Consider the following 57,671-nt stretch of genomic DNA (forward strand, 5'->3'; position numbering starts at 1 on the left):
CCTTTTTTAACAACAACAACGAGAGCGGGCAGATCCCCTATACCGGCGAGGCCAGCCCCTCCCTCATCCTCACCACCCCCGAGGCCGAAAAGCTGCTGAAGTTCATGCGGGCAGAGGCCAAACCGCTGGAAGAGCAGGTGCAGCAGACAGCGCCCTACCGGGAGCGCTTTGAGAAGTGGCTGCGCGTGGCCGCCGAACAACCGCAGCCCTACACCCACGCCACGCGGGGGCAGATCGGGCACTTTACCTTTGACGGGAAAGAGCCGGACAACCTGGTGAAATCCCCCCTGTCGGCCCGCCTCTCGGGCGGCGAAGGGGGCAATGGCCCTGTGCCTATGGCGGGCAAGTTCGGGAAGGCCGTTCGGCTGGACGGGGATATGTCTGTTGATTTTAACGAGCATTTCACCACCGACCGGAACGAACCCATCACCGTCAGCACCTGGGTGCAGGTGCTGCAGGCAGGGGAGGAAGGGCCTTTGTTCAGCAGAACCAACGGGGAACTGGATGGCTGGCGCGGGTATGTGGTGGACCTGAACAAAGACCAGACCATCACGATCCGGTTCTCGCACGTGTTCCCGGACAACGCGATCCAAGTGCGGACAAAGCAGAAGCTCACGCCCAAACAATGGAATCACCTGGCACTGACGTATGACGGCAGCAGCAAAGCAAAAGGGGTAAAGCTATATATAAATGGACGGGAGACGCCGCTCACCGTGATCACGGATAACCTGAAGCAAAGCCTTAAGTTTGCCATCAACAAGACGAACTGGGGCATCCAGAACTTTAAGCTAGGCAGAGCAGGCAACACCACCCTGTCGAATGTAGCCTACGATGAACTGAGCGTGTACAAGCGGCGGCTCTCCCAACTGGAAATAGCCGGGTTAGCGGGAGCTACCGGGGCAATCGAAAAGCTGCTGCGCGTGCCCTATGCCCGGCTAACGGCCGCGCAGCAAGACCAGTTGCTGGAATACTACCTGCTGGCTTTTGATGCGGAGTACGCTGAAGTGCAGCAGAAGCTGATGAAAGTGAGGGGGGAGGAAAATGACCTGCTGACCGATCAGGAGGAAGTGATGGTATATAGGGAGCGGGAAAAGCCGCGCGCTACCTTCCTGCTGGACAGGGGGGTATATGATGCGCCCACAGAACGCGTTCAGGCTGCAACCCCGGAAAAAATACTGCCACTTGGTGAAGGCCAGCCTAAGAACCGACTGGGCTTGGCCAACTGGCTCCTCAGCGAAGAGCAGCCTTTATTTGCCCGGGTGGTGGTGAACCGGTTCTGGCAGCAGTGCTTCGGGCAGGGAATCGTCAAAACATCCGATGATTTCGGCAACCAGGGTGATCTGCCAACCCACCCGGAGCTGCTGGACTGGCTGGCCGTTACGTTTCGGGAAAAAGACTGGAACGTGAAGGGCCTGCTGAAAACCATCGTCATGTCCTCCACTTACCGGCAGGCATCTATACCTACCCAAGAGAACTTAGACAGAGACCCGGATAACCTTCTGCTCTCACGGGCGCCATCCTACCGGATGACGTCGGAGATGCTTCGGGACAATGCCTTGGCTGCCAGCGGGCTGCTGGAGCGGAAAGTGGGTGGCAAAAGCGTTTACCCGTATCAGCCGGCCGGCGTTTGGGAGGCGCTGGCAGTGCGCAATGCCGTTACGTATGAGCAGGGGCATGGGGAGGACCTCTACCGCCGGAGTATCTATACCATCTGGAAGCGCAGCTCACCCCATCCGGCCATGACCAATTTCGATGTGCCCGATCGCTACACCTGCACGGTGCGCCGGCAAAACACCAGCACGCCGCTGCAGGCACTGGTCCTGATGAACGACGTGCAGTTTGTGGAGGCGGCCCGGGTGCTGGGTGAGCGCATGATGCGGGAAGGCGGGAGCACGCCGGAGAAGCGCATCCTGTATGCCTTCCGTGCTCTCACCAGCAGGCATCCCAGGAAAGAGGAGATGGACATTCTGTTAAACCTCTACCGCCTGGAGCACGCTGACCTGGTGCAGCAGCCTGCCCGTGCTAAACAGCTGCTGCAGGAAGGGGAGCATCCGGTGGATAAAACCTTGCCTGGCATTGATCTGGCTACCTGCGCCGTGGTAGCCAATATGCTGATGAGTTTTGATGAATTTGTGATGAAACGTTGAAAGGAGAAAAAGCCATGCATGACCATGATCAGGAGATAGCATTTCAGATGAGCCGCCGCGACTTTCTCACGCGCGCGAGCCTGGCAGGTGTGGGGCTGGCCGCCTTGTCTTCGTTGCTGCCCCAGCAGCTTTTCGCCGACACGAATCCGAAGCCGGTGCTTCCTCACTTTGCCCCGAAAGTGAAGCGCATCATCTACCTCTTCCAGAGCGGTGGGCCTTCCCAGTTAGAGCTCTTCGACTACAAACCCAAGCTGAAAGAGATGTTCGGGAAAGAACTGCCGGCTTCCATTCGGGGGGAGCAGCGATTAACGGGTATGACCTCCAACCAGAAGTCGTTTCCGCTGGCGATGGGAAACTTTAATTTTGAGCAGCATGGCAAGAGCCGGGCATGGATCTCGGAGCTGTTGCCGCACACCGCGAAGATTGCCGATGAGCTCTGCTTTATCAAGTCCATGCACACCGATGCCATCAACCACGACCCGGCGGTTACCTTCTTCCAGACGGGCAGCCAGCAGGCGGGCAGGCCAAGCATGGGGTCCTGGCTCAGCTATGGGCTGGGAAGCGAAAACCAGAACCTGCCGGGCTTTGTCGTGCTGCTTTCCCGGGCCCGCGAAGGAGACCAGCCCCTCTATGCCAAGCTGTGGGGAAACGGCTTTTTGCCCTCCGAGCACCAGGGGGTGATCTTCCGCTCCGGGGAGAACCCGGTCTACTACCTGAACAACCCGAAGGGCATGGACAAGCAGAGCCGCCGCCGCATGCTGGACCACCTGGCCCAGTTGCACCAGGTGCAGTACGAGAATGTGCTCGACGAAGAGATCAATTCCCGCATCGCGCAGTATGAAATGGCCTACCGCATGCAGTCGTCGGTTCCGTCCACGCTGGACGTGAGCAAGGAACCGGACTATATATATGAGATGTATGGGGAAGACGCTAAAATGCCGGGCACCTTTGCGGCCAACTGCCTGCTCGCCCGCCGCCTGGTAGAGAAGGACGTGCGCTTTGTGCAGCTTTACCACCAGGGCTGGGACCAGCATGGCAACCTGCCCAACGATATCCGGCTGATGGCCAAATCGGTGGACCAGGCTTCTGCCGCGCTGATAAAGGACCTGAAGCAGCGCGGCCTGCTGGATGAGACGCTGGTGATATGGGGAGGGGAGTTCGGCCGCACCAACTATTCCCAGGGAAGGCTCGAGGTCGAGAACTATGGCCGCGATCACCACCCGCGCTGCTTCACGTTATATATGGCAGGGGCAGGCATCAAGAAGGGCATCTCGTACGGCAAAACAGATGATTTCGGGTATAACATTGAAAGGGACCCCGTGCACGTGCATGACTTCCAGGCGACCATCCTGCATCTCCTGGGCATCGACCATGAACAACTGGTCTTCAAGCACCAAGGCCGCCGCTACCGGCTGACGGATGTTTCCGGGAAGGTGATAAAGGGTGTTTTGGCCTAACCTGAGGAGTTTTGTTTTTACCTATAGCAGTCTTATACAGACAGGCTATAGGCTTTTGGGCAGCAGCGCTTTTTTCCGTCGAAATATTTCTATAGGATATATATAGGTATATATGGTAGTGACCTGAACAGCGGTTCGTAAGGTTTAAATAAGTAAAAGAACCGGGTCTGTTGAAATCATGCTCGAATTGGCGTGAGGGAATATCCACGGAAAGTATATAGCGGTTTCTACCTTTCCTGCATCCCATCCTCGCTTGCAGCACCGCCAAAGTAACGGATATAGTAGGGGTGTTTTTTGGTGTCCTCCATACGCTGCTCTTCCACATCATCGAAGAATACCGTATTGAAACACCTTCCCGGTTGTGTCTCTTTCAACTCCTGAAGGTAAACATAGCTGCTCGATTGGAAAACCTCTGTTTCCTCAACGGTATATATCTCCCCGGGCACAAGGTAACGTTTCACACTTTCCTGCTCGTGATCGGAGCCAAGCCTATCTATAGAAAAACGTAACCTGATTTTGTGGCCGGGTAATGCAAACATGTTCATGTTGTGGTCTTTTACATTAAGAAATCTTGTCCGCAGCAAGAGTGACTGCTTTTTGCTTATACGGCTAATCAGGGCATTTTTAGAGTAAAGGCGGAATATTTTGGATGAATAGAGAGGTAACTTAAACAGCTCATGACATAAACAAAACTGCAGGGAAAGCCCTTTTACTCGAAGGGGCAGGATATACACCGGGCGTGCGACAGAAATTTATAGCCGGAAATACAATGCTGGTATAGGTTGTTAAGTTACCCGCTGCGATATATTTACTGGCTGCTTCATCATGATGCTGTATGCGGTTTCAAAGAAAGCACACGCCAACTGGGTGCCCCATACCTTCTTTCTGCTGCTGGCTGTTGTGGCATTATTCAGGGTATATATGCTGCAAGGTTACCTGCTGGTTGGGCGCACGACCTGTTTGACCAGAAGCTCATATACCAACCGGCGCTATCTAACAGCAGCGCCAGCACAACAGCCGGCGCTGAGGATGTTGCTGGAGACAAATAACATGATCGGTTCTTCAAACGAAAAGCGCTGGCTATATATAGCCAGCGCTTTTTGTTTGGTGATGTGTGCACCGAAAGATACAAATATCGAATCATTTTATCAATGACTTGAAGAATTTGGTGGGTTTGTAGACTATAAACTTCTGATTATTATGATGGTGTTTTGCTTACTTTTCCAAATTGTCAGCTGAGGTGTGTCGAAAATAACAGGCAGTACCGTTGTAGTCTTTTTCATAAGCCGCCTCCAGCCCGTGGAACATCCGCTGCTCTGGGAAAAGGGTGGCCGCAGCGCATGGAGAGAAGGCTGCCTCCTTGAGCTTGTCACCTTCGGAGCTCCCTGCCTGGCGCAGGCCGCCGGGCAGGGCAGTTTCTCATTTCTCTCCCTTTTGTATAGAATCTGTCAAGGTTACTGCTAAGAAGGAGCCAGAGCATTATCTGGCGGATGTTTGTAAACCAAGGCAAAACAGCTACTATGATTAGTAGAGCACAGGAGATGGCAATATTATTAGTATCTTAAAAGCGACTTCCGGTGAAGAGTTTCGGGCAGTTACTCATCAAAAAGAAAAGAGGTATGGCAAAAACAGGTTTTGTCTCCGAGGCGCGGGCGCACGGCTTCGGCTTCGACTGCCCCGAAGACACGCACTTCTCCGTCACCGTGGTGCTGGTGAAAGAAGAAAACAAAAGGGAAGTGGGGGAGGGTTTTCTCCAAATCCGGCAACGGCTCTTCTCAAACGGTAAGTTTGAGTTAGCGGAAGGTGGTGCCGGACAGGCGCAGCGGAGGGAGTTTCTGGAGGAGTTGAAGGCATTGGATTTTTCCTTTCATGCCCTGCTGGTCGACAAGCGCAAGCTGCACCAGAAGTCGCCGCTCCGGTACAGGGGCACCTTTTACAAGTTCCTCTCCGGCCTTATCTACAACAACCTCTACCGCACTGTTCGCGACCTGAGCGTGGTGGCCAGCGCGCTGGGCACGGCGAAGTTCATGGAGAGCTTCCGCCGCTATATCCTTGAGAACCACCAGGTGGACCTCTTCTCCCCGGCCCCCTTCACCTTCTCCGACGCGGGGGAGGAGCCCTTGCAGCAGCTGGCGGGCTTCCTGGGCGGGAGCCTCAACGCGTTCCACGCCGGGCTGTCGGATGCGGATGTGGAGCGGGAGTTGTCGGACCGGTGCGTCGGGGTGGAGCGCTGGCCCGAGGGCTACGTGCCCTACACCGTCGACACCGAAGGCATGGTAGCGGACGCGCAGGACGAGGCCATCACAGTGGCGGCACAGCTGCGGGCACGGGATTACCTCCAGCGGCACGCGGGCAGTGAGGACCCAGTCATCCGGAGCCGGATGGTGTTTGTGGAGTACCTGCTGCTGGTCTTCACCTATAACTACAAAACCCGGTTCATCCACACCTATGAGTTGCTGCAGCACCTCAACTCCTATAAGTACGAGACCTTTACCGAGCACCGCTTCCGCTCGCTCGTGGTGGGGCCGGTCCGGGACGAGGGCGTGCTCATTGTCTCCTCCAGCGCCGGCTATAAGCTGCCCTGCTCGGTGCGGGACATTTACAATTTCTTTAACTACTACAACCAGCAGATACAGCCGATGCTCCACCGGCTGGGCCAGTGCCACCGGGCCTTGGAGCTGGCCACCGGGGGAGGGCTGAGCGTGCTGGAGCAGCCGGAATATGCTGGCCTCAAGAAGCTGCTGATGAAACTCACCTGACAGGTGCCTGGAAGAGTGACGACTCCTATTGAAGTTGATGAATCTAATGATGCTAATCCATGGCTACAGTCATGATGGCTGATGCATCTGTTAGACCCACTATTGTCACTAGTTTGTAATTCCCAGCCCTGTGGTATGGGATAAAAGAGCATTATGTTTAATTAGGTGCGCCGCAGCCAAAAGGTTTAAGGGGCTGTTGCTGTACTAAAATCAAAAGAAGGGAGTGAACTGAAACAGCAGCAGAAGGGCTTGATGCATAAGCCGATCTATGGTTTTTAATTAGTAGTCTTTTCATTGAAAAATTCAGTGAGAGCGCTTCCCCTTCTAAAGGGAAGTAAATAAAGACTGTTGTTTCTTTTATAGCTTTCCGATCGAGGGTTTACAAGGCCTCTCATTTTATTCTATAGCTTTTTTCAAATCGTCTAGAAAAATCGGCTTTGTGACTACTTTAAGGTTTGGCAAGTCCTTTTCAATAATTTTACTGTTAATGCCTAAATGACCAGTAAGGATAATAATCTGACTAACTGGATAGCCTAATTTAAGGATTTCTTTTGCGACATCGAAACCATCCTTTTCACTATTTCTAGACAGATCAATATCAATAAAAACACGATCATACGAAATGATTCTGCTCAGGTCACCAAAAGACTGTGATGAGGGAAAATTTTCTATCTGTAGCGTGTTACTGAAATAAATGATACTCACAGCTTGAAAAGGAGTCTTCACAGCCGCATCATACTCATTCTCAAATACAGCTATTTTCATGAGTTTGTAACTGAAAATATCAAAATTATTTCGAAATTTGCCTCTATCCGAATAGCCGTTTTTATGTTCATTTGAGTAGTATACTGCTTAATGAAAGTTGTACCATGACTATTTCTCTTCATTATTTCATTTATTTCCGCTCCATTAAAATCCCTAGCTAACTTTTTCAAGTTACTACTCTTAAGCGTCGGAGCCTTTATATCATTAATGAAACGTATAACGGGATTTCCTTCTATAATAAGAAACTCTACTTTTGCAAATTTATGATAGTGCTTTTTAATATTATCAATAACCTCATCCAAAACGAACTGAAAACTATCTACATTTAATATAGTCTTAGCTTCGTAAGTAGACTTTGACCAGCTCGTTTCAATGTTTTTCACATCTAAATCATTATCGTCCCACGAGCCCCTTACTAATTCAAAAATCCTCCTGAAAGACTCATCATAAATCTCCTCAACAAAGTAAGGGTTTAGTGACTTGTCAAGTATCATATGAGCCCTGCCTATGACATCCTTTATAACCCTTGCAGATTTCTTCTTTTCCGATTCAATTAATGGGGCCAACTGTTCCAGAATGGTAGCATCTCTAATCGTGTCATACTTCGAGACCATGTCAAAGTAAGTGGTGATAGGAGTTAGTTTGTTGTTTAAGTAATGAATTACTTTGACTGTGTTGTCGACATAGTGAAGTTTACTTTTAATTTTATTCAGGGATAACCTTCTTTGAAGTTTCAAATCATACTCAACTTCCAAAACCTTTACTACCTTGTGTAAAAGAGGATTTATGTTCTTAACGAGAAGAGAGTGTAGGAAAGACAGACTGTTAGGAGGAAATTGTAGACAATAAACATACTGTGCCTGATTGCCCTTCACTAGGATTAGCACACAATTTAAAGCCTCAGCGTCATTGATATAAAGTTTAGGCACCTTGATAAAGGGCTCTTTTCTCAATTTCCTGATCAAGGACGCCTCATCAGGAATTTGAAAAGTTGTAATAAAAAGGGAGCTAGCGGCTATGCTTAACCCTCCATTCTTTACCTTAAAGCATGTTATTTCAGATGGCACAAAAGCCTTAAAATAAGGCTCATGCTTTGTTAAAGCATTGACAATGTTATTCAGCAGCAAATAGGTCTTCCCGAGATTTAAATTCTCCTCATAAAACTTATCTATGGCTCCATGAATAACAGAGTGGAACCGAATTAAACTCGCCCTGAAGTAAGAAAATATATTGATCACCGCTAGTGCGAGGAGAGCAAAGATAGCCGAATAGTCAAAATCCTGCTTGGACAGGAAAAGCATACACAACAACGCTACAATATATAGTGGCAATGAAAATATAGGGGGCCTTCGATAGCTGCTGTGGTTTAAGGAGTTTACTATTGGTAACAGCAGTAGCCCAAGGTTAAGTAAGTTATCTAACTCTTTGCCATACAATATCAGTGCGAAGAAAGCGTAGTCATTTAGAAGCCTTAAGTGCGCATAATATTTATCTTTTGAGTACAGATATCTAAAGATAATAAAGTAGATGACTGAAGCACCCAGATAGACATACCAGGGAAAGAGGTTTTCATTGGCCTTAACAACAATGAAAGCATACAATAACACTACAATTCTGAAAGCAAAGGAGATAATCTTCCTGACTTTTAGATCTAACTCTTCTAAAATGTACATTATAACTTTATTTTAGATGAGATCTCCTTGATCAATATATTTACTACTATCACTAGAAAAGCGGTTTTCCCGAGGATAAGGAGGAAAGTTCCCCATAGGTTAGTTGGCTTAACTTTAAAATCATCTGCCAGCTGGAAGACACTTAATAATGTATTCGTAAAGTGGTTTAGATAAAAGTTCTCAGAGAACGGCATATAAGCTATTTCAAACACTTGAAAAACCTCGTAGTTATTAGGTAAAAGGACGCTAAAGTAGACTGTGAAACTAATCAGTAGAGTAGCTAAGATCGATAGAAGGCTGCTTGTGGTTTTTAAGTAGATAAGTTTGAGTACATTCATTGGAGAAGGTTCTCTAATGAAGAGGGCGCAGTTCGCTTTAGCAAGTGCATCTTTGCAGATATCTTTCTCTGTTTCAAATCCGTTCAAAGCCAGCAGCCTAAATAAAAAGTTCAAAGACTTGACCTTTTGCTCTAAGCTAAGCAAATCTACGTAGGTAAGAATTTTAGCCATATTCACTTCATCGTAACCGTACTGTCTTTCTTCACTAGCTTTTATATAATATGAAATCAGGTATTTAATGTCAACATATATGTCTGCCAATAAACCAGTATCGTTGCTATGGATTTTTATTTGCAGAATGGAATTCTGTGCCTCCAGTTTTTGGTAGAAGTGCTGAGCATTTCTGATGGCTGACCTTTCCTTTTCAATTAATTGTATTAAAGCCTGATTACTAACATTCATTACAGATACAACAAAAACAGAGTGAAGTTACTATGAAGAGAAAATTCATGACATCTTTCAAATATACAAATCTTTGGAAAAGATAAACTAAGACCAGCTGCACATCTTAAGCAAACACTCACCTGTTATTTCCCCCTCTTCATCGTTTGCTGATAAGCGCGCTGAACATTGCCATGCCTTCTGGGTATTTGATTATGGAGACAAGCTCCTGGGTATACAATTGCCATGCTATGGTAGTAAGAGCTAAACATTTTTCAAAACGCCACTTCCACATGAGCAGAAAAAGCTGTTGGCTCTAGAGCCAATAAGCTCATGATTTCCCAAATCCTGTAGTCGCCCGCTGCACCCCACACAGCCAAAGCCGACAACAAAACCGCCGCAACCGCTGTATTTAAGCATATACTTAAATAAGATGTGCGATGTTAAAATACGATGTGTTTGTGATAGGCGCCGGGATGGCCGGTGCCGCTGTGGCCAAAAAGTGCGCGAAAGCTGGGCTGAAGACCGCCATCTCCGACTTCCGTCCTTATGGAGGAACCTGCGCCCTGCGGGGATGCGACCCCAAGAAAGTACTCATTGACGGTGCCAGCCTGCAAGAGCAGGTGCAGCTGCACCTTGGCAAAGGCCTCTCGGGAGAGGTAAAAATAGACTGGGGTGAGCTGATGGCCTTTAAGGACACTTTCACAGACCCTGTGCCGGAGAACATGGAGAAGGGCTTCGGGAAGGCGGGCATAGACACTTACCATGCCCCTGTCTCCTTTTTGGACGAGTCCACCCTACAGGTTGGCCAGGAGACCATTGCCGCTGAAAAGATAGTGGTGGTCACCGGTGCACGGCCTAGGGAGCTGGACATGCCCGGGGCAGCGCACGCCATCACCAGCGACGATTTCTTCAACCTTAAGGAGCTGCCAAAGCACATCACCTTTTTGGGAGGCGGCTACATCTCCTTTGAGTTCGCCCACCTTGCCGCACGCGCCGGGGCACGTGTCACCATCATAGAGCACGGTGCCCGCCCCCTCAAGCACTTTGAGCAGGACATAGTAGAGCATCTGGTGCGCGTGTCGGAAGAGGCAGGCATTGACATAAGATTAAACAGGGAGGTACGGAGTATCGTGCAGAAAGACGGCGGGTATGAACTCAGTATAAGCGGGGAAGGCGGAGAAGAGAAGCTTGAAACAGGGCTGGTGGTAAGCGCCATCGGGCGTGTGCCGGAGGTGGGGCAGCTGAACTTGGAGAAGGGCAGTGTGAAGCACGGCAGAAAAGGAATAGAGGTAAATGAGTACCTGCAAAGTACCTCCAACCCCCGCGTGTATGCGGCGGGTGACGTGGCAGACACAGAGGGGCTTCCGCTTACGCCGGTTGCTGTTTACGAGGGGCATTTCCTTGCTTCAAACATTATCAAGGGCAACAGCAAAAAGGTGAACTATCCGGAGATTCCCACGGTGGTCTTCACCATACCGTCCATGGCCTCTGTGGGGCTTACCGAACGACAGGCAAAGGAACAGGGCGTAGACTTTAAAGTGAACGCGCATGACGCAAGGGAGTGGTTTAACGGAAGGAGGCACCGCGCCCCTGCCTACGCCTATAAGGTGCTGGTCAGTAAAAGCAATGGCAGACTGCTGGGTGCGCACCTGGTGGGGCCGCACGCGGAGGAGACAATCAACATCTTTGCCCTGGCAATGAAGGCGGGCATGAAGGCTAAGGAGCTGAAAAGCTTCCTCTTCAGCTACCCTACCATGGCCTCCGATGTGAGCTACATGGCGTGAGGGGAATCCTGTTGGTTCATTATTTAAGAGTTTGCTTAAATAATGAACGAGGCCTATCTTTGCACCGTTACCTACCCATACCGACAGAAACGCCCTTTACATATGAAACCCGAGAAAGCATCCTCCTGCATCAGAGTCTATGCGGATGAAAGACAGATAAAAGCATGCAAAATGAGAATAGAGAATTTAGAAGACCCTATTCGTTTCCTGGCCAACGCCCTGAACCTGGCGGGAAATGAAGTCCGCCTGAAAATCCTTTTCCTTCTGAAGGAGGAAGGGGAGCTGTGCCCCTGCGACATCAGCGACATTCTGGCCATGACCGTTCCGGCCGTTTCCCAGCACCTGCGCAAGCTGAAAGACGGCGGCATTGTCACCACAAAGAGGACCGGCCAGACCATTTTCTATGCGCTTACCCCTGAAGCCGAGAAGCTGCTCCAGCCGCACCTCGGCTTCCTTAAAAACGCCACTGTAGAGACCGCCCTATGAAAAACCAAGCACTGCCTTCCATGGACAATGGGGAAACGCCTGCCGCCAGGGCCTGGCTCGGTGCAGGTGTAGTATCCGCCATAGCAGCTTCACTTTGCTGCATTACCCCTCTGCTGGCCATCATGGCAGGCACCAGCGGCATTGCCGCTTCCTTTTCATGGCTGGAGCCGCTGCGCCCTTACCTGGTAGGTGTAACAACGCTGGTGTTAGGCTTCGCATGGTACCGGAAGCTGAAGCCCGCCAGAAAGACAGATTGCGACTGTGAAACGAACCTTAAACCAAACTTTATGCAAAGCAAAGCCTTTTTGTCCCTTGTCACCGTGTTTGCCGCTGTTATGCTGGCATTTCCTTCCTACGCCCACGTCTTCTACCCGCAGGCACAAAACCAGCAGGTAGCCCCGAATCAGGCGAACGTCCAGACGGTGGAAATTAAGATCAAGGGAATGACCTGTGCCGGCTGCGAGGCGCACGTGAACAGCGAAGTGAGCGAGCTGGCGGGCATCCTGAAGGTGGAGACTTCCTACGCCAACGGCAATACGCTGGTGCAGTTTGACAAGTCCAAGACAGGCGTAAAGCAGATAGAGAAAGCCGTAAACGCCACAGGCTACAAAGTGACTGAAATCAAGAAAAAATAATGGCTACCGTACTCCAGTCAACGATTACCTGCCCCAACTGTGGGCACCAGAAGGAAGAGCAAATGCCGACAGACGCCTGCCAGTATTTCTACCAGTGTGAGCCGTGTGAGGCTGTCTTGAAGCCGAAGCAGGGCGATTGCTGCGTGTTCTGCAGCTACGGCACTGTGCCATGCCCGCCCATTCAGCAGAACAGGAGTTGCTGCTAAAATCATCCGCAGCTCCGCGGTTGCAGCACCAGGGGTTCTCGATGCAGTTGAAAGAAACTTGAAAATGTTTATATTGTAATATAATCAGCATTGGGTCCTGCCGGAGGGAATCTTTTACGGCAACAGAAAGTTTGCCTCAGTGTCAGATGCTTGTTATCGTTCACCATACACGTTCTATTATGCTCTTACTTTCCAAAGCCAAAGGCATTGCTCTTTTAGCCCTCTTCATTGGCCTCTTCAGTGCCACGAGCTGCACCAGGACATCACCCGAGGAGTACAACGGCAGGGCGGCTGACCCAGACCTGCTGCACCAGACCTCAAAGCAGCTCACCACCGTCATCATCCGCGACATCTTCAAGCCGCCGGTGGCCAGCCGCATCTACGCCTACGCCAACCTGGCCGCCTATGAGACCCTGCGGGCCCAGTCGCCGGCGCAGCCGACCCTGGCCGGCCGGATCAGGGAGTTCGCCCCGGTTCCCGCCCCGGAGGAAGGCGCTGAGTACTGCTATCCGCTGGCAAGCGTCAAGGCCTTTATCGCCGTGAGCAAGGCCCTGACCTTTTCCGTTGACATGTGGGACGCGTACGAGGTGGAGCTTGACCGCAAGTACGGGGCGATGGACATACCCCAGGATGTGTATGAGCGCTCGGTGGCCTACGGGGGGCTGGTGGCCAAACATGTGCTGGCGTACGCCGAGCAGGACAACTACAAGTACACCCGCGGCTACCGGCACACGCTCACCCACGCAGAGGGGGACTGGGAGCCCACCCCGCCGACGTACGCGCAGGCCTGCGAGCCCAAGTGGAGCGCCATCCGCTCCTTCACCCTGGACACCTGCACCCAGTTCACCCCTGCGCCGCCGGCCCCCTATGACCTGACGCCCGGCAGCGAGTTCCGGAAGATGGTGGACCAGGTCTATGACTACGGCAGGAACGCCACCGCCGAGCAGAAGGCGATCGCCTACTTCTGGGACGACAACGCCACGGTGTCCAACATCAAGGGTCACTTCTCCTACCTGGAAAAGAAGATGACCCCGCCGGGGCACTGGCAGGCGATCGTCGGCACTGTTGCCCGCGACCAGAGGCTGGACATGATGAAGTCGCTGGAGGCCTACACCTTCTCCTCCATCGCCATGCACGACGCCTTCATCGCCTGCTGGGAGGAGAAGTACCGCACCAACCGGGTGCGCCCCGTCACCGTCATCAACCGGCTCCGGGGCGAGGGGTGGGAGCCGTACCTGGAGACGCCGCCCTTCCCCGAGTACGTGAGTGGCCACAGTTCGCTCTCAGCCTCCGCCGGGACGGTGCTCACGCACCTGCTGGGCGACAGCGTGGCCTTCACGGACTCGACAGAATATGAGTTCGGCCACGGCGTACGCTCCTTCAGCTCCATCAAGGATGCTTACATGGAGGCTTCCATGAGCCGGGTGTACGGCGGGATTCACTTCCTGGACGGCTCTTTGGAGGGGACCAATCAGGGGGAAGAGGTAGGCCAGTGGGTGTGGTCCCGGCTGACGGGCAAGCCGGTGGAGTACAGCCCGCAGGAAGAGGTCGCAAAGAAGATAGCAGGCAAGTAACCTGAAAGGTAAGCTACCTGTACATGACTTTGCCCGATGATAAGGCCAAATCAGGCAGCCAAATTCCCCTTCATACTTTACATCCTATGTTTGTTCTCAGTGTCTTAGCTACTCTTTTTCCCCTTTTGTAGGCGTTATCTGAACTAGAGAAAAACAAGTATCTAAGCTGTAGACAAAAAGACTGGGTAAGGAATAAGATTCCTACTTTACAAGGGTTCTAAAACCCGTGCTTTATGCCAATCCCCTTGCCCGGCTTCTTTACCTTGGACAGTTCATTAGGTCACGTAGCCTGCATCAGAATGTTAAGTGCAAGAGAAGCTTTCTGTCACATATAAATAACCTTAAAACGCTATATGATGGAGCAAACTTACATTGGTATCGATGTCAGCAACGGAGGAAGCTCCATATCCACTGGGTTGCCTCCCGGTACGTCCTGAACTGCTGTATCTCTATTTCTGTGCTGAGCTTGGCCTTTGCCTGGTTCACAAGTTTCAGGAACCTGGCCATGCTTTTTTCATCGGAGGCGATGCGGGCCAGCTTCCTGAGGGAGGAGGCCGCTGCCACCGGCACCAGCTCCTGCAGCACCGCCTTCAGGTCCTCCTCCGGCACCTCCCCCAGGCGGCTGGTGTCCTGGATCCAGTACGCGATGCCCCTGTCCCGCAGGCACTCGGCGAAGATGCCGGCCGATTCCCGGTACTCGGCGCTGCTGGGCCTGCGCACCCACTCCGAGTACAGGAGCCGGGCCTGCTCATCCACGATCAGGTGCAGGTCGGCGTTGCGGAACTCGTGCATGCCTTCCGGCAAGGGGGGTGTCTCCATCCAGGTAGGTTCTAAAGTAGGAAAAGCACACAAAGCAGCTTGAGTGGGTATTTAGTTAAGAATGCCCTCTCAATATAGCATTATACATCCTGTAAATAAGATATTCCTGATATTTTTTATCATATAATTGCCACTTTGCGGGTCCAGTTTTACGTCTCAGGATCCCCGTCTTCCGGGACAGCCGGAAAAGAAACCGGACATTTTTAGGGGAAAAGCAGAAAGTTGACAGGGTAGGGGCTTATATTGGGGAAAACATAAGAAAAGATTTATGAGGCGCCCCTTTTTAGCATTAGGTTCTCTTATCGCTGTTGCGTGTTCCCTCTTTGGTTTTGTGGTGAGGGATTCTGATCCGACAGTCACTGTCAGCACCTTCGGCAAGCAACCGGCCCTAGCGGTAGACAAGGCCAATAACATAAAAGTGGTATTCGGGCAAGCGGATGAAATATTCTATACGGCCTCCACCAACGGTGGGAAGTCCTTTTCCACTCCTGCAAGCGTGGGGAGGCAGCCTCAGTTGGCTCTTGGCATGACCCGGGGGCCTCAGATAGTCACCACTGAAGATTACACCGTGATTGCCGCGGCTGCCCACACTGGCAAAATAATGGCTTACCGCAAAGGAAACGAGGAGACAAAATGGAGCGAACCGGTCAACATCCTGCATGCCGACACCACGGCGAAGGAAGGCTTCGTTGCGGTGGCCAGCGGCAAAGGGAACACCGTCTACGCCGCCTGGCTGGATCTGCGCCTGAACAGGAAGAACAACGTGTTCTTTGCTTCCTCGCGGGACGGGGGCAAGACCTGGTCGGAAAACACGTTGGTCTATGCCTCTCCTCAAGGGGGCGTGTGCCCCTGCTGCCGGCCCTCTATCACAGCCGACCGGAAAGGCAATGTCTACATCATGTTCCGAAACGAGCTGAAGGGGGCCCGCGACATGTATGTCGCACACTCAAAAGACGGGGGCAAAAGCTTCGGCCCTGCCCAAAAGCTCGGCACAGGGACATGGGTGCTGGAAGCCTGCCCCATGGATGGCGGTGCGATTTCAGTGGATGCCAGTGGACAAGCCGGTTCTATTTGGAGACGCGAGAACACTGTATACTATGCCGAGCCTGGGTCAGCAGAGCGAAAGATAGGGGAAGGGCGCGCCCCCTCATTAGCCAAGACCACAAAAGGCGAGTATCTCGTCTGGCAACAAAACGGTGAAATCATGGCATTGACACCTAACAAGCTGGCCATTGAAACGATTGGCGCCGGCACGTATCCCCGCCTGGCTGCCCTGTCTGATCAGGGGGTTATAAGCGTTTGGGAATCAGATGGCCGGATCATGGCGAAGCGGCTGCCTTAATCTCTTGCGATAACCCACCTTGACGGCAGCTATAGCCAAGAGCCCCAAAACGCAGCAAAACATCAGCATCCACATGCAAGAAAGTGGGCGTTACAGAACGGTACCCTGACTCTTAGTGTTAGAGTACCGCTCTGTTTCAGTTCTACTTCGCCAGCTTCAGGATTCTGATCGCCCCTCTTATAACTATCACGAACACGATAGCGCCTATCACCAAGTCAGGAAGGGCGGAGCCTGTGAATAGGACCAACAAACCCGCCAGAATCACGCCGCCGTTGATGATGATGTCGTTCGAGGTGAAGATCATGCTTGCCTGCATGTGCGCCTCCCGGCTCTTGCCCTTCTGCAACAGGTACAGGCAAAAGGCATTGGCAACCAGTGCCAGTATGGACACCACGATCATCGTCCCGAAATCAGGCAACGGTTCGTCCCCGATGAACCTGCGCACCACCTCTGCGAACCCCACCACCGCCAGCGCAAGCTGAAAGTAGCCGCTCGCCTTGGCGATGCCCTTCTTCCGGGCGACGGTGCTGCCCACCGCAAAGAGGCTTAGCCCGTACACCAGCGCATCGGCCAGCATGTCCAGGCTGTCGGCCACCAGGCCCATTGAGTTCGAGATGATGCCCGTGGTCATCTCCAGGGCGAAGAACCCAAAGTTAATGAGCAGCACCGCCCACAGCAGCCTGCTCTGCCCCCTTGCATCCTGTGCCACCATGCCACCTTGGTCAACGCTCTCTGTCGCCAGCAGTGAAGACCCTAAGCCAAGTTCGCGGATGGAGCCTTTGATGGTGTCCAGTTCCCCGTTATGGTAAACCGTTAGCTTTCGGCTCTGCAAGTCGAAGTCCAGACTTTTCACTGCTGGCATGCCATCGAGCTTCATGCGAACCATCCGCTCTTCCGAGGGGCAGTCCATCTGCTGTATCTTGAATGTTGATTTATCCACGTCCTTATAGATTCTTAGTAAAAGGCACGGTATTACCGCTCCGGGTGGGGCGGTAATACCGTGCCTTGTTAAATACTGCCAGTCCTGTTCGTCTGTTCAGGTTACAGCAGGTTTAGCTTTATACCGCCATTGATGACCCTGCCGTCCACGGGCGCGTAGATCTCGTTGAACACCGGCTCGGTGATGCTGCCCGTGTAGATGCTGCCGAACCTGCTCTGCCTCGTGTCGAAGATGTTCTCGAAGTTGATGAACAGGGAGAAGCGCTCGAACATTTTCTCGATCATCACCCCGTTTATCCAGTAGTCACGCCCGCTGCCGCCGTCCGTGAGCCGCTGCGGGGAGAAGTAGTAGGCTTCCAGCCCGATGCGGAAGTTATCCTCCTTTTCCAGCATCAGCACCGTGTTCACCCTGTGCCTGGGGGTGAGCGGCATGTCGCTCACAGTGCCGTTGTAGTGCTGCTTGGCATCGGTGTGGGTGTAGCCGAGGAACAGCTTCACCCACTCATAGCCGAACTTCATGTTCGTCTCCACGCCCTTGGTGGCCACGTACCCGCTGGCGCTCTGGAACTCGTAGAGGTTGTCGGGCCGGAGCGTTAGGATCAGGGGGTTGTTCAGGTAGGTGTAGAAGAACATGTGGTTGACGCTGAAGGTGACCCGGTCTCCGATGATGGTGCTGTAGTTGATGTCAGCGTTGCCACCGATGGAGGTCTCGACCTCTGTCACCCGGGTGTTGAGCGGCACAATGTTCCGGAACGTGATGCTCTCGGCCTCTTCTGTGAAGATGGTCGGTGTCTTGTAGCCCATGCCGCCCCCGATGCGGGAAGACAGGCGGTCGCTTATCCTGAACAGTGCCGAGACACGTGGCAGCACGAACAGGCCCTGTATCTTTTCCCCCGGTGCCGGTGTCACGTAGTCAGTACGGAGACCTGTTTCCAGCACGAACCAGTCCACAGGCGTGAAGGTGTTCTGGGCGAAGGCACCGATGATGGTGTTGTCGTAGTCCCGTGCCCCCACGGCATCCGCATCCTGCTCGGTGAACCTGTCGGTCCACAGGTTGGCACCCATCACCCAATCTGACTTCTCCCTGTTCAGGCTGTAGGCCACCTCGCTGAAACTCGAAGCCTGCTTCCCCGCAAAGCCGTAGCCGGGAACAAGGATGTCCCTGTTGAAAAAGCTGAGGCTGTTCTTCACCGATAGCATGGAGTGGTCTGAGAGCCTGTGCTCCAAGTTGAATTGCGTGGAGTACCGCTTTGTGTCGTTGCGCTCAAAGTAGAAGTCGCCTTCGTCACCGTCTATGTGGCGCAGGTCACCGCCCAGGCGCTCTTCCTGCGTTGCGTTCAGGCCGAGGGAAAGCTGCGTGCGCTCGCTCGGGTAGAAGTGCAGCCGTGGGTTCAGCGTGTATCGCTCAAACTCTGGAATGGCCGAGAAGCCAATGTCGGCAGGGTCATAGGCGCTGTTGGTGTTCCTTGCCGCGAACACCGTGACGCCGAGCTTGCCGAACCTCTTTCCGTAGAAGCTGCTCAGGTCAAGCCCTCCCGCACTGGTGGCGTTGGCCATGAAGCTGAGTTCGCCCTCCTCCGTGGGCTTCTTCGTAATCAGGTTGACCAGCCCGGCTATAGCCCCGCCCCCGTAGAGGGTGGAGGAACTGCCCTTGATGACCTCCACCTGATAAAGGTTCAGCGGGGGAATCTGCATGATGCTCAGGCCGCTGGAAAAGCCGGAGTAGAGCGGGAAGCCGTCCTGCAGTATTTGCGTGTAGCGCCCGCCCAGCCCCTGGATGCGGATGGTGGCGCTGGCGCTGGTGGCGGAGGTCTGCTGCGTCTGGATGCCGGTGCTCTCGCTGAGCAGCATCCGGATGTCGCCCGGCTTCATGTTGCCCTTCTCCCCGAGTTCCTCCAGCGTGATGGCCTCCACACGTGTCGGGATGTCCTCGATGGTGCGGCTGCTGCGGGTGGTGGAGATGACCACTTCTTCCAGTTCCTCCCCGCCCGGCTCCAGCCCCACCACAAGCGGCTCTGACTGTGCGAGCGGGAAAGTGAGCGTTTCGACCCTGTCCTCGTAGCCGACATAGCTGAACCGGACGGCCTGCCTGCCATCGGGAATCCCGCTGAGTTCAAGCGCTCCGCTGGCACCGGCAGTGGCCCCGATGGTTGTCCCTTCGATGGAGGCTGTGGCACCGACCAATGCCTCTTTTGTTTCGCCATCCCGGATGATGGCATGGAGTGTGTTCTGGCTGTACGCCGTGGTGCTGCCCAGCAATAGGAGCAGCACACAGATGTATCTATACATGTGAGTAAGCTAATGTTATAAATATTATAGGTGCGGCACGGGGACGTGTCGCATATGAGGTGACAGAGGCGTCACAATGATGGCATTAGCTTACTTTGGAGGCTGCCAGATGGAGTGGTGAAACTGCGTGTAGAGGCTTTGCCTGTAATCCGCAAAGAGGCTGTTGCTGTAAAGGATGGGGGAGGCTTGCCCTATTGTGAAGCCCGACACGGTAAAGCCGGGGCACGCGGAGCAACTGTAGAAAGGGGAGCAAGCGTCAGCATCATGGCTGTCGCTCTGCTCCGTCATCACTTCACCACCGGTGCAGTTGTCGGTCATGCAGCAAGGCAAAACCGAGAGCGCTACCACAAACAGTGCTAATATGACAGTGATGACTTTCACAGCGCAAAAATACTACTTTCTTCCAACGTTTTAAAGGCAAATGTTATGAACTGTGGGGCGGGGCGTCGTAGTGGACCAATCGAGGGAGCCCAGAAGGCGGGGACTATGGAGAAACATAACCTATGAAAGCGCGGAATAGCTATGTTCCCGGGAACGCCGCTTAAGAGGTGTGAAAACGGACAAAAGCGGACGAAACCTCCGTAAAGGTGCAAAAAACCGGCAAATCGGAGCAACAGAGGGCAGCAATTACCGACGCTGCCTCCTTCTGGAAAAAGTTGACAATATTTTTACGTTAATCCTTCATCAACTTTTTCCAGAAGGAGACCACCTGTCAGCCTGTTTTAGGACGTCAGAAATTATTAATCGTTGGGTTTGTGTTTGTGAGGTTTGAGAGGAGGATATTTTTCCTTTTTTTCTGGCGTAACACGCCTTCTTTTATCTAATGACCCATCATCTTTCCTTGGTTTTGGGCCTGGTTTAATAGCTTGAATTTCTTCCATAATGCTCGTTTATAAATATTTTGAATAAAAATCCTTAGCAAAGAGGGCTGAATTTTGTTGCGTATGTTAAAGTTTCCGGCTCCAGAATCGGTCTGGATTAAATTTATATTCTTTTTCTGTAATATTTAAATTTTTACCTCAAAAAAAGAGTAGAGGATGTAGGACTGGTTAAAAGAAGCAAGCAACAAAGTAGTAGTTCTCTCTAAACAACAGCAGAAGGCGGAGAAAGCTCTGTTACAGTTGCAGGTCACTACCCGCTCACCGATGAGGCAATCGTCCACAAAGCTGGCGTAATACTGTTGGTTCTGCCGGACACAAATCGCGCTATCGGGCCTCTATATTAGCATTTTAGTCCCTGATCAGGGATAAAGCTGTATATATATATAAGCTTGGCTTCCCTTTTAGTTTATTCCGTATAGTGTTCCATGAACCTCTCCCTCTTCAACACCCATTCCTCAGCCGGAAGATTAGAAATAGTCCTCGCACATGGGACTTTCTTGGCCCACCGTGGCAGAAGAGGGTATCACATTGAGATATATGATATGGGAAACTTCTTTGCTGAGGTATGGTCAAACCCAAAGACCAATTTTATAAGCCTGATACGTGGCTTAGACAGCAAAAGAGCTCTTGAGCCATACGTGGCTCATATCGACATATGGGAAATGACACAAACCACTTCCTGAGCAGTGACAAAACTACCTGACTTGTAGCCAATGCCCCCAAGTTCATGCAGATCCCACTTAACTTAAAGATACCTTGGCCTACGCGTCATTATTCCTATACTTCGTATGACAGGGGTTGATCAAAAAGACAGAATTGTCAAACGTACAATAGAATACTGCTTCCCCCATGGATGAAGGGGTCGCCCCTTAACTAACTATCAGAAGGATTTGGAGGTATAAGGGATTGACGCAACCATAAGAGACCGCTTACTATGGGGCACGGCCACTCACACGCACATGGGGCTTCCGGAAACATCGCGTTTGCCTTCTTCCTCAACGTCGGGTTCACCATCTCCCAGAAAAGGCTGATCTTGCCGAACCGGCTGATTTTTTCTTCCTTTGCGGGTATAAGTAAGGTATAGTCCTCTTTATCCAATGAGCCCGATATCCTAAAGGCTACCAGGTCAGCTTTACCTGTATCTATCACTTGCACCATATCGCTTCCTGTTTTAGAATACCCCCTGTTTTGGAAGTCGTACGTGAGCAGCATCCGGTGTGTTTTCGGCAGAGCCCTTCGTTCACAGAGCAAGGAGCCGCCTCGCACAGACTTGCTTCTATACAAAAAGAAGAGCGCATGGCTTGGGGCTCAGACAGGGTGAAGACCCATAGCCTGGGCTGCCGTCGTACGGTTACAAAGGATATAAAAGCTCAAAGCACTCTTTATGCTCAAGGGCCAGCATAGCAGGAACTTTAAGATTTGCAATATCATTGCACGGCTTTTTTCTTACCTTTGCACTGAATGAGGTCTCTGCTCTACATACTGATCCTGCTTTTGCTGACGCTTTCCCTGAAACCGTGCCTGGACAGGGCAAATGCGGTTTCGAGTGAGCCGCAGACAGAGACGCTGGCTGGTAGGCACCAGGACCATCAGGGTGACCGTACGGATGGGTGCTCCCCATTCTGCGCCTGCCACTGCTGCCACACTCATTTTCAGCCACAAAATACCCAAGTAGTCGAATACGCCTCTTCACAGGAGGCAATCCAGGAGGTTGATCTCTACAGGAATAGTTTTATCTCCTCCCCTTCCTATTCCATCTGGCAACCGCCTAAGGTAGCCTAACCGTTTCCCTTTCTTTTTTGTGGACAGGCCTGTACCTCACCGGCACCGGTGCGCGCGCGTCCTGCTGTCCCTACACACTCCATCTAAATCAGGAATCCAGAACCAGACGAAAGCAATTTTAAAACTTTTTGTCTATCGGAATTGAAAAAAACAAATAAGAGAAAAGCCAACAACAGAAATGAACCCCGGCAGAGAAAACAGCAACGCAATTGGCGGAAATGGCTGAAAATCGGCGGGTTGGTCATTGCCACCCTTTTGGCCGCTATAGCCGTCCTGGCCAGGGCGTACCATTTCTTCTCTGTCCATATAAAATAACTTAACATGATAAACAGTATCATCGCTTTTTCTATCAAGAACAAGCTCATCATCGGCCTCATGATCGTCGCCTGGATCGGTGCGGGCGCATGGGCCATGTCCACGGTGAACCTGGGCTCGGTGCCCGACATCACCAACAACCAGGTACAGGTCATCACTGTCTCGGAGAACCTGTCCACAGAGGACATCGAGCAGTTTGTCACCTATCCCGTTGAATTGGCCATGGCCAATCTGCCTGGAGTGGAAGAAATACGCTCCGTGTCCCGCTTCGGCCTGTCTGTCGTGACCATCGTCTTCGAAGAGGGCATGGGCGCGTACCTGCCCCGGCAGCTGGTGCAGGAAAAGCTCAGCGAAGTGAGCGAGGAGATCCCGGAGCAGTTCGGGACACCCTCCATGGGGCCCATCAGCACGGGGCTGGGGGAGATATACCAGTACACCCTCAAGCCTCAGCCGGGGTATGACACCGTCTATACCCCCTCAGAGCTGCGAACCATCCAGGACTGGATCGTGGCGCGCCAGATGGCGCTTGTGCCCGGCGTGGTGGAGGTGAACGCGTTCGGCGGGAACATCAAGCAATACGAGGTGGCCCTGGATCCCGGCAAGCTCAATTCCATGAATGTGTCCATCTCTGAGGTGTTCGAGGCCCTGGAAAAGAACAACGTCAACACCGGGGGGGCTTACATCGAGCGCAACAGCATGGCCAACTTTATCCGGGGGGAAGGCCTAGTGCGCTCGCTGGATGACATCAGGAAAATTGTCATCCGAAATGAGAACCGGACGCCCATCCTGATCCGGGACGTGGCGGACGCCGTGCAATTCGGCAGCCAGGTGCGCTACGGCGCCTTTACCCAGAACGGACGGGAGGCCGTGGGCGGCATGGTGCTCATGCTCCGGGGGGAGAGCCCGGACAAAGTGATCAATGCGGTGAAAGAGCGCATGGCCGAGGTGCAGAAGTCGCTGCCGGAGGGACTGGTGATCGAGCCGTTTATTGACCAGAGCAACCTGATCGCGCGCACGACCAGCACCGTTTCCACGAACCTGACCGAGGGGGCGTTGATTGTGGTGTTTGTGCTCGTGCTCCTGCTGGGCAGCCTCCGGGGCGGGTTGATCACCGCCTCCGTTATCCCGCTGGCCTTGCTGTTTGCCTTTATCCTGATGCGCATTTTCAACGTGTCGGCCAACCTGATGAGCCTGGGGGCCATCGACTTCGGTATTATCGTCGACGGGGCCGTGATCATCGTGGAGGGCACGGTCCATCATATAGAGAAGAAAGTCAGGAAAGGAAAGACGGGTTTCGGGCAGGAGCAGATGGATGAGATCGCCTATGAGGCGGGAAGCACCATGATGAACTCAGCCTTCTTCGGCCAGATCATTATCCTGATCGTTTTCGCCCCCATCCTCTTCCTGACCGGGATAGAGGGAAAGATGTTCCAGCCAATGGCCTTCACATTCGGCTTTGCGGTGCTCGGGGCCATTATCCTGTGCCTGACCTACGTGCCCATGGTGGCCGCTTTGTTCCTGAGGCCGACCCGCAACAGGAAGAGCCTCCTGAGCCGGTTTGAAAAGGGAGTGGAGCACATCAGTAACAGGCTGATGAGCGGGATAAACAGGGCTTACCTTCCCCTGTTGCGAAAGTCTTTGAATCACAAAGCGCTCGTGGCCATCACAGCGCTGCTGCTGCTGGCAGGGGCCGGCTTCACGTTCTCCCGCATGGGCGGGGAGTTCATCCCAAGCCTGGACGAGGGCGACATCGCCATGCAGGCGCTGCTGCGCCCCGGGTCCTCGCTGTCCGAGAGCATCGAGCAGTCCAAGAAGATGGAGCGGATCGTCCTGGAGAATTTCCCGGAGGTAAAGACGATGGTGGCCCGCATCGGGGTGTCGGCCATCCCGACCGACCCGATGCCGATGGACATCGCCGACACGTACATCATCCTGGAAAAGGACATGGACAAATGGGAAAGCGCGGACTCGAAGGAAGAGCTGATAGAAAAGATAAAGGAGAAGCTCTCGGTGCTGCCGGGCATCAACTATGTGTTCAGCCAGCCTGTGGAGCTCCGGTTCAATGAGCTCATCAGCGGCGTGCGGGAGGACGTGGCCGTGAAGCTCTACGGGGAGGACCTGGACGTGCTCGCTGCCAAAGCCCAGCAGATGGCGCAGATCATCCAGTCCGTGCCGGGGGCGGCCGACGTGAACCTGGAGGCCGTCACCGGGCTGCCGCAGATGACGGTGCGCTTTGACCGCGGCAAGATCGCGCAGTACGGCCTCAATATTGAAAAGCTCAACAATTATATCAGCACAGCATTCGCCGGGGGTGAGGCCGGGGTGGTCTTTGAGGGGGAGCGGCGCTTTGACATTGTCGTCCGACTCTCGGAAAAGAACCGGCGCAGCATCGAGGACCTGAGGAACCTTTACATCGACCTGCCGAACGGGGAGCAGGTGCCCCTGCGGCAGGTGGCCGACATCAGCTTCCAGCCGGGCCCCATGCAAATCTCCCGCGACAACACCTTCCGCAGGGTGAACGTGGGGGTGAACGTGCGCGGCCGCGACGTGGAGAGCATGGTGAACGATATCCAGGAAAGGCTGGACGCACAGCTGGACCTGCCGCCCGGCTACTATGTCACCTACGGCGGGTCCTTTGAAAACCTGCAGCGGGCAAAGGCGCGCCTGCAGGTGGTGGTGCCCATTGCCCTGGCCCTGATCTTCGTACTGCTGTACTTTGCGCTAGGTTCGCTTTCCCAGGCAGTCATGATCTACATGGCCGTGCCGCTGGCGGCCATCGGGGGCGTCTTTGCCCTGGCTATCAGAGGGATGCCTTTCAGTATCTCCGCCGGCGTTGGCTTTATCGTGCTCTTCGGGGTTGCCGTGCTGAACGGGCTGGTGCTGGTCAGCCGGTTCAACAGCCTGAAGGAGGAGGGCGTCAGGGACTTAAGGGAGCGCATCTTCATCGGCACGGAGGAGCGGCTGCGGCCTATCCTGCTCACGGCCACTGCCGCCATCATGGGCTTTATCCCCATGGCCTTGTCCGCCTCTGCCGGCGCTGAGGTGCAACGGCCACTGGCAACCGTGGTGATCGGGGGGCTGGTCACCGCCACCTTCCTGACCCTGGTGGTGGTGCCGATCCTGTATTATTTCGTCGAGGCCAGGGTCGGTAAGAGCGGGGGCGCAGCGGGAATGGCTGTGGCACCTTCCCTGTTGGCACCCTTCCTGCTGTGCGCGGGGCTTCTTTTTTCCCCAGGCACAACCAGGGCACAAGAGTCCCCGGTGCTTCCGGATAGCCTCCCCGCCATATCCGCGGAGGAGGCCGTAGAGCGGGCCGTGGCCAATTACCCTTCCGTCACAGCGGCAAAATTGGATATAGAGAGCCAGCAGGCGTTGAAAAAAACCGCCTGGAACCTGGGCAGCACGCAGGTGTTCACCGGAAAGGAAGAGGTCGGCAACGGAACAGAGGACGGGGTCCACAACCGGATCGGCATTCAGCAGCAGAACATAGAGGTGTTCGGCATCGCGCCCAAGCTCAGGCTGCAGCGAGAGCAGGTGGGCCTTGCCCAGTCGGCACTGAAGCTGACGGCCCTGGAGGTGGCACGCGAGGTGCGCATTGACTGGGGTGACGCATACGCGGCAAGGATGCGGTACATGCTCTACGAGCGGTTGGACTCTGTTTTGGCCGAATTCACCAGGGCCGCAGAGGTAAGGTACGAGACGGAGGCCATCTCCTACCTGGAGTACCTGGCGGCGACAAATCAGTCCAGGCAGATCGCCGTTCAGAAGGAGCAGGCCTTCCGGGATTACCGGGCGGCCCTGCGCCGGCTCAACCAGTGGCTGGGGAGCGGCACGCCCTACACCGTGGCCATGACGGACCCGGCGCAGCTGACGGGCGGCTTGCCGGCGCTCACAGACTCCCTCACCCAGCACCCCTCGCTGGAGTACTCCCGGCAGCAGGTGGAGGTGGCGGAGGCCCGCTCCCGCGTGGCCAAGGCGGCGTACCTGCCAAGCCTGAGCGGCCAGTACGCCTCCCAGGAGATAGGGGACCGGCCGGGGTTCTACAGCTATCAGCTAGGTGTGAATTTCCCTTTGCTCCCTTTTCAGGAGCGAGGCCGGGCGCAGTCGGCCAGGATAGAGCGGGAGATCGCAGGGCAGAACCTGCGGCGCGCGCAACTGGAGCTGCAGGCGGAGTACGGCGCGCTGGTGGAAACCTACCACAAATGGCTCAACTCCTGGCAGTACTACCAAGAGGAGGCGCTGCCATTGGCCGTGCAGCAGCGAAACGGGGCGATCATCGCCTACCGGGAAGGCGCAGTAGACTATATAGGGTTCCTGCAGATTATACGGGACGCCATCCAGGTGGAGCTTGACGCGCAGGAGGCGCTTGACAATTACCTGGATACCAAGGCCCGCCTGATTTACTTTCTTCAAACAACGAACCAATAAGATGACAAAGACGATGCAAATCATATCAAAAATAACGCTTCTAACAAGTGTTCTGGCCCTGGGGCTGGGCGCATGCAGTACCACGGATGAACCCGCCCAGGAGCAGGAGGTAGCAGCCGAGGAAACTGGAGACCACGTGGAGGAAGGCACCGTGCGTTTGTCTCCCGCGCAACGGGAGGCGATCGGCCTCCGGCTGGGGCCGCTGCAAAGCAGGAACTTGTCCGCCACCACGAAAGTGACGGGCGAGCTGGAGGTGCCTCCCCAGAGCGAGGCCCATGTAAGCGCGACTGTCGGGGGGAATGTGCAGGAGATAAAAGTCATTGAAGGCGACAAGGTGCGGAAGGGACAGACGCTTGCCCTGCTGACGCACCCCGAACTGGTGCAGATGCAGGTGGACCTGCAGGAGGCGGCCAGCCGACTGCAGTACCTGGAGCAGGAGTACCGGCGCCAGCAGAGGCTGTATGAGCAGAAAGTGGGCTCCGGACGGGACCTGCAGGAGGCCACATCAAACTATAATACCAGCAAGGCGCAGGTGGAGGGCCTCAAGTCCAGGCTCCGCATCCTGGGGCTCAATCCCAACAGCATCCTTACCGGGAAGATTTCCCAGTCAGTTCCGGTTGTGTCCCCCATCAGCGGGGCGGTCCAGAAGGTAAGCGTGAACACGGGCCAGTACGTCCCGCCCCAGGAGGAGATGTTCACCGTTGTGGACCAGTCGCAGATCCACGCCGACCTGATGGTGTTTGAGAAAGACATTGCGAAAGTAAAGGTCGGGCAGAAAGTCTATTTTACTGTTGCCAATTCGGCAGACAGGGAGTACAGGGCCACCGTGTATAGCATAAGCCCCGGTTTTGAGGAAGATGCCAAGGCCGTGCACCTGCACGCCGACATAGAAGACGACACGGAGAACCTCATCCCCGGCACATATATCGAGGGCCGTATAGCGGTGGACAGCACCACGGCCCTCGCGCTGCCTGAGGAGGCCGTCGTACAGGAGGGAGACCGGGCTTTTATCTTTGTCAAGACAAGTGAGGCGGCTGCCGGGGACGCACATGCCGAAGGAGCCGCCACTACTGCGGAAGCTCCGGGTTCCACAAGAGGGGCAGAAAGGGCCTGGGTGTTTAAGCAGGTTCCTGTGGCAACAGGAGCGAGTGACAACGGGTGGGTAGAGGTAAGGCTGCTGGAGCCTATCCCTGACAGTTCCCAAGTGGCCTACAACGGTGCTTACAACCTGATTTCAGAAATGAACAAAGGGGACACAGAACATGGCCATTAAAGGTGTTTTTAAGAGTAGCCACCCTCTGTTGTGGCTACTCTTTTTATTGGCTTAGATGAATGTTGAAGTAACCAGCGGGAAACCATGTACGACAAAGAACTTGAAGCGCGGCTCAGCGAAAGGAAGATCAAGGCCACGGCCATGCGCCTGCTGGTGCTGGATTTCCTGCTAAGGCAGCCTGCGGCCGTCAGCCTGAATGACCTGGAGGCATCCTTTCACCGCGCAGACCGGATCACGTTGTACCGCACCCTGAAGACTTTCGAGGAAAAGGGCCTGGTGCACAGCATCGGGGACGGAACCGGCGCTGTGAAATACGCGCTGTGCGCGGGGAGCTGCCGGCCTCAGGCCCACCACGACCTGCACGTTCACTTCCACTGCAGCCAGTGCGGGGAGACCTACTGCCTGCCGACATCACGTATTCCGGAAATTCCCTTACCGGACAACTTCCTCACTGAGGAGGTGAACCTGGTTGTGAAAGGAGTGTGCGGCAGCTGCGCCGACAACAATGCAATGCGATTGCAGGCCATTGGGCAGTAGCTTTATACAAATGAAGGCAAAGAAGCAGAACAGTATACGAAATCCAATTGGAACATGCCTGCAATGCTCCGCTCTAATTACCAAAGGGTAGTTGGCAGATTACCGCGCTTGTTGGGAGCAGGGGCTGACGTGCCCCCGCTCCCAACAAGCTAATCCTGGATGACCTGTAGCAGATCATAAACTCAGCAGTTTAACTTAAAAAACCACCGTAATGAAAAAGAATAAAGATATCGAAAAAGACTTCAAGCCCTTGGAGATCACCTCTCCCCGAACAGCGGAGGCCCCAGGTCCTAATGTAGGCGCTGAGTGCTGCTCCACGGACGGCAAAACAAAGCAGGCAGGGGCCGAAGAACACGAGCATGCCGAAGAAGAGGCGAAATCCTCCTACGTGCCCACCGCCATCAGCCTTTTCCTGCTCCTGGCAGGCATCCTGCTCGACTACCTCGACACGCCCTGGTTCACCGGCTATGTGCGGCTGCTCGTGTACGGCATCGCCTATGTACTGGTAGGCTGGCGGGTGGTGTGGCACGCCGTCAAAAGCCTGCGAAGCAGTTTCTTCAATGAGTTCTTTCTGATGAGCATGGCTACATTGGGGGCCTTCTACATTGGGGAGTACGCCGAGGGTGTGGCCGTGATGCTCTTCTACGTGATCGGGGAACATTTCCAGGAGGCGGCGGTGCTGCGCTCCCGCCGCTCCATCAAAGCGCTCATCGACAACAGGCCAGATGAGGTGGGGCTGGTAACGGAAACCGGCGTGGTGACTGTGAAAGCCAAACAGGTACAGGTGGGCGATGTGGTGCAGGTGAAGGCCGGGGAGAAGGTGGCCTTGGACGGGGAGCTGCTCTCTGAACGCTCCTCCTTCAACACCGCCGCCCTGACAGGCGAGTCGAAGCCCGACACCAAAAAGAAGGGCGAGACGGTGCTGGCCGGCATGATTAACCTGGACCGGGTGATCGAGCTGAAGGTGACTTCTGCCTATGAGAACAGCGCTCTGTCTAAAATTCTGAAGCTGGTGGAGGAGGCCGGCAGCCGCAAAGCCAAAACGCAGCAGCTCATCACCCGCCTGGCCAAGGTGTATACGCCTATCGTGTTCTTCCTGGCCGTGGGCCTCACCTTCATCCCATACTTTTTCGTGGAGAGCTACGACTTTAACGAGTGGCTCTACCGGGCGCTGGTCTTCCTGGTGATCTCCTGCCCCTGCGCGCTGGTGATCTCCATCCCACTCGGCTATTTCGGAGGAATCGGAGCAGCCTCGCGGAATGGCATCTTGTTCAAAGGCTCCAATTTTCTGGATCTGATGACGCAGGTGGATACGGTGGTAATGGATAAGACAGGCACGCTGACCGAGGGTGTGTTCAAGGTGCAGCGGGTAGAGACATTACTGGAGGATAAAGCATGGTTCATGTCCGCTGTTGCCGCCATAGAGAATGTATCCACGCACCCTATTGCGAAGGCCATTGTGGCGGAGGCAGGCAGCGCCTACCAACAACACACGGTAAGTGAGGTGGAGGAAATCTCCGGCCATGGGCTCAAAGGCAACGTTGACGGCAGGCAGCTGCTGGTGGGAAATGGCAGGCTGCTTGAGAAGTACGATGTGCTGTATGACCCGAGCCTGAAGGAGATCGTGGAGACGATTGTGCTCGTGGCTGTGGACGGAGCCTATGCGGGCTATATCACCATCGCCGACAAGACAAAGGAGGATGCACCACTGGCCGTGAGGAGAATGCGGGAATTGGGCGTGAAGAGGCTGGTGATGCTCTCCGGGGACAAGGACTCGATTGTGCAGAAGGTGGCACGTGAGCTAAAGCTGGACGAGGCGCACGGGGGGCTGCTTCCGCAGGATAAGGTAAGTAAAGTGGAGGCGCTGAAGGCTGAAGGCAGAACGGTGGCCTTTGTGGGCGACGGCATCAACGATGCGCCCGTGATCACGCTGGCAGACGTGGGCATGGCCATGGGGGGGCTGGGTTCTGATGCGGCCATCGAGACGGCTGACGTGGTGATACAGACAGACCACCCCTCCAAGATTGCCACGGCCATCAGCATTGGCAAGAAAACGAAGCAGGTGGTATGGCAGAACATCACGTTGGCCTTCGCTGTGAAAGCCATTGTGCTGATTCTGGGTGCGGGCGGTCTGGCAAGTCTGTGGGAGGCGGTGTTCGCCGACGTGGGAGTGGCTTTTCTGGCCATACTGAATGCGGTGCGGATACAGCGTATGAAGTTTGACTGAGCCGACAGGAAAACAGGCTGGCATTAGGCCGGTGATAAGCGTTGGTTGGGAATAGCAGCAACAGTACATAATCTTAAACTATGGCACAGGAAGCTAAAAGCAACAGTACCAAAGTAGCTTTTTTCCTTAATCTTTCTTTCACGGTTCTTGAACTGATTGGGGGGCTACTCTCTGGCAGCATCGCCATTATCGCGGACTCCCTGCACGACTTTGCCGACAGTCTGTCGCTGGGGCTTGGCTGGTACTTTGAGCGAAAAGCAGAGAAGGAAAAAAGCAATGAGCGTTACACCTATGGCTATCAGCGCTTCTCACTTCTAAGCGCCTTCATCAATGCCCTCGTGCTGATGCTGGGAGCCGTCTATATTTTTTACGAGAGCATCCAACGCATCATGAATCCCGAGATGCCTGACGTAAAGTGGATGATAGGGATAGCCGTATTGGGGATGGTGATGAACGGAATAGGCGCATGGAAACTGAAGTCCGGCAAGTCACTCAACAAAAAAGTATTGACCATCCACTTACTGGAAGACACTGTAGGCTGGCTTGCAGTATTTATCGTCAGCATTATTCTACTATTTTTTGACATACCTGTCCTTGACCCTATACTGGCAATCGTCATCAACCTGGCGGTGCTGGTAGCAATATCCGTTAAACTGGTGGATGTTGTAAAGATATTCCTGCAAAGAGTGCCGGAGGGAGTAAATGTGGCCCTGCTGAAGCAAAAGATACTATGCCTTGACGGAGTGGAGCGGGTAGAGCATTTCCATATTTGGGGACTTACAGAGAAAGATAAAGTGGTGACAGCCCATGTCAAGACAAAAAACATAGATTCTCTGGAGCAAAACGCCTTGAAAGAGAAGATTTATGAGGTGTTCAAAGATATAGATACCGAGCACATCACCCTAGACTTGCAATCCTACTCCACTTACTTGGAAGACCTTTTTAAAGAATATCAGCAGCGGTTAAATGCACTGGATGAAAATGTGCGGAGACTGGCCGTTGAATTTGCCGAAACATTTTACCACGATGCGAAATGCACGAAAGAGGACGCCTTAGAGAGAGGCATCACGAAAGCCGAAATGAAACTCAGAAACCTTTAAAAAAAATCTCCTGCAACTACTGTATTATCTAACTCACATGTTCTATGGATGAGTATCTACAGGTTCTAATGTACGCGGCTATGCCAGCGTTAGGAAATTTCGCAGGAGGGATATTGGCCGAGATCTTCACGGTTTCTGAACGCACACTCAGTCTTGCCTTACACTTGGCAGCTGGTATCATTCTGGCTGTAATCGGGATTGAGCTGATGCCGGAGGCAATAGAGGCCGAGCTACCTTACGTGCCGCTACTGGCTTTTGTGGCCGGAAGTGGCTTCTTTGTATTGTTGGACAGGGGAATTGACTATGTGCAGAGCAGGTTTGGCGGGGAAACAAAAAAGGGAATGAGTGCGGCTGTGGCCATATACATTGGTGTGACCATTGACCTGTTCAGCGACGGCATCATGATTGGCACGGGATCTACGGTGGCGGCAAGTTTAGGGCTGCTGCTGGCACTGGGACAGGTTCCGGCAGACATTCCGGAGGGATTTGCCACCATCGCCACTTTTAAAGCGAAGGGCATCAGCAAAGGGAAGCGCCTTCTCCTCTCTGCTTCCTTCGCCATTCCTATCTTTCTGGGAGCAACAGTGGGGTTCTGGGCGGTAAGAGATAGCTCAGAGATAATCAAGCTGTGCCTTCTGGCTTTTGTTGCGGGTATTCTGCTGACAGTTGCCGTAGAAGAGATGCTGACCGAGGCTCATGACAGGCCGGACTCCAGATGGGCTGCCTTGGCTTTGGCAGGTGGCTTTGCTTTGTTTACTTTTCTGTCCGTGTACCTGGGGGAGTAGCACAGTGAAGCGTGCCATTGCTTGTTACGAAGGGGAAGCCTTCTTAACTGTTTTAAGACTCGGCTCTCTTTAATGCCGCTATCGCTTGCTTCGGGTCACTGGCGTCAAACACGCTGCTTCCTGCCACGACGGCGTCTGCCCCTGCGCTGACTATAGCTCCTACATTAGCCTGGTTGATTCCCCCGTCCACCTCAATCAAAGCAGTAGGGCCTTTCTTTCTAATTAACTCTTTAAGCTGGCTTATCTTGTCAAGCGTTTGGGGGATGATTTCTGCCCGCCGAAACCGGGGTTCACGGACATCAGGCACACCATGTCCAGGTCTTGGATGATGTGCTCCAGGCACCCGAGTGGGGTATGCGGGTTCAGGGCTACACCAGCTTTACAGCCCAAGCGCCTTATCTGCTGGATTACGCTGTGCAGGTGCGGGCAAGCCTCAGCGTGCACTGTCATTTGGTTTATGTTGAAGCGGGCGAAGGTCTCCAGATAGCGCTCAGGCTGCACAATCATCAGGTGCAGCTCCACAGGCTTTTCCGTGTGCTGCTGAATCGCTTTGAGTACAGGGGTGCCAAAGGAAATGTTGGGGACGAATACCCCGTCCATCACGTCCACGTGCAGCCAGTCAGCCTCGCTCTCGTTCACCATTGCTAATGTATTGCCGAGATGAGCAAAGTCTGTTGACAGTATGGAGGGAGCTACTAAGGCCATTTGGTGAAGCAGTTAAAGATTCCGTGCGGCAGTTAGAGAACTACGCATAGCTAGTTAACTATCCTATGTTTGTTCTCAGTGTTTTAGCTACTCTTTTTTCCCTTTTGTTGATCAGAGAAAATATTATCTAAAACAGATAAAACAAGTACCTAAGCTGTAGACAAGATAACTGGGTAAGGAATAAGATTCCTATTGAACAAGGGTACAATTAACCCGCGCCTTATGACAATCCCCTTACCCGGCTTCTTCACCTTGAACAGTTCATTAGGCTAAGAGCCTGCATCAGGATGTTGAGTGCAAGAGAAGCTTCTTTTTGTCACCTGTATAACCTATAAAACATTACATGATGGAGCAAGTTTACACCGGTATCGATGTGGCCAAAGACAGCTTTGTGGTCGCCACAAAGCTAGAAGGCAAGGTAACAACAACTTTGCACAACAATGACCGGAAAGGCATCAGCGGGTTCCTGAAGAGCCTGCCCAGCGAAACCTGGTGCATCATGGAGGCAACAGGGGTTTACAGCCTGCAGCTGGCCATTGCCTTGTATGAAAAAGGTATCAAGGTGTCGGTGGTGAATCCTTTGCAGATCAAGCGCTTTGCCCAGACCAAGTTAAAGAGGACGAAAACAGATAAGGTCGATGCGGTGCTGATCGCTGAGTACGGCGAGCGCATGCAGCCAAAGCTATACGAGCCGCCAGCCCCTTTTATGAGGAAGCTACAGCAACAGCGTATGTCTTTGAAGCTGCTGGTCAAGAGCAAGCGCTCTTTTCTAAATCAGTTACATGCCCTGGCACAGCTAGAAGAAGCTGATAAAGCCGCTGTGAAGGCTTGTAAAGCAGTTTTGACTAGCATAGAAAAACAAATAGCAGAGTTGGAGCGGAAGATGCAGCAAACGGCTGAGGAGCACTGCCAGGAGCTCTTTACCTTGCTGCAGACCATTCCCGGCATCAGCAGGAAATCTGCCATAGAGCTCATCGTTGTCTCTGGTGGGTTCAGAAACTTTGCATCAGCCAAGCAGTTCAGCGCCTTTATTGGTATTAGCCCCTGCATCAATGAGTCAGGCTCCTCTATCCGCGGATATAGAGGGATCAGCAGGATCGGGGACAAGAATATCAGGGCCATGCTCTACATGTGTGCCATGGCGGCAAAAGTGTACAACAAGGCTTGTCAGGAGCTTTATGAGCGGATGGTTGCGGCAGGAAAAGCAAAGAAAGTCGCCTTGGTGGCCGTAATGAACAAGCTCATAAAGCAGGTCTTTGGTATGGTAAAATCCGGAGAGGTTTATGTTGAAAATTGTTGAGCGCAGCACCTAAAAAAAGCACTAATACAGTTGCTTTTCAACACAGTTCATAAGGACAGCCTTATTGTTACCCTAACCACGGCACTGTCGCTGCTTTCTGCTGTCTCATTGGGTTTTGCAGCTCATAGGCAGTTAGAACTTCTACACTTAAAGAGGGCTTCAATAACACATCTTATCCTATCTGCCAAGATTTACCCGATGAAGTTTCATTGGGCAAAGGTCTTGGATATAAAATGCGCACTCCGTGTATTTGTGCTGCTCAGGCTGATAGAAAAATATTTTTAGTCACTTCGCTCGATAGCAACATGTTCCTCTCATCCTCGAGGACGACCTCGAAGGAGTTATCATAGGCAATCCGGTCAATCACCTTAATCCTGGAGCCGAGTGAGATGCCCATCCTATCGAGGTACTGCAGAAAAAGCGGCTGCGAATCATTCACGCCTACTACTATGCCGTCTTCGTTGACGTCCATTTCTGCTAAGAGCCGCTGCTTTATCTGTTTTATCTCCCCTGTTTCAGTAGGGATTGGGTCACCGTGTGGGTCGAACCTGGGGTATCCCAGGAACTCATCAAGGCGTTGGGTGAGCAGGGGGGAGCCTATATGCTCCAGCTCCTCGGCCACCTCATGCACCTCATCCCAGTTAAACTTGAGTTTCTCCACCAGGAAAACCTCCCAGAGCCGGTGCTTCCGGACAACCTGTAAGGCAACCCGCTCTCCCTCCGTGGTCAGCGAAACACCCCGGTACTTCACGTAGTGCACTAAATCCTTTGCGCTCAGCTTGCGGAGCATATCTGTGACAGAAGCCGCTTTTGTATCCAGCGCCTCGGCAATGGCGTTCGTGTTCACCTCCTGCATTCCGTTGACCGAGAGCTTATATATTGTCTTTATGTAATTCTCTTCTGTAAAGCTGTGCACGGGAGTAGTTTTCAATGATTGGTTAACTAAATGACTGAACGCTTAAAGAGTTAAAAAACGGTTTCATAGCTTAGCAGCAGTATCTTCTGCTTAAACGCGCAGCTCTCCGGAACCACGGCAAGCAAGAGAGCCTGCTCAGAATTACCTGTTTTATTGTAAAACAGTCACTAGCTGCTTTCTTTGTTGGTTTTCCTGATGGAGGGCATGAACATCTTCTTCTTGCTGGATAACAGAAATCTCTGATTCTTTTGGAACACTTATCATAATAACTTTACCCTGTCTTCTCGCTGATCCAGCGTACAGGACAAGCAAAGCCCCTACAATAGACACCGCCCTGCAGGCTCACAAAATCCACCTCTCTTCCTTTGCTGTGCCTCCCAGGGGGCCGTCCAGCAAATAGCTCCCCATAGACAATAAGTCATCAGTGCTGCACAGGCTGCAACTGCCTGTGCCTTCGCCAAAGTCCGCGTGCCGGTGAAAACAATAGCGCCAGCAGAAACTCGAAGCCTATGAAAGTCGCAATAGCCCCTGCAATGGAGCCGTCCACCCAAACTGCCAGGTAATAACCAACAACAGAGGCTACAACGCCTGCAAGCACCGAGAGCAACAGCATGGTCTTAAAGTTATCCGTAAGCAAGTAGGCTGTTGCCGGAGGGCCTACCAGCAGTGCTACTACCAGAATGGCGCCCACTGATTCAAAAGATGCTACTGTGGTAAGGGAAACGGCTGACATGAGGGAGTAATACCAGGCAGAGGTAGAAACACCTATAGCGGCGGCATAGGCAGGGTCAAAAGCAGTAATGAAAAGCTCTTTGTACCCCACCACAATATACAAGAGCACCAGCAAGGTCACAAAACCCAGCGACCACACTGTATTCGGGCCGAGGCTAAGGCCGCCGTCCGTGATCCAGAGGTCAAGTGGCACATAGGCAATCTCTCCGTACAGCACGCAGTCCTGGTCCAGGTCCACCTGGCCTGCAAAAACAGAGAGCAGGATGATGCCGATGGCGAAGAGCCAGGTGAAGGTAACACCGATAGAGGCGTCGGCCTGCACACGTGCGTAGCGGTGGAAAAATTCGATGATAAAGGTTGTGAGCACGCCAAACAGGCCCGCTCCGATCAGCATCGGCAACGACTCGCGGGAGCCCGTGAGCAGGAACGCAATAACGATGCCGGGCAGCACGGCGTGGGAGATGGCATCACCTACCATGGCCATGCGCCTGAGGATGAGGTAACAGCCCAGCAGGCTGCAGCAGGTGGCTACTAACGATCCGGTTAAGATGATCCAGAATGCATTCATGGGTTTGTTTATCTGTTAGTACTGATCTTCGATCAACTTTGTCTTGTATTTATTAGATGTCTCTATCATTCTCCTGCAGACAACGATCCTCTCGGCCATTAATGATTTTGTTGTCATCTTTCTCCTGTCTTTTAGGGGATCTTCGAACTATGCGGGTCCAGCACCGGGAAGCTTAGTTCTTCCATTAGTTTTTGCTCCAGTTCCGGGGTGATAATATGTTCTATTGTTTCGGCGTCTTCGTGCACGTGGTCGGAGGCCAGGTGCAGGTATTGTGTCAGGTAGAGTTCCCAGAGGCGGTGCAGCCGGACAACACGTTGCCCGCGCCGCTGGCCCTGGGTGGTGAGATGCCAGCCTTCAGCCGATTTCGTTGCATAGCCCTGGCTTTTGAGTTTCTGTAGGCCCGCTTTGGCCTGTTTTTCTGGTATGGCCCGGCGTTGCAGAAGCTCTTGTAAAGAGTGTGCTACTGTGTAGGCCTGCTTTTGTTCCCCTAAGTGGTAAAGCAGCTTGAGCAGGTTTTCTTCCAGTACCAGCGAACGGTTGCGGCGCTGCCGGATAATACGGGCCACCCAACCTTTTCCTGGAGCCAACGCAAAAGAAAGGATGGCAATCATGGAGATGATGAGCACTATCCACGGACCCGTTGGCATCGCTGGGGCAGTATAGGAGACAAAGGCGCCAGCTATACCGGAAAAGGCACCCATTAGCGCAGCGAGGAGGAGCATCACCGGAAGCCTGTCTGTCCAGAAGCGGGCTGCGGCAGCCGGCGTAATGAGCATGGCGGCCATCAATACAACGCCCACCGCCTGTATGCCCACTACCACGGCGAAAACAGTCAGCGTTGTGAGCAGCAGTTCCAGTGCCCGCACAGGAAAGCCAAGGGTCCTGGCATAAGCCTGGTCAAAGCAAAGGAGTGTCAGCTCTTTGTAAAACACGATGGTGGAGATAAGCAGCACAACAGCCACTACGCTAAAGGCTATCAGGTCTTCTCCAACCAGGGAGGCTGCTTTTCCGAACAGAAATTTATCCAAACCGCTTTGCGCTGCGTTTCCGGAATGTTGTATGGCCGTGAGCAGGAGTATGCCGATGCCAAAGAACACCGACAGCACCAAACCGATGGCCGTGTCTTCTTTAATGCGGGAGCGGGAGGTGATAAAATCAATGCAGATAAGGGAGAGCCAGCCGGTAATAAAGGCACCTATGAGCAGAATAAAAGGATTCTTGGTGCCTGAAAGTATAAAGGCGAGGCATACCCCCGGCAGCACGGCATGCGCCACCGCATCACCCACGAGCGCTCTCTTCCGGAGATAGGTAAAGCAGCCCACCACGGCTGAACTGGCGGCCAGTAGCACAGAGCCGATGGTGACATACCGCACGTTGGCATCCGCAAAGGAAAAGAACTCAAAAAATGCTTCCATGGCCGTATCAGCTTTTTACTTCTCTGGAAGGAAACTCCTGCTTCCGCAGCAGATCACCTACTTTGGACAGCACGGTCAGTTTGCCGCCGTATGTTTGCTCCAGCAACTCCTGTGTAAGTGCGCGCTCGGTGGGGCCTGAGGCCACGAGGCGCATGTTCAGGAGCACGACCCAGTCGAAATATTCTGCCGCAGATTGCAGGTCGTGGTGTACCACAATAACTGTCTTCCCTTGTTCCCGCATAATGCGGAGCAGCTCTATGATGGCCGTCTCTGTGGCGATGTCTACCCCTGCAAAGGGCTCATCCATGAAATAGATGTCGGCGTTCTGCGCCAGGGCCCTTGCCAGGAAAACACGTTGCTGCTGCCCACCGGAGAGCTGGGAAATCTGCCGTTTGGCAAAGGCTTCCATACCTACCTTTTGGAGTGCTTCCATGGCCGCGTCCTTGTCTGCTTTACGGGGGCGACTGAAGAGCCCCAGCTTTCCGTAGCGGCCCATCAGTACGACATCGAAAACAGAGGCCGGAAAATCCCAATCCACCGACTCGCGCTGCGGCACGTAGCTGATACGCTTGCGCACCTCGTTTATCGGCTGGCCGAAAATACGCACGTAGCCACTGCCTGTTGGCAGCAGGTCCATCATGGCTTTTACCAAAGTAGACTTACCGGCGCCATTCGGCCCGATGACACCTACCAATGCCCCTGCCGGCAACGTCAGGTCAATACCCCAGAGCACCGGCTTACGGTCGTAGCTGACGGTCAAGTCATGCACCTCTACTACCGGATCGTTTACTTGAAGTATCATGATGCAGTGGTTTTATTTTAAGGAAGATACTACTGTGTTCACATTGTGCCGTACCATACCTGTGAAGGTGCCCTCCGGTGTGCCGGCCTCACCTAAGGCGTCGGAGTACAAGGTGCCCCCGATTTTCAGCTGGTGGCCTTTTTGTTCGCTCCCTACCACCACCGCTTCTATGGCCTTTGGCGATACGGAAGACTCCACAAACACAGCCTTCACCTTGTTGTCTACTATGAAATTCACGAGGGAGGAAATATCCTGCAGGCCAAACTCTGACACTGTAGAGATACCCTGCAGCCCCCGCACCTGAATGCCATAGGCATCGCCAAAATAACCGAAGGCATCGTGGGCTGTAATCAGGATGCGCTGCTGCTCAGGTATGGATTGAATTTGTTGTGTTACCCACTTGTCCAGCTCCTCGAGTTCCTGTAAGTAAGTCTGTGTGTTCTGCTGGTAGAGGGCGGCATTAGCTGGGTCTTTTCGCTGCAATTCCTGGCTCAGGTGCTGTGCCACCTGTTGCCAGAGTTCCACATCAAACCAAACGTGTGGGTCGTGACTGCCCTGGAACTGGGGGGACTGACGCAATGAAGCTTCCGGAATGCCCGCTGTCGCTGTCACGATGGTTTTCTGGCGGCCCAGCTTTTTCATCACTTCTCCCATCTTGCCCTCCAGGTGCAGGCCATTATAAACCACTACATCGGCATCTGTCAGCTTTTGCAGGTCTCCCTGTGTGGCTTTGTACAAGTGCGGGTCCACGCCGCTCCCCATAATGGAAACGACATCGGCTACATCTCCCACTATATGCTGCACCGCATCTCCCAGAATGCTGGTGGTGGTCACCACCTTCATGCGCTCACCGGCAGGCAGGGGAGCTTTGCTGTCGGTTTGGGTACAGGCGATACTAAACAGGCTGATGAGCAGCAGCAGTAGGAGACAAGTCGTTTTCATCTATTACAGTATGGCGTTTATAGTATGGCGTTCGCTTAGAGGCTGTTCTGATTTTAATTAAGGATGCTTTTTTGACAAACTCTAAATAATCTGAATCACAGAAATTTGGTTGTTAGAGCACTGTTTGAAATTTCAACTATTGCCATTTGAAAGCCCTAAAAAGCAAGGATATAAATCAGAATAGCCTCCAATGTTTAGTATCAGCATAAGTTAAACTAGGAAGCTGTTTAGCGTTTTTCAATTTTACTTATTTTCCGGATAAAGAGCACAGAAAAAGCCAGTAAGTGCAGGTCCAGCCAGTGCTGTGCCTTTGTCTCGAAGCGTATGAGCAGGGCCTTGAAGCCGTCGAGCCAGGCGTTTGCGTGCTCAATGACGGTCCTGTTTTTAAAGAGCTCCTCGTCAAAATACACATACTCTCCTTTCCCTGCCCCGTTTCTGGGGTTAAAGGCAATGTTTGCCTCTAGCTTCATCTTTGAGCACAGGCTCCTGAATCCTTGTGAATCAAAACCGGCGTCAGCGTTGAGGAACAGGCCCTCTGTCTCGATGCCCGCCTCTGCCAAGAGCCCACACAGTTCTGCCATGACCTGCTCTATTTCAAACAGGTCATGATGAGCTCCTGCGGCCGGTGTGCTGCAGGCCAGCATGAGCCCCTTGCTGTCAGAGAGAAACAGGCTGTTGCAGCTTCGGGCGGCCTTCCTGGCCTGATAGCTCACATGCTCCCCTCCGTTCTTGCAGATGGTTTGACTGCCGTCCAGCTGCACTGAGGAGAGGTCAAGCAGCCTGCGCCGGCTCCTGAGCAGCCCTGTCCAGACGCTTCTCAGGCTGCCGTCGGCCGACCATTTCCTGAAATGGTGGTACACCCCCTGCCAACTCAGGCGCCTGCCCGAGAAGAACTCCTTTGTGGGAAGCTCCCGCCACTGGCAGCCCGTTTTAAGCCGGTAGAGAATGGCTGAAACGATCTCGGCGGTCTTCACCTGCAGTTTAGACCCTCTTTTGCCGACACTCAGGTGAGGCAAAACCCAGCGGTTTATGCTATCTTCGCTTATGACTTCCATCGAATTAGGTTTAGGTTTAGGATGTCTTTGCAAACACTTTTACCCGCCTAACTCTTTGGAGGTTAATTAAACTCTAAACAGCTTCTAGGTCTGTCCTGCTCCGAACTTATTATCTTGCTGGCTTTCCTAACTGTCGTATTTAAAAATAACTGGCAAAGCCGACCTGAAGGCCTGCAGTGCGGACCGTGGGGTTCCGCAGTAAGTCCTTTGTCCAATGGTAGCGGTAATTGGCCCGCAAAACGGTGTTTGCCGAGGGCCTGAGGCTAACCCCGGGAACGATGGCGCGAATCTCATCGCCCACCGGAAGGCCTGTTTCTGCAAATGTGCCCACATTGTAATCGATGCTCTCCACCCGCAGGTTGAGGTTTAGGACCGTTTCTTCGTAACTCAGCATGGTGCGGCTTAATACCGGATAGACTACCTCCACATACCCTCCCTGCTGCCTGGTCCCAAAGGCGGGTCCGGCCGTAACAGGCACGTCTACCGTCACGAAAGCAAACTCACCGTTGATAACCGCCTTCCGGATCTGTGTATTGAAATCCAGGGCATATATGCCCAGCCTTGTTTTGGCACTTACCACTGCACCATCTCTTCTGAAGGTATTGTAAGCACCCCCGTAATAGGAGAGTCCTATTTCCCCTACCTCCCGGTGCCGAAAGGCCACTTTGCCCGTAAGCATCGGTGCGCCGTTGTTGTCTTCCCCGAACATCCTGGGGTTCTTGCCGGCCGACAGGAATGTTCTGCCCTCGGCACTGAGGATAACGTCGTCCCGCAGCCCGTTCACCAGGTAAACATCATACGTGAAGACCTTGTTGCGCCCGTACACTTTGCCGTGAACGCCAAAGCCTACTTCCGAAAGGGTGCTCGGGATCAACTGCGTGGCTACCAGCGGCCGCTCGATGAATTCCCACAGCGGACTGTCGTGTCTTTGGTTAAAAGCCCCAATGGGAGCCACGATAATCCCGGCTCTCAGGTTGAAGGCCGGGTTAACCTCAAAGTCCACCAGTGCCGTTTCGAGGCTGATTTCTTCCGTGCCGTGCTCAAACTCCAGCTCGGACAGGAATTTAATCCGGCGGGCTATGGTCGAGTAGAGGAAGATGTTGAACCTCCGCAGTTCCATGGAAAAGCCTTCGGAAACACCATCGGTAGAGAAATAATTGGTGTTGCCCTCCACATAGCCCCCTACGGCCGTGCTGGTCTTGCCCAGTGTGATAAAAGGCCGGTTATAAATAGCATCCTGCACGACGGCGTTTTGCGTGGTGTCCCTGGGGCTGCGGGTAAAAAGGCTGTCGATCTGGGCAAAGGCTGGCAAACCCACCATCACCAGCATGCCGGTAAGCGTTAAACCTCTTTTTATTACTCTTGCCCGGCAAGCGGTAAAAAGCTTTCTCATAGTTGAATGTAAATTTTCTCTTGGTCAGTGCTGACCGCAAACTTGTGCAAATCGCGTTCTGCTGGCCCATGAACCACTTTTCCAATTGCCGTGTACTCACTGCCGTGGCAGGGGCAAACCAGGTAGTCATCGGCCGGGTTAACCTCGCAGCCTTTGTGCGTGCAGTGCAGGAGAACAGCTGAATACTGGTCTTCCTGCAACTTGCGCAGGTAGATAGGTTCGGCAAACCGCTCCGATTTCACCAAAACCCAGGTATGCTCTAAAAAGTCTGATTTATTGACCGCCAGCTTATTTCCCGTGAGGGTGTTGGGGATGTAGTAGGCGGCTTTGCAACCCTGCAGCGCACTCAGCCCAATACCGGACAGGCAGAGAGCGCCGCATTTTTTCAGGAATTCGTTTCTTTCCATGACTATAGTGATTTCAGGAACTTTATCAGGTTTTGCTTTTCGGCAGCAGATAGTTCATTGTACTTGTCCCGGCTCCTCGCCCCCTCGCCTCCGTGTAGGTCGATGGCCTCCTCCAGGGACTTTGCCCGGCCGTCGTGCAGGAAGAAGGCCCTTCCTCCCTGCGAATCCTCCGCCAGCCCGATCCCCCAGAGCGGGGCGGTGCGCCATTCGCTTGTCCGGGCGGAGCCTTCTGTGAAGTTGTCATCTAACTCGGGGCCCATATCGTGCAGCAGTAAATCCGTGTAAGGGTGAAACTCCTTGTTGCTCAGCGCCTCAACGTCGGAGAGGCCTGTTTTGAGGGTGGGCACGTGGCAGGTGCCGCAACCTGCCTGCAGGAAAAGCTTCTCCCCTGCCAGCACCTCCGGCCTGTCCGCTCCACGACGCTCAGGCGCTTTCAGCGTGCGCAAATAAAACACCGTGTTACGCACGACGCTGGCCGGCACCTCAGGGTCTGGCACGTCGTCGCCGGTGTGATTGCCGTTCAGCTCGTTGAATAAGTCCTCCATAAAAAAGTCGGAAGTGATGCCCATGTCGAACAGGTAGGCACTTGCCGTTTGCTGCAGCAGGTCAATGGAGGCGGCCTTTTTAGTGAATCTGCCAATATACCTGCCGGCTTGGTCCGGGATATGAGAGCTTTTGGGAACAAAGAAGTCAGGCGGGTGAACATAGTTAGGCACCCCTGAAACACCGTCCCCGTTGGCGTCCTCAGGGTCGGCCATCGCCAGAATATCAGCATCCGTGACCTCCTCCAGAAACCCCAGCCCGGTAACGGCCGGTGGATTGATCCTTGAGAAGCCCTTTATGTCAGATGGCAGTACCTCAGCCGTGTAGCCCAGGATAGCCCGGGTTTGTAGATGGGAAGCGTTCACTGAAACCATAGGATTAAAAACAGAGTCCGGTTCACCCTCAACTAAGTTGTCCCTTCTGTTGAAAAGGATAATGTCAGTGGACGGGTGGCCTTTGCCGTCCCCCAGATGGCAGCTCTCGCAGGAGTTAGAGATGAAGACGGGGCCCAGCCCGTCAAGCACGCCAAAGACGCGCCCGAACTCTTCGTCTCCTTTGATATGGTTTTGCAACTGCTGGGGCAAGAGGTCAGGCATAGGCTCCCCTAGCAGCGTTTCGGGCTCAGGCACATCGGGTAAGATCGCTTCGCACCCCACGAATGCTATGGAAGAAAGGAAGATGCCGATACAGAACTGAAGTAGTGTCGTTCTTTTCATACAATGGCACTATTAAGATTTAGCAAAGCTAAGTATTATTTTATAATACTTGTAATTTATTTTTAGGGTTATCTAAATTATAACAGTTAAGACTTATTATACTGCCCTTATAGCTATTAATAGAGCCCCCAAGAAAGAGGTAGAGTAGAGCATCTAAAAAAGCAATGAGGTAAAGGCAGATGAAGCAGAGCAGCTGGATGAGTTTCTGCAAAAAGATGTGGCCACCTTAGCTTTAGCGCGGACTTTGAGGCGATGGTACCCAGGCTGATGAGCCGCGGCCAAATAGTTGAGTAATTAGCGACCTTAGTCTGCATTAGCAGAGAGGAGGTCTACAAAAGGGTCGAAGAACGAAACGCTAAAAAAGTCGGTTAAAGAAGCGCAAAGGTAAGGGAGGTGGGGCAAGGCTGAAATTTTCTTTGCCTCAATAAGCCTTGATACAAGAAGAACCAAAAGGGAGGCTTCTGGAGCCTGCCAAAAAATTATTAGCCTACTCAGGAACGGTGTATAACGTCAGATGTAGCAGGGTTGAGCGGAGTTCGTCACTCCTGTAGAAGCACACCTTAGAACTGGAGAAGTGAAAAAGCTTTGGAAGAATTATTGTGCCATCAAAAGAGGAAAGAAGATTATGATGGTATAGGTTTAAGGCATATTCAGAATGCATGCAACAAATAAAACCGCTCACAATTGTAAAGCTATAGACGGACAATATGCAAGCTGACCGGAATGCTCCTGATGAGCCGCTCCTTGAGCAGAGTCCCATTCCACTTTCCCTGGCTCAACAAATGTAAAGGGTTGGCAAAATTAAATTTTATGCGTAGCCTTTATTCTGGACAGGGCAGTCCTTTTCATAACGACCTTGCCTTTTTGTGCATCCTGTTTTTTGACTAAGCGGATTTACTAAAGGCCTTCGCAGGATAAGCAAGCAGGCTTTCACATGTTTCAAATCTACATGCTGGTCTTGCGCATGCTTATGTAATAGGTGAGGACAGGCAGCACCATGAGCTGAGCCAGCGGGGACAGGCCTACCTCAAGAACCGGAATCAGGGGCATCAAAGCAGTATAGCTCCATTCCCCTGTTGCCAGTGCCCACAGCTCAAAGCCAACAGCGAGTGCGCCTCCGACCAAAGCTACCACAGCGTACCGAACAGAAGTGCTGTGCTTCGGCCAGTAAAGATCATGATAAATAAGGGCAAGCGCGAGGTAAACCAGCAAAATCACCAGGGCGTCTATGACAGAGGCAACAAAGCAGACCCAGAAATGCTCCCAAAAGCCGCCGTAGCCAACATACAGGAAGCCTTGCGCGTTTTCCCAAACCAGGTTCACCAAAAAGCCTATCACCAGGATACGGGCACAGAGTGCTATCATGCTGTTATACGTTGCCTTATGGCCTTCTTTACCTGTCATTTTAATTAACAATTCTCTGCTAAAGTATTTGTTCTTAACCCTTGCCGGGAGCAGGAGGTTAGGTCTATCCTTGTTTATGGTTACCTGCACTGCACCAGGGGGCATAGCTGTACCATCAGGGGAACTCAGTTTCTACCCAATTAGGGTGCTTTCTGTTTGCTTCCCTTTTACTTCTTTGCCCGTTTTACCAGCCACGCAATCAAAAGCACCAGGATGACAAGCAAGAGCACGCTTCCCAGCATCATACCGGCTCCCATGCCCATCATCCCATCCATTACCCCATCCATCATAAGCGCTACTGTTTTTTAGCTTAGATACACGAGCAGCCCTATTAAAGTTTTAAAACGTAGCGGGCCGGTATGATGCGCCCATTGCCTGTGCAGAACCACCCCGCTTGCAGGATTGTGGAAAAGAGCTGCAGTGCTGTCCATACCTATTAAGAGGGAAGGTCACACAGCACGCCGCCTTAGCATAAATGTGGAAGCTTGGATAATTCCGTTATTTGTGTTAGCTTTGTGCATTGATAATCCAACTCTCTGTAAAAGAGTATAGCAAAGGAACTATTTTTCATTGTTTCACGTTGGGTAAGAAAAAACAAGAAGTGCGTCATCTTTTCCATATCGTCTTAGTCATTTCCTTGCTCGTGAGCACGGCGGGCTTTGCCGTGACGAAACATTTCTGTGGAAAAGTGCTGGCAAACGTCTCGGTTGGGGCAGCGGACACAAAGTCCTGCTGCGACCCGGGCAGCATGCCCGCCGACTGTGACTGCCACAGCGACACAGACCATGTATCGGTTGAGGATGACTTCCAGCTTGATCAGCAGGCCATCAAGTTTACGCCCCAGCTGCAGCTTGTTTTAGTTCATTTCATAAGTGAGCTGCGCCTCGCGCTGCTCCTGGACGAGCCGTCCAGAAAGCTTCTGTTCCATTCCAAACAGCCCCCTTTAGCTGAGTCTGATATCTACATCAGGGTTCAGTCTTTCCTTATTTAGAGCATAGTTATTCTCTTGTAGGCACACCCTCAACGAAGTACTGTAGGTACAGTCTTCACAAAGGGTCTGTAGCCTATGGCTTTGTCTTTACGGAGCCATGTTGTCTATTCCTTTACAACAAGAAACAACTATGCTTAACAGAATAATCAGATTTTTTTTAACGAATAAACTGGTGACGGCCTTGCTGACTGTTGCCTTCGTGGCCTGGGGTATTTCCACCGCCCCCTTTAACTGGGGTATTGATTGGATGCCCAGAGACCCCGTGCCGGTCGACGCGATACCGGACATTGGGGATAACCAGCAAATCGTCTTTACCGAATGGAAAGGCAAGTCTCCGCAGGACATTGAGGACCAGATAACCTATCCGCTCACCACAGCACTCTTAGGGGTTCCGGGCGTGAAAACCGTCCGCAGCAGCTCCATGTTCGGTGTTTCCAGCATCTACGTCATCTTTGAGGAGGATGTGGAGTTTTACTGGAGCCGCTCCAGGATACTGGAGAAACTCAACTCTTTGCCTTCCGGCACCTTGCCCGAGGGTGTTCAGCCAGCGCTGGGGCCTGATGCCACGGCGCTGGGGCAGGTGTACTGGTACACGCTGGAGGGCCGCAATCCTGAGACGGGGGAGCCCACCGGCGGCTGGGACCCGCAGGAGCTGCGCTCCATCCAGGACTTTTACGTGAAGTACTCCCTTGCGTCCGCTGAAGGCGTGTCCGAGGTGGCCTCTATCGGAGGGTACGTAAAGGAATACCAGGTGGACATCGACCCTATCGCCATGAGAGGCCACGGGGTGAACGTGCGGCAGATCATGCAGGCCGTGCAGGAGAGCAACCAGGATGTGGGGGCCCGCACCATCGAGTTTAACAAAGCAGAATACCTGGTGCGCGGCCTTGGTTACATCGAAAGCATCGATGACCTGGAAGAGGCCGTGGTGGCCGTGAATGAGAATACGCCGATCCGGCTGCAGGATGTCGCCCGCGTGCACATGGGGCCCGCCACCCGGCGCGGCGGCCTGGACAAAGGCGGGGCCGAAGCAACAGGAGGGGTGGTCGTGGCCCGCTATGGCTCCAACCCACTCGCGGTGATCAACAGCGTAAAGGACCAGATCGAGGAGATGGCGCCCGGTTTGCCGAGCAAGGTGCTGCCGGACGGCACCGTCTCCAAGGTAACGGTGGTTCCTTTCTACGACCGCACGGGCCTTATCTACGAAACGCTGGGCACGCTGGAGGAGGCCCTCACGCTGGAGATACTCATCAGCATCATCGTGGTGGTGGTCCTGGTGCTGAACCTGCGCGCCTCCATCCTGATCTCCAGCCTGCTGCCTATCGGGGTGCTGATGACCTTTATCGTAATGCGCTACGCCGGAGTCGACGCCAACATCGTGGCCCTGTCCGGCATCGCCATTGCCATCGGGGTAATGCTGGATGTGGGGGTCATCTTCACCGAGAACATCATCCGCCACCTGGAGATGCCCGGGAACGAGGGGCGCTCCAAGCTGGAGGTAATATATGAGGGGACGATTGAGATCGCCTCTGCCGTGCTGACGGCCCTGGCTACGACCGTTATCAGCTTTATTCCCGTTTTCGCCATGACAGGGCAGGAAGGCAAGCTGTTCGGCCCCCTGGCCTTCACCAAGACCTTTGCCCTTTTAGCGGCCCTGTTCGTGGGCATCGTGGTCATCCCCGCGCTCGCCCACGCGCTGTTCTCCCTTGAGTTCGGCAAGAGCAGAACGAGGAGGATATGGAACTTCAGCCTTCTTGCTTTAGGTGTGCTGGTGCTCTTCTATGTACCCTGGGCAGGCATCGTTCTTCTTGCATTGGGAACGAATAACCTGTTGGAGCCATACTGGCCAGAGGATAAAAAGCGGTACCCTACCTACCTGAATGTGGGGATCGTGCTGGTGGGTGTGCTTTACTTCCTGACCAAAGAGTGGCTGCCGCTGGGCGCGGCGCATAGCTATGTGACCAACCTCATTTTCGTGGCAGGCATCATTGCGTTTTGGTTAGGGGCATTGCTTGCCATGGTGAAGTACTACCAGCCTATACTGTCCTGGTGCCTTCGCAACAAGTGGAAGTTCCTCTCCATGCCTATCCTTATCGTGCTGTTCGGCATTCTGGCCTGGCAGGGCTTTGACAGAGTTTTTGGCTTTGCGGCCAGCGGGGCGGAGAAGCTGGGGTGGAACGTGCGGGAGACAGGCGCCTGGGTGGCTGTGAGCGAGACTTTCCCGGGCGCCGGGGAGGAGTTCATGCCGCCGCTGAACGAGGGGACCTTCCTGCTGATGCCTTCCACCATGCCGCATTCCGGCGTGGAGGAGAACATTGAGACCATCCGCCAGCTCGACCTGCTGGTGACGGCCATCCCCGAGGTGGATGTGACGGTCGGGAAATGGGGGCGCGCCGCCACGGCCCTCGACCCTGCGCCTATCTCTATGTTCGAGAACGTCGTTAACTACAAGTCAGAGTATGTGCGGGACCAGGACGGGTACCGCGTCGCCTTTGAGGTGAATGACGAGGGTCAGTATGTGCTTAAGAACGGGGAGGTATTCGATCCGGAAACGATGGAGCGCGCGGACCTGGACGTTTCACTGCTGGTGCCGGATCCTAATGGATCCTATTTCCGCCAGTGGCGCGACCATATCCAGTCCCCGGACGACATCTGGGAGGAGATTGTGGCTGCCTCCAACCTGCCGGGCATGACCTCGGCCCCGAAACTACAACCCATTGCCACGCGCCTGATCATGCTATCTACCGGCATGCGGGCCCCGATGGGCCTGAAAGTGTTCGGCCCTGACCTGGAGACCATCGAAAAGGTGGGCCTGCAGATGGAGGATATCCTCAAGGAGGTGCCAGGGGTGAAGGATCCTTCTGTCTTCGCCGACCGCGTGGTGGGAAAGCCGTACATGGAGATCGACATCAACCGGAAGGCGATCGCCCGCTATGGCCTTTCCATTGCGGATGTGCAGCGGATCATCAGTGCGGCCGTCGGTGGCATGGAAATGACCACCACCGTGGAGGACCGCGAGCGGTACGCGGTTCGGGTGCGCTACGCCCGGGAGTTTAGGGACAACCCCGAGGATGTGAAAGGCCTGCTCGTTCCTACCCCTACCGGGGCGCAGGTGCCCCTGGGGCAGCTGGCGGAGATAAATTACGTGCAGGGGCCGCAGAACATCAAAAGCGAGGACACCTACCTGCTGGGCTATGTCATCTTCGACAAAGAGGAAGGCTTTGCAGAGGTAGAGGTCGTGGAGAACGCACAGGAAGTGATCAATGAGAAGATCGCCTCCGGCGAGTTCGAGGTGCCGGCGGGCGTGAGCTACAAGTTCGCGGGGAACTACGAAAATCAGCTCAGGGCCGCCAAGACACTTTCCATCGTCATCCCAATCAGCCTGCTGGCCATCTTCCTGCTCCTCTACTTCCAGTTCGGGGAGGTGCAGCCGACGCTGATGGCCTTCTCCGGGGTGTTTGTGGCCTTCTCCGGCGGCTTTATCCTGCTTTGGCTCTACAACCAGGGGTGGTTCCTGGATTTCACCCTCTTCGGGGAGAACATGCGGGACGTGTTCCAGATACGCCCCATCAACCTGAGTGTGGCCGTGTGGGTGGGCTTCATCGCCCTCTTCGGCGTTGCCACCGATGATGGCGTGCTGATGGGCACCTACCTCAAGCAGGTGTTCGCAAGGGAGGACACCACCGACAGGGACTCCATCAGAAGAGCCGTTGTGATGGCCGGAAGCCAGCGGGTAAGGCCTGCCGTGATGACCACCGCCACCACTATCATAGCTTTACTTCCTGTGCTCACTTCTACCGGAAAGGGCTCGGACATTATGATCCCGATGGCCATCCCGACGTTCGGGGGCATGTTTATTCAGTCCATCACCATGTTTGTGGTGCCGGTGCTCTACAGCATGTGGCAGGAGAGAAAGTGGGCAAAGAAACCAAAAGCATTAGCAAAAGCATCATGAAAGACAAAAGATATAAAAATATAACGTATTGGCTTCTCGCCTTCAGCCTTGCTCTGCTGCCCCTGCTTTCGCAGGCGCAGGAAGAGAGGCCGGTAGACAGGTACCTGGTGCAGGGAGCAGAGAACAACCCGAGGCTCAAGGCGCTGTTCACAGACTACCTGGCGGCGCTGGAGCAGGTGCCGCAGGCAGGGGCGCTACCCGACCCGCAGGTGAGCTTCGCCTATTTCCTTCAGCCCGTCGAGACGCGCGTGGGGGCGCAGCGGGCCACTTTCTCGGCAAGCCAGATGTTCCCCTGGTTCGGCACGCTGGAGGCCCAGGAGCGGGTGGCCGCCCAGCGGGCCAAGGTGCGGCTGCAGGCCTTTGAGGAGGCCAAGCTGGAGCTTTACCGGGACATCCGCGTCACCTACAACGACCTGTACTACCTGCAAGCAGCCACCCGCATCACAGAGGAGAACCTGGAGATCCTCACTTCTTTTAAGGAGCTGGCGCAGGTGTATTTTGAGACAGGGCAGGCAGGGCTGTCAGCCGTGCTGCAGGTCGAGATGGAGGAGGAGGAGCTACGCAGCCGGCTGGAGTACCTGGCCGACAGCAGGGAGCCGCTGGTGACAAGGTTCGAGCAGCTACTGAACACGGACCTGCAGGAACCCATCACCTTTCCGGACTCCCTGTGGGAAGAGGAGCTCTTGCTGGAGAAGGAGGCGATTTACAACACCCTGCTGGCGCAGAACCCCCGGCTCGAGCAACTCCGGCAGGAGGCCCAGGTGTATGAGAACCAGGTAGAAGTGGCCAGGAAAATGGGCCTTCCCGCATTTACGCTGGGGGCGAGCTACACCAGCATCGCAGGCAGGGGAGGCGTGGAGATGCCCGACAACGGGCAGGACGCGGTTCTTTTCCCGCAGGTAGGCATCAGAGTGCCCATCTACCGAAAGAAGTACAGGGCCATGCAAAAAGAGGCCGTGCTGGAAAAGGAGGCTGTGGAACTTCGGAGGGAGAACCTGGAGAACCAGCTGCTCACGGAATTGGAGGAGGAGTACAGGGACTTGCTGGACGCGCGGAGAAAGGTTGTCCTCTACAAAAGGCTCACGTCATTAGCCGAAGAGTCCTTTGCCCTGCTGCAGGAGGAGTTCTCCACGGGCAGGAACAGCTTTGAGGAGGTGCTCCGCATGGAGCGGCAGCTCCTGAACTACCGTTTAGAACTGGCCCAGGCCAGAACAGCCCTGAACAACCGAGTTTATAACATCAACTACTTAATGGGAAGCCGATATGAGACAGAAGATAGATAAAAGAATGTGGTATTTCGGGCTGGGCTTTTTAGCGCTCGGCCTGCTTTTGGGGTGGGTGTTCTTCGGCGGGGAGGCCGAGGCCCCTGTAACAGAGGAGCGAGCTGAGCTGGCCCATGCGCACGGGGAGGAGGGGGAAGGCACTATCTGGACCTGCGCCATGCACCCGCAGATCCGCATGGACGAGCCGGGGCAGTGCCCCATCTGCGGCATGGACCTGATTCCGCTGCAGGAAGGAGGAGGGGCGACTGTCTCCGTCAACGAGATACAGATGACGGAGGCGGCCATGCAGCTGGCCAACGTGCAGACCGTCGCGGTGCAGCAGGCGGAACCGACAAAGGAGCTTCACCTTCCCGGGAAGGTAAAGGCAGAGGAAACAGCCGTAGGGGACATCACAGCCCGTTTCCCCGGCCGCATCGAGCGGCTGCACGTGAATTTCACGGGGCAGGAGGTAAAGAAGGGCCAGCTTTTGGCCAGCATCTACTCCCCTGAGCTGATCACGGCGCAGAAAGAGCTGCAGGTGGCCGCGCGCCTCCGGGAAACGAACCCTTCTTTCTATGAGTCCGCCGTGCGCAAGCTCAAGCTCTGGAATATTTCAGATGCGCAGATCGGTCGCATCGCAAGCGGCGGAAAGCTACAGGACAACCTAAATATCTATGCCACACAGTCCGGCACGGTCGTGGCCAAAAACGTGAATGTGGGCGAGTACGTGAGCGAGGGGCAGCCCCTGTTCCAGGTTACCTCCCTGGATGACCTGTGGGTGCTCTTCGATGCTTATGAAAGCGATCTGCCCTGGATAGAGGTAGGCGATGAGGTCCGCTTCACGGTGCCGTCACTTCCGGGTGAAGTGTTTACCAGCAAGGTCACCTTCATCGACCCCATCATCAACCCGGAGACACGCGCCGCCTCAGTGCGTACAGAGGTGACAAACAACAATGGGAAGCTCAAGCCCGACATGTTTGCGCAGGGCGTGCTGCAGAGCGAGCTGGACGTGGCTGCCAGTGCCCTGATGATCCCGAGGACGGCGGTGCTGTGGACGGGGAAAAGAGCCGTGGTGTACGTGAAGGACCCTGCGTTTGAGCAGCCGACCTTCGAGTTCCGCGAGGTGGGGCTGGGCCCTGAGGCTGGGGACATGTACGTGGTGAACAGCGGCCTGAAGGCAGGCGAGGAAGTCGTGACCAACGGTGTGTTCCAGGTGGATGCGGCGGCCCAGCTGCAGGGCAAGGTGAGCATGATGAACCCGAACGCTGACCCCGGTGTGGCCGGGGGCGCGATGGCCGGAATGCCAGGAATGGACATGCCGGGAATGGACATGGCGGGGACAGAGGCGAACCTGTCGCAGACCCCAACTTCGAAATTCGTGGAGGGGGATGCGGTTGACCTGCGGGATCAGGTGCCGGCGGCTTTCAAGAAACAGCTAAACGACGTGGTGGATGCTTACCTTAAGCTGAAAGAGGCTTTGGTGGAGGCAGATGAGAAAGAGACGGCCAAATACAGCACGGCCCTGCTGGCAGCCCTCAACAAGGTGGATGACAAACTGCTGAAGGGAGACGCAAAGGATTTCTGGGAGGAGAAGAAAAGCTTCCTGTTCCAGCACGCCAAACTTTGCAAGGAGGCAGACACCATCGAAGGGAAACGCGAGAACTTCATCTTCCTGTCCCAGCCGCTCATCAAGGTAGTGGAGGCCTTCGGGGCACGGCAAACGCTCTACGTGGACTTTTGCCCGATGGCCAAAGGGGGCGAGGGGGCCTACTGGCTTAGCGAGACAAAAGAGATACGCAACCCGTTCATGGCAGCGAACATGCGCACCTGCGGCGAGGTGAAAGATGTAATTAAACCGTAATTATTTTTTATAACCCTAAATTTTTAAAGATGAAAAAGTGCAATCTAAAATGGGCTTCTATGATCGTAGCGATGATGCTGTTCACCTTCATGACGGCCTGTAGCAGTGATCAGCAGGAAGCCGCCAAAGAAACAGAAGAAATGGGAATGGCTGACGGCATGGAAGGCATGGGTGAAATGGAAGGCATGGACATGGCGCAGCAGGGAAATGAGGCAGCCGCTGTCAATACAGAAGGTGAGCCGGCCTTTGTGAAGGCGTACATGGACATCAAGAATGCCCTGGTGAATGACAACTACGAGCAGGTGAAGCAGGCGGCAAGCGATCTTCAGGAAGGCCTGGAGAGCAGCAAGCTAAGTGAAGGACAGCGCAGCCAGCTAATGGAAAGTGCTGGGCAGTTAGCCGAAGCCCAGGACATAATGGCCCAGCGGCAGGCCTTTGCCCAGCTGTCACGGCAGCTGTACCAGGCAATGAAAGACATGAAAGTGACCGACAAGCCTCTTTACTGGCAGCACTGCCCCATGGCACTGGATGGGCAGGGGGCCAATTGGCTGAGTTTTGAGGAGCAGGTAAGGAATCCCTTCATGGGCCAGAAAATGCCCGGCTGCGGATCCGTTGAAGAAACTATTTAGTGAATTTATAATCAAGTTAGAGAGCAATTAACCTATAAAATGAGAAAGAATATTTTAACCATCGCCCTTATGTTCGGCTCCTTTGCCGGTGTTTCAGTACAGGCACAGAATACAAATACCACAAAGCAGACAGCAGTGGCCCAGGCCACGGAAACTGCCACCTTTGAAGTGAATGGCAAGTGCGGCATGTGCAAGAAGCGCATCGAAAAAGCTGCCCTTGGGCCAGAAGGCGTTCAGTCCGCCAGCTGGGACGTGGAGACAAAAGCCCTCGCCGTAAAGTATGATCCGGCCAAGGTAACGGAGGCCGACATCCAGAAGCACGTTGCCGGCGTGGGACACGACACGGAGCAGGTAAAGGCAACGGAGGAGGCTTATGGCAGCCTGCCCGGATGCTGCCAGTACGAAAGAATGTAAATCTGTAAAAGGCAGGGGCGGTAAAGCCTCTGCCTTTTCTTATTCCCCATTAGCATGCTTAAGATGAAAAGAAAAGACTTTAAGTGCCTGTACCCCTTTCTGATAACATTCCTGTTTTCCCTTTCCCTGTTCTCCTGCAAGCAGCAACAGGCATCCGCTGCGGAGGACCAGGAGGAACCGGGTGAGGTGGAGGCCCTGAAAGGGGGGGTGATGGGCGTGCACGATGAGATTATGCCACGGATCGGGACGCTGATGCACCTGAAAAAGGAGCTGAAGGAAAAAGTGGCACAGTTGGACACAGCGGATGCTGATAGCAAAGACGAGGCAGCGGCCCTGCTGCTGACCATAAAAGACCTGGAGGAGGCCGATGAGGCCATGATGCAGTGGATGCGCACCTACGAAGACCCTGATCAGGCGATGGGAAAAGCCCGGGCCCTGGAGTACCTGGAGCTTAAGCGGAAGGAGATACTCACGGTAAAAGAAAAAATGGAGGCCAGCGAAACTGCTGCCAAATCCATGCTTTGAACTTGAAACGCTTAGTTAAAAGATAAATGAAACGGAAGACCTTAAAACACAGCCTCTACCTGAGCCTGGTTTTTGTAATGGCGGCGCGCTCCTCGTGCCAGGAAGAGGAGGAGCGCCTGCCTGTCCTGGGGCCAAGGGAAGTCCAGGCGGGGGACACCCTCTACCACACCATCCCGGATTTCGCCTTCGTGGACCAGGACAGCTCCCTTGTGACGCCGGAGACTTTTAAGGGAAGCGTCTATGTGGCTGACTTCTTTTTCACCTCCTGCCCCACGATCTGCCCAAAGATGAAGAGCCAGATGCTGCGCGTGTACGGGAAGTACAAGTATAACGAGCGCGTGAAGTTCCTCTCCCATTCCATTGACCCTACGCATGACACGGTGGCTGTGCTGAGGGATTACGCCGACCGGCTCGGCGTAGACTCCGAGAGATGGCACTTTGTCACGGGCGACAGGGAGGCCATCTTCGATATTGCCCAGAACAGCTACATGGCGAGTGCCATGGAGGATGAGGCTGAGCCGGGCGGGCTGGTGCACAGCGGCGCTTTCCTGCTGATTGACTCCCGACGCAGGGTGAGGGGCCACTATGACGGCACCAAGCCCGAGGAGGTGGACCAGCTGATGCAGGACATGGATCTACTGCTTCAGGAGGAGAATTCCCATGATATACAATAGATAGAAAAACTTATGGAAGGAACTACTTTTCAAGTCAAAAACATGGTGTGCCCCCGCTGCATCACAGTGATCAGCAGTGAGCTGGAGGCACTGGGCGTGGCGTTCGAGATTGACAGGCTCGGGGAGATCACCATCTTCGGCCATGGACAGGTGGACATGGCCGCTGTGAAGCAGGTGCTGGCAAAGCATGACTTTGAGCTGATCCAGGACAAGGACGAGCTGCTTGCAGAGCAGGTGAAGCTGGCCGTGCTGGACCTTGTCCAGGGTAACGTGACCACCAACCTCCGCAACTCGGACTACATCGCCGAGCGGGTCGGCCAGTCCTACAGCAGCCTGAGCAAGACGTTCTCCAAACGGGAGGGCATCACGATTGAAAAGTACCTCATCCTCCAGAAGATAGAGAAGGTGAAGGAACTCTTGGAGTACGAGGAGATGAACCTGAGCGAGATAGCCCGCAAGCTCGGTTACAGCAGCGTGCACCACCTTTCCAACCAGTTCAAGACCGTGACGGGGCTGACGGTGAACCAGTACAAGGAATCCGGGGACAGGGAGAGAAACGCCATAGGTAAAGTGTGAGGCGAAATCTTGTACATTTCATCCGGAATCATGTACAACGGATAAGCCTTTTTTGGGGTTTACTATATAAGAACGCTAAGGTAGGCGTTCGGATAACCAACTAGTAAATTAAAAAACGAAGATTATGAAGACTAAGATGAAGATAGTACTCGCCGCCCTTTCCGTGGCTTTCCTGATGGTGTTCTCGCTTAACGTGTTCTCGCAAGGGAACAAGCCGCAGCAGGAAGACAAAGGCAAGAAGTCCGGTTGCATGGCCATGATGGAGAGCAAAGACATGGAGGGATGCATGGCGATGATGGAGAGCGAAGAGATGCAGGCCATGTGCGCCAAGATGATGAGCGGCATGCAAGGCGGAATGAAAATGGACGGTGACATGAAAATGGACCCTAACATGAAAATGGACGGGAATAAGGACAAAGCCGCTGAGCCCAAGAGCCAGAAGCTTTAAGCCGGAGCCCGGAAAGGCTACCCGGCTTACCACAATACGGGGCATGGCGGAATGACTTCTGACAGGAAGTCATAAAAAGGTAAGATAGTGAAGGGCACTGGCTTTCTTTAGCTGTTTGTCTGGCCGCCCTTCGCTACCTGCCCTGCTTGTGGCAGTACCTGAGCCAGGCAAACAAACTAAAGTAAGATGTTAAACTAAAGTAATTATAAAAATGGAATTTTTCGGATATAGTTTCCTTTGCACGCTTCTCTTTGCAGGCGTGGTGTTTATGCTCCTCTATGAGCTGTTCTCTCCCTCTAAAGACGGAGGCAAAGAAAGCCCGCTGGACGTGCTGCGCAAGAAGTACGCCTCCTTTGAGATGAGCACAGAAGCCTATGAAGAGCGCAGAGAAGTGCTCGGGCGGGACTTAAAGAAATAAAGCATGTATTACCAAAGCCTGCCTGCTCAGGCAGGCTTTTCATTTATCCCTTAACTAACAAACAATTAAAACTATGAATCACGAATTAGAGAACA

51 protein-coding genes and 2 pseudogenes (2 of these 53 running past the window's edge) are annotated in these 57,671 nt (G+C 53.7%); 31 read left to right on the forward strand and 22 right to left on the reverse strand.

Annotation, left to right across the window (positions count from 1 at the left end; translation table 11 throughout):
* Window positions 1-2,147: the 3' portion of a DUF1553 domain-containing protein gene (locus ABD920_RS07225; RefSeq protein WP_345157894.1), read on the forward strand. It extends 1,123 nt beyond the left edge of the window; the window shows 2,147 of its 3,270 coding nt (coding positions 1,124-3,270); its start codon lies off the left edge, out of view; the stop codon is at window positions 2,145-2,147.
* Between the two features lie 14 nt (window positions 2,148-2,161).
* Window positions 2,162-3,604, forward strand: a complete 1,443-nt coding sequence (locus ABD920_RS07230; protein ID WP_345157895.1) for a DUF1501 domain-containing protein — start codon at window positions 2,162-2,164, stop codon at window positions 3,602-3,604.
* A 227-nt stretch (window positions 3,605-3,831) separates the two neighbouring features.
* Here the strand turns inward: ABD920_RS07230 and ABD920_RS07235 are convergent, their stop codons facing one another.
* Complete coding sequence (locus tag ABD920_RS07235; protein WP_345157896.1) at window positions 3,832-4,065, reverse strand: hypothetical protein; 234 nt, start codon at window positions 4,063-4,065, stop codon at window positions 3,832-3,834.
* Window positions 4,066-4,429: 364 nt separating this feature from the next.
* Between ABD920_RS07235 and ABD920_RS07240 the strand changes: the two genes are divergently transcribed.
* Both ABD920_RS07240 and ABD920_RS07245 read left to right on the forward strand, forming a co-directional pair.
* Entirely contained in the window at window positions 4,430-4,759 is a 330-nt protein-coding gene (locus tag ABD920_RS07240; protein ID WP_345157898.1) for a hypothetical protein, read from the forward strand.
* Between the two features lie 464 nt (window positions 4,760-5,223).
* Entirely contained in the window at window positions 5,224-6,363 is a 1,140-nt protein-coding gene (locus ABD920_RS07245) for a hypothetical protein (protein ID WP_345157900.1), read from the forward strand.
* A 396-nt stretch (window positions 6,364-6,759) separates the two neighbouring features.
* On the opposite strand, the gene ABD920_RS07250 is transcribed toward ABD920_RS07245, so the two are convergent.
* Genes ABD920_RS07250 through ABD920_RS07260 form a run of 3 tightly spaced genes read right to left on the reverse strand, consistent with a single transcriptional unit; the run spans window position 6,760 to window position 9,541 of the window.
* On the reverse strand, window positions 6,760-7,128 hold the full coding sequence (locus ABD920_RS07250) for a response regulator (RefSeq protein ID WP_345157901.1): 369 nt from the start codon (window positions 7,126-7,128) through the stop codon (window positions 6,760-6,762).
* The gene (locus ABD920_RS07255; RefSeq protein ID WP_345157902.1) at window positions 7,125-8,801 is read right to left on the reverse strand and encodes a hypothetical protein; all 1,677 of its coding nucleotides are present in this window, start codon (window positions 8,799-8,801) and stop codon (window positions 7,125-7,127) included. The genes ABD920_RS07250 and ABD920_RS07255 overlap by 4 nt, the downstream gene beginning before the upstream one ends.
* The gene (locus ABD920_RS07260; RefSeq protein ID WP_345157904.1) at window positions 8,801-9,541 is read right to left on the reverse strand and encodes a hypothetical protein; all 741 of its coding nucleotides are present in this window, start codon (window positions 9,539-9,541) and stop codon (window positions 8,801-8,803) included. The genes ABD920_RS07255 and ABD920_RS07260 overlap by 1 nt, the downstream gene beginning before the upstream one ends.
* Window positions 9,542-9,960: 419 nt before the next feature.
* Here ABD920_RS07260 and ABD920_RS07265 point away from each other — a divergent pair, with 419 nt between their 5' ends.
* The 5 genes from ABD920_RS07265 to ABD920_RS07285 all read left to right on the forward strand — a co-directional run bounded on the left by ABD920_RS07265 (window position 9,961) and on the right by ABD920_RS07285 (window position 14,208).
* Window positions 9,961-11,307, forward strand: a complete 1,347-nt coding sequence (locus ABD920_RS07265; RefSeq protein ID WP_345157905.1) for a dihydrolipoyl dehydrogenase family protein — start codon at window positions 9,961-9,963, stop codon at window positions 11,305-11,307.
* 171 nt (window positions 11,308-11,478) lie between these two features.
* Window positions 11,479-11,793, forward strand: coding sequence for an ArsR/SmtB family transcription factor (locus ABD920_RS07270; protein ID WP_345157906.1), 315 nt, complete (start codon window positions 11,479-11,481; stop codon window positions 11,791-11,793).
* Complete coding sequence (gene merTP / locus ABD920_RS07275) at window positions 11,790-12,428, forward strand: mercuric transport protein MerTP (RefSeq protein ID WP_345157908.1); 639 nt, start codon at window positions 11,790-11,792, stop codon at window positions 12,426-12,428. The genes ABD920_RS07270 and merTP overlap by 4 nt, the downstream gene beginning before the upstream one ends.
* Window positions 12,428-12,634 carry a GDCCVxC domain-containing (seleno)protein gene (locus ABD920_RS07280; RefSeq protein ID WP_345157909.1) on the forward strand — a complete coding sequence of 69 codons (207 nt, stop codon included), beginning with the start codon at window positions 12,428-12,430 and terminating at the stop codon, window positions 12,632-12,634. The genes merTP and ABD920_RS07280 overlap by 1 nt, the downstream gene beginning before the upstream one ends.
* Window positions 12,635-12,813: 179 nt before the next feature.
* The gene (locus tag ABD920_RS07285) at window positions 12,814-14,208 is read left to right on the forward strand and encodes a vanadium-dependent haloperoxidase (protein ID WP_345157911.1); all 1,395 of its coding nucleotides are present in this window, start codon (window positions 12,814-12,816) and stop codon (window positions 14,206-14,208) included.
* 384 nt (window positions 14,209-14,592) lie between these two features.
* Here the strand turns inward: ABD920_RS07285 and ABD920_RS07290 are convergent, their stop codons facing one another.
* Window positions 14,593-15,027, reverse strand: a complete 435-nt coding sequence (locus ABD920_RS07290) for a hypothetical protein (RefSeq protein ID WP_345157913.1) — start codon at window positions 15,025-15,027, stop codon at window positions 14,593-14,595.
* A 268-nt stretch (window positions 15,028-15,295) separates the two neighbouring features.
* Between ABD920_RS07290 and ABD920_RS07295 the strand changes: the two genes are divergently transcribed.
* Complete coding sequence (locus ABD920_RS07295; RefSeq protein WP_345157915.1) at window positions 15,296-16,369, forward strand: sialidase family protein; 1,074 nt, start codon at window positions 15,296-15,298, stop codon at window positions 16,367-16,369.
* Between the two features lie 142 nt (window positions 16,370-16,511).
* On the opposite strand, the gene ABD920_RS07300 is transcribed toward ABD920_RS07295, so the two are convergent.
* The 4 genes from ABD920_RS07300 to ABD920_RS07315 all read right to left on the reverse strand — a co-directional run bounded on the left by ABD920_RS07300 (window position 16,512) and on the right by ABD920_RS07315 (window position 20,478).
* Window positions 16,512-17,309, reverse strand: coding sequence for a cation efflux transmembrane domain-containing protein (locus ABD920_RS07300; RefSeq protein WP_345157917.1), 798 nt, complete (start codon window positions 17,307-17,309; stop codon window positions 16,512-16,514).
* A 101-nt stretch (window positions 17,310-17,410) separates the two neighbouring features.
* Window positions 17,411-19,597 (reverse strand): TonB-dependent receptor, encoded by a 2,187-nt coding sequence (locus ABD920_RS07305; protein WP_345157918.1) that lies wholly within the window; start codon window positions 19,595-19,597, stop codon window positions 17,411-17,413.
* 90 nt (window positions 19,598-19,687) lie between these two features.
* Window positions 19,688-19,978, reverse strand: a complete 291-nt coding sequence (locus ABD920_RS07310) for a DUF6660 family protein (RefSeq protein ID WP_345157920.1) — start codon at window positions 19,976-19,978, stop codon at window positions 19,688-19,690.
* Between the two features lie 359 nt (window positions 19,979-20,337).
* Entirely contained in the window at window positions 20,338-20,478 is a 141-nt protein-coding gene (locus ABD920_RS07315; RefSeq protein WP_345157921.1) for a hypothetical protein, read from the reverse strand.
* A 174-nt stretch (window positions 20,479-20,652) separates the two neighbouring features.
* Here ABD920_RS07315 and ABD920_RS24925 point away from each other — a divergent pair.
* Both ABD920_RS24925 and ABD920_RS24930 read left to right on the forward strand, forming a co-directional pair.
* Window positions 20,653-20,772 (forward strand): annotated as a pseudogene (locus tag ABD920_RS24925) (hypothetical protein); the annotation flags it as partial.
* A gap of 1,167 nt (window positions 20,773-21,939) precedes the next feature.
* Window positions 21,940-22,260 (forward strand): DUF6660 family protein, encoded by a 321-nt coding sequence (locus ABD920_RS24930; RefSeq protein ID WP_425568570.1) that lies wholly within the window; start codon window positions 21,940-21,942, stop codon window positions 22,258-22,260.
* A gap of 132 nt (window positions 22,261-22,392) precedes the next feature.
* On the opposite strand, the gene ABD920_RS07320 is transcribed toward ABD920_RS24930, so the two are convergent.
* Window positions 22,393-22,566 (reverse strand): hypothetical protein, encoded by a 174-nt coding sequence (locus ABD920_RS07320; RefSeq protein WP_345157923.1) that lies wholly within the window; start codon window positions 22,564-22,566, stop codon window positions 22,393-22,395.
* Between the two features lie 15 nt (window positions 22,567-22,581).
* Between ABD920_RS07320 and ABD920_RS07325 the strand changes: the two genes are divergently transcribed.
* The 6 genes from ABD920_RS07325 to ABD920_RS07350 all read left to right on the forward strand — a co-directional run bounded on the left by ABD920_RS07325 (window position 22,582) and on the right by ABD920_RS07350 (window position 32,925).
* The gene (locus ABD920_RS07325; protein ID WP_345157924.1) at window positions 22,582-27,003 is read left to right on the forward strand and encodes a CusA/CzcA family heavy metal efflux RND transporter; all 4,422 of its coding nucleotides are present in this window, start codon (window positions 22,582-22,584) and stop codon (window positions 27,001-27,003) included.
* A gap of 1 nt (window position 27,004) precedes the next feature.
* Entirely contained in the window at window positions 27,005-28,276 is a 1,272-nt protein-coding gene (locus tag ABD920_RS07330; protein WP_345157925.1) for an efflux RND transporter periplasmic adaptor subunit, read from the forward strand.
* 84 nt (window positions 28,277-28,360) lie between these two features.
* Window positions 28,361-28,813 (forward strand): Fur family transcriptional regulator, encoded by a 453-nt coding sequence (locus ABD920_RS07335; RefSeq protein ID WP_345157926.1) that lies wholly within the window; start codon window positions 28,361-28,363, stop codon window positions 28,811-28,813.
* A gap of 211 nt (window positions 28,814-29,024) precedes the next feature.
* Window positions 29,025-31,040, forward strand: coding sequence for a heavy metal translocating P-type ATPase (locus ABD920_RS07340; RefSeq protein ID WP_345157927.1), 2,016 nt, complete (start codon window positions 29,025-29,027; stop codon window positions 31,038-31,040).
* 80 nt (window positions 31,041-31,120) lie between these two features.
* Window positions 31,121-32,140 carry a cation diffusion facilitator family transporter gene (locus ABD920_RS07345; RefSeq protein WP_345157929.1) on the forward strand — a complete coding sequence of 340 codons (1,020 nt, stop codon included), beginning with the start codon at window positions 31,121-31,123 and terminating at the stop codon, window positions 32,138-32,140.
* A gap of 164 nt (window positions 32,141-32,304) precedes the next feature.
* Entirely contained in the window at window positions 32,305-32,925 is a 621-nt protein-coding gene (locus ABD920_RS07350) for a ZIP family metal transporter (RefSeq protein WP_345157931.1), read from the forward strand.
* Between the two features lie 166 nt (window positions 32,926-33,091).
* Here the strand turns inward: ABD920_RS07350 and rpe are convergent.
* Window positions 33,092-33,630: pseudogene (rpe, locus tag ABD920_RS07360) on the reverse strand (ribulose-phosphate 3-epimerase); the annotation flags it as partial.
* A 346-nt stretch (window positions 33,631-33,976) separates the two neighbouring features.
* Between rpe and ABD920_RS07365 the strand changes: the two are divergent.
* On the forward strand, window positions 33,977-34,930 hold the full coding sequence (locus ABD920_RS07365) for an IS110 family RNA-guided transposase (protein WP_345158158.1): 954 nt from the start codon (window positions 33,977-33,979) through the stop codon (window positions 34,928-34,930).
* A 259-nt stretch (window positions 34,931-35,189) separates the two neighbouring features.
* Here ABD920_RS07365 and ABD920_RS07370 read toward each other — a convergent pair whose 3' ends face one another.
* The 11 genes from ABD920_RS07370 to ABD920_RS07420 form a co-directional block, all read right to left on the reverse strand.
* Window positions 35,190-35,846, reverse strand: a complete 657-nt coding sequence (locus ABD920_RS07370) for a metal-dependent transcriptional regulator (RefSeq protein ID WP_345158159.1) — start codon at window positions 35,844-35,846, stop codon at window positions 35,190-35,192.
* A 421-nt stretch (window positions 35,847-36,267) separates the two neighbouring features.
* Window positions 36,268-37,146: a metal ABC transporter permease gene (locus ABD920_RS07375; protein ID WP_345157936.1), complete on the reverse strand. Its 879-nt coding sequence runs from the start codon at window positions 37,144-37,146 to the stop codon at window positions 36,268-36,270.
* Window positions 37,147-37,277: 131 nt separating this feature from the next.
* Window positions 37,278-38,561 (reverse strand): metal ABC transporter permease, encoded by a 1,284-nt coding sequence (locus ABD920_RS07380; protein WP_345157937.1) that lies wholly within the window; start codon window positions 38,559-38,561, stop codon window positions 37,278-37,280.
* Between the two features lie 7 nt (window positions 38,562-38,568).
* Entirely contained in the window at window positions 38,569-39,363 is a 795-nt protein-coding gene (locus ABD920_RS07385; RefSeq protein WP_345157939.1) for a metal ABC transporter ATP-binding protein, read from the reverse strand.
* 12 nt (window positions 39,364-39,375) lie between these two features.
* Entirely contained in the window at window positions 39,376-40,305 is a 930-nt protein-coding gene (locus tag ABD920_RS07390) for a metal ABC transporter solute-binding protein, Zn/Mn family (protein WP_345157941.1), read from the reverse strand.
* A gap of 227 nt (window positions 40,306-40,532) precedes the next feature.
* Entirely contained in the window at window positions 40,533-41,360 is an 828-nt protein-coding gene (locus ABD920_RS07395) for a transposase (protein ID WP_345157942.1), read from the reverse strand.
* 139 nt (window positions 41,361-41,499) lie between these two features.
* Window positions 41,500-42,753 (reverse strand): hypothetical protein, encoded by a 1,254-nt coding sequence (locus ABD920_RS07400; protein ID WP_345157944.1) that lies wholly within the window; start codon window positions 42,751-42,753, stop codon window positions 41,500-41,502.
* Window positions 42,750-43,160: a QcrA and Rieske domain-containing protein gene (locus tag ABD920_RS07405; protein WP_345157947.1), complete on the reverse strand. Its 411-nt coding sequence runs from the start codon at window positions 43,158-43,160 to the stop codon at window positions 42,750-42,752. Before ABD920_RS07405 ends, ABD920_RS07400 begins: the two co-directional genes overlap by 4 nt.
* 2 nt (window positions 43,161-43,162) lie before the next feature.
* Window positions 43,163-44,419 (reverse strand): di-heme oxidoredictase family protein, encoded by a 1,257-nt coding sequence (locus tag ABD920_RS07410; protein WP_345157949.1) that lies wholly within the window; start codon window positions 44,417-44,419, stop codon window positions 43,163-43,165.
* Window positions 44,420-45,364: 945 nt separating this feature from the next.
* Window positions 45,365-45,784 (reverse strand): hypothetical protein, encoded by a 420-nt coding sequence (locus ABD920_RS07415; RefSeq protein ID WP_345157950.1) that lies wholly within the window; start codon window positions 45,782-45,784, stop codon window positions 45,365-45,367.
* 206 nt (window positions 45,785-45,990) lie between these two features.
* Complete coding sequence (locus ABD920_RS07420) at window positions 45,991-46,113, reverse strand: hypothetical protein (RefSeq protein ID WP_345157952.1); 123 nt, start codon at window positions 46,111-46,113, stop codon at window positions 45,991-45,993.
* 290 nt (window positions 46,114-46,403) lie between these two features.
* Between ABD920_RS07420 and ABD920_RS07425 the strand changes: the two genes are divergently transcribed.
* The 12 genes from ABD920_RS07425 to ABD920_RS07480 form a co-directional block, all read left to right on the forward strand.
* On the forward strand, window positions 46,404-46,814 hold the full coding sequence (locus tag ABD920_RS07425; RefSeq protein ID WP_345157954.1) for an HYC_CC_PP family protein: 411 nt from the start codon (window positions 46,404-46,406) through the stop codon (window positions 46,812-46,814).
* Between the two features lie 130 nt (window positions 46,815-46,944).
* Window positions 46,945-50,769, forward strand: a complete 3,825-nt coding sequence (locus tag ABD920_RS07430; RefSeq protein WP_345157956.1) for an efflux RND transporter permease subunit — start codon at window positions 46,945-46,947, stop codon at window positions 50,767-50,769.
* Window positions 50,766-52,052 (forward strand): TolC family protein, encoded by a 1,287-nt coding sequence (locus ABD920_RS07435; protein WP_345157958.1) that lies wholly within the window; start codon window positions 50,766-50,768, stop codon window positions 52,050-52,052. Before ABD920_RS07430 ends, ABD920_RS07435 begins: the two co-directional genes overlap by 4 nt.
* Entirely contained in the window at window positions 52,033-53,892 is a 1,860-nt protein-coding gene (locus ABD920_RS07440) for an efflux RND transporter periplasmic adaptor subunit (RefSeq protein ID WP_345157959.1), read from the forward strand. The genes ABD920_RS07435 and ABD920_RS07440 overlap by 20 nt, the downstream gene beginning before the upstream one ends.
* A 59-nt stretch (window positions 53,893-53,951) precedes the next feature.
* Complete coding sequence (locus ABD920_RS07445; protein ID WP_345157961.1) at window positions 53,952-54,521, forward strand: DUF3347 domain-containing protein; 570 nt, start codon at window positions 53,952-53,954, stop codon at window positions 54,519-54,521.
* 39 nt (window positions 54,522-54,560) lie between these two features.
* Complete coding sequence (locus tag ABD920_RS07450) at window positions 54,561-54,935, forward strand: heavy-metal-associated domain-containing protein (protein WP_345157962.1); 375 nt, start codon at window positions 54,561-54,563, stop codon at window positions 54,933-54,935.
* A 63-nt stretch (window positions 54,936-54,998) separates the two neighbouring features.
* Complete coding sequence (locus ABD920_RS07455) at window positions 54,999-55,460, forward strand: hypothetical protein (RefSeq protein ID WP_345157963.1); 462 nt, start codon at window positions 54,999-55,001, stop codon at window positions 55,458-55,460.
* A 26-nt stretch (window positions 55,461-55,486) separates the two neighbouring features.
* A complete protein-coding gene (locus ABD920_RS07460) occupies window positions 55,487-56,134 on the forward strand; it encodes an SCO family protein (RefSeq protein WP_345157964.1) in 648 nt (215 codons plus the stop codon).
* 12 nt (window positions 56,135-56,146) lie between these two features.
* The gene (locus ABD920_RS07465; protein WP_345157967.1) at window positions 56,147-56,710 is read left to right on the forward strand and encodes a helix-turn-helix domain-containing protein; all 564 of its coding nucleotides are present in this window, start codon (window positions 56,147-56,149) and stop codon (window positions 56,708-56,710) included.
* A 124-nt stretch (window positions 56,711-56,834) separates the two neighbouring features.
* A complete protein-coding gene (locus ABD920_RS07470) occupies window positions 56,835-57,158 on the forward strand; it encodes a hypothetical protein (RefSeq protein WP_345157968.1) in 324 nt (107 codons plus the stop codon).
* A 211-nt stretch (window positions 57,159-57,369) separates the two neighbouring features.
* On the forward strand, window positions 57,370-57,576 hold the full coding sequence (locus ABD920_RS07475; protein ID WP_345157969.1) for an SHOCT domain-containing protein: 207 nt from the start codon (window positions 57,370-57,372) through the stop codon (window positions 57,574-57,576).
* A gap of 73 nt (window positions 57,577-57,649) precedes the next feature.
* On the forward strand, window positions 57,650-57,671 hold the start of the coding sequence (locus tag ABD920_RS07480) for a four-helix bundle copper-binding protein (protein ID WP_345157970.1). It continues 338 nt past the right edge of the window; 22 of the gene's 360 nt are visible here — the first part of the coding sequence; the start codon lies at window positions 57,650-57,652; its stop codon lies beyond the right edge, outside the window.

Source organism: Pontibacter saemangeumensis, assembly GCF_039541895.1.
Taxonomy (GTDB): Bacteria; Bacteroidota; Bacteroidia; order Cytophagales; family Hymenobacteraceae; genus Pontibacter; species Pontibacter saemangeumensis.

What these genes read in the sequence shown, in the direction of transcription:
- ABD920_RS07230 (WP_345157895.1), top strand. Translation starts at nt 2,162, where the DNA reads ATGCATGACCATGATCAGGAGATAGCATTTCAGATGAGCCGCCGCGAC.
- ABD920_RS07240 (WP_345157898.1), top strand. Translation starts at nt 4,430, where the DNA reads ATGATGCTGTATGCGGTTTCAAAGAAAGCACACGCCAACTGGGTGCCC.
- ABD920_RS07245 (WP_345157900.1), top strand. Translation starts at nt 5,224, where the DNA reads ATGGCAAAAACAGGTTTTGTCTCCGAGGCGCGGGCGCACGGCTTCGGC.
- ABD920_RS07250 (WP_345157901.1), bottom strand. Translation starts at nt 7,128, where the DNA reads ATGAAAATAGCTGTATTTGAGAATGAGTATGATGCGGCTGTGAAGACT.
- ABD920_RS07255 (WP_345157902.1), bottom strand. Translation starts at nt 8,801, where the DNA reads ATGTACATTTTAGAAGAGTTAGATCTAAAAGTCAGGAAGATTATCTCC.
- ABD920_RS07260 (WP_345157904.1), bottom strand. Translation starts at nt 9,541, where the DNA reads ATGAATGTTAGTAATCAGGCTTTAATACAATTAATTGAAAAGGAAAGG.
- ABD920_RS07265 (WP_345157905.1), top strand. Translation starts at nt 9,961, where the DNA reads ATGTTAAAATACGATGTGTTTGTGATAGGCGCCGGGATGGCCGGTGCC.
- ABD920_RS07270 (WP_345157906.1), top strand. Translation starts at nt 11,479, where the DNA reads ATGAGAATAGAGAATTTAGAAGACCCTATTCGTTTCCTGGCCAACGCC.
- merTP (WP_345157908.1), top strand. Translation starts at nt 11,790, where the DNA reads ATGAAAAACCAAGCACTGCCTTCCATGGACAATGGGGAAACGCCTGCC.
- ABD920_RS07280 (WP_345157909.1), top strand. Translation starts at nt 12,428, where the DNA reads ATGGCTACCGTACTCCAGTCAACGATTACCTGCCCCAACTGTGGGCAC.
- ABD920_RS07285 (WP_345157911.1), top strand. Translation starts at nt 12,814, where the DNA reads ATGCTCTTACTTTCCAAAGCCAAAGGCATTGCTCTTTTAGCCCTCTTC.
- ABD920_RS07290 (WP_345157913.1), bottom strand. Translation starts at nt 15,027, where the DNA reads ATGGAGACACCCCCCTTGCCGGAAGGCATGCACGAGTTCCGCAACGCC.
- ABD920_RS07295 (WP_345157915.1), top strand. Translation starts at nt 15,296, where the DNA reads ATGAGGCGCCCCTTTTTAGCATTAGGTTCTCTTATCGCTGTTGCGTGT.
- ABD920_RS07305 (WP_345157918.1), bottom strand. Translation starts at nt 19,597, where the DNA reads ATGTATAGATACATCTGTGTGCTGCTCCTATTGCTGGGCAGCACCACG.
- ABD920_RS07315 (WP_345157921.1), bottom strand. Translation starts at nt 20,478, where the DNA reads ATGGAAGAAATTCAAGCTATTAAACCAGGCCCAAAACCAAGGAAAGAT.
- ABD920_RS24930 (WP_425568570.1), top strand. Translation starts at nt 21,940, where the DNA reads ATGAGGTCTCTGCTCTACATACTGATCCTGCTTTTGCTGACGCTTTCC.
- ABD920_RS07320 (WP_345157923.1), bottom strand. Translation starts at nt 22,566, where the DNA reads ATGGACAGAGAAGAAATGGTACGCCCTGGCCAGGACGGCTATAGCGGC.
- ABD920_RS07325 (WP_345157924.1), top strand. Translation starts at nt 22,582, where the DNA reads ATGATAAACAGTATCATCGCTTTTTCTATCAAGAACAAGCTCATCATC.
- ABD920_RS07330 (WP_345157925.1), top strand. Translation starts at nt 27,005, where the DNA reads ATGACAAAGACGATGCAAATCATATCAAAAATAACGCTTCTAACAAGT.
- ABD920_RS07335 (WP_345157926.1), top strand. Translation starts at nt 28,361, where the DNA reads ATGTACGACAAAGAACTTGAAGCGCGGCTCAGCGAAAGGAAGATCAAG.
- ABD920_RS07340 (WP_345157927.1), top strand. Translation starts at nt 29,025, where the DNA reads ATGAAAAAGAATAAAGATATCGAAAAAGACTTCAAGCCCTTGGAGATC.
- ABD920_RS07345 (WP_345157929.1), top strand. Translation starts at nt 31,121, where the DNA reads ATGGCACAGGAAGCTAAAAGCAACAGTACCAAAGTAGCTTTTTTCCTT.
- ABD920_RS07365 (WP_345158158.1), top strand. Translation starts at nt 33,977, where the DNA reads ATGGAGCAAGTTTACACCGGTATCGATGTGGCCAAAGACAGCTTTGTG.
- ABD920_RS07375 (WP_345157936.1), bottom strand. Translation starts at nt 37,146, where the DNA reads ATGAATGCATTCTGGATCATCTTAACCGGATCGTTAGTAGCCACCTGC.
- ABD920_RS07380 (WP_345157937.1), bottom strand. Translation starts at nt 38,561, where the DNA reads ATGGAAGCATTTTTTGAGTTCTTTTCCTTTGCGGATGCCAACGTGCGG.
- ABD920_RS07385 (WP_345157939.1), bottom strand. Translation starts at nt 39,363, where the DNA reads ATGATACTTCAAGTAAACGATCCGGTAGTAGAGGTGCATGACTTGACC.
- ABD920_RS07390 (WP_345157941.1), bottom strand. Translation starts at nt 40,305, where the DNA reads ATGAAAACGACTTGTCTCCTACTGCTGCTGCTCATCAGCCTGTTTAGT.
- ABD920_RS07395 (WP_345157942.1), bottom strand. Translation starts at nt 41,360, where the DNA reads ATGGAAGTCATAAGCGAAGATAGCATAAACCGCTGGGTTTTGCCTCAC.
- ABD920_RS07400 (WP_345157944.1), bottom strand. Translation starts at nt 42,753, where the DNA reads ATGAGAAAGCTTTTTACCGCTTGCCGGGCAAGAGTAATAAAAAGAGGT.
- ABD920_RS07405 (WP_345157947.1), bottom strand. Translation starts at nt 43,160, where the DNA reads ATGGAAAGAAACGAATTCCTGAAAAAATGCGGCGCTCTCTGCCTGTCC.
- ABD920_RS07410 (WP_345157949.1), bottom strand. Translation starts at nt 44,419, where the DNA reads ATGAAAAGAACGACACTACTTCAGTTCTGTATCGGCATCTTCCTTTCT.
- ABD920_RS07415 (WP_345157950.1), bottom strand. Translation starts at nt 45,784, where the DNA reads ATGATAGCACTCTGTGCCCGTATCCTGGTGATAGGCTTTTTGGTGAAC.
- ABD920_RS07420 (WP_345157952.1), bottom strand. Translation starts at nt 46,113, where the DNA reads ATGATGGATGGGGTAATGGATGGGATGATGGGCATGGGAGCCGGTATG.
- ABD920_RS07430 (WP_345157956.1), top strand. Translation starts at nt 46,945, where the DNA reads ATGCTTAACAGAATAATCAGATTTTTTTTAACGAATAAACTGGTGACG.
- ABD920_RS07435 (WP_345157958.1), top strand. Translation starts at nt 50,766, where the DNA reads ATGAAAGACAAAAGATATAAAAATATAACGTATTGGCTTCTCGCCTTC.
- ABD920_RS07440 (WP_345157959.1), top strand. Translation starts at nt 52,033, where the DNA reads ATGAGACAGAAGATAGATAAAAGAATGTGGTATTTCGGGCTGGGCTTT.
- ABD920_RS07445 (WP_345157961.1), top strand. Translation starts at nt 53,952, where the DNA reads ATGATCGTAGCGATGATGCTGTTCACCTTCATGACGGCCTGTAGCAGT.
- ABD920_RS07450 (WP_345157962.1), top strand. Translation starts at nt 54,561, where the DNA reads ATGAGAAAGAATATTTTAACCATCGCCCTTATGTTCGGCTCCTTTGCC.
- ABD920_RS07455 (WP_345157963.1), top strand. Translation starts at nt 54,999, where the DNA reads ATGAAAAGAAAAGACTTTAAGTGCCTGTACCCCTTTCTGATAACATTC.
- ABD920_RS07460 (WP_345157964.1), top strand. Translation starts at nt 55,487, where the DNA reads ATGAAACGGAAGACCTTAAAACACAGCCTCTACCTGAGCCTGGTTTTT.
- ABD920_RS07465 (WP_345157967.1), top strand. Translation starts at nt 56,147, where the DNA reads ATGGAAGGAACTACTTTTCAAGTCAAAAACATGGTGTGCCCCCGCTGC.
- ABD920_RS07470 (WP_345157968.1), top strand. Translation starts at nt 56,835, where the DNA reads ATGAAGACTAAGATGAAGATAGTACTCGCCGCCCTTTCCGTGGCTTTC.
- ABD920_RS07475 (WP_345157969.1), top strand. Translation starts at nt 57,370, where the DNA reads ATGGAATTTTTCGGATATAGTTTCCTTTGCACGCTTCTCTTTGCAGGC.